The organism is Pseudomonas sp. GD03875, from assembly GCF_029840585.1.
Taxonomy (GTDB): Bacteria; Pseudomonadota; Gammaproteobacteria; order Pseudomonadales; family Pseudomonadaceae; genus Aquipseudomonas; species Aquipseudomonas paralcaligenes.
In genome coordinates this window covers 1-57,671 of sequence record NZ_JAOCCV010000016.1, presented here as the reverse complement: position 1 = coordinate 57,671, position 57,671 = coordinate 1, and the positions used below count along the sequence as shown (strand labels likewise).

The 57,671-nt window shown below is 62.8% G+C and carries 49 protein-coding genes and 3 pseudogenes; 8 read left to right on the top strand and 44 right to left on the bottom strand.

Annotated features, from left to right (window positions below):
* Positions 1-20 precede the first annotated feature (20 nt).
* The 10 genes and pseudogenes from N5D30_RS15360 to N5D30_RS15315 form a co-directional block, all read right to left on the bottom strand.
* Positions 21-1,172: a trypsin-like peptidase domain-containing protein gene (locus tag N5D30_RS15360; protein WP_181121558.1), complete on the bottom strand. Its 1,152-nt coding sequence runs from the start codon at positions 1,170-1,172 to the stop codon at positions 21-23.
* 24 nt (positions 1,173-1,196) lie between these two features.
* The gene (locus tag N5D30_RS15355) at positions 1,197-2,162 is read right to left on the bottom strand and encodes a zinc metalloprotease HtpX (protein WP_181121556.1); all 966 of its coding nucleotides are present in this window, start codon (positions 2,160-2,162) and stop codon (positions 1,197-1,199) included.
* Positions 2,140-2,640, bottom strand: coding sequence for a heat resistance protein PsiE-GI (psiE-GI, locus tag N5D30_RS15350; protein ID WP_181121555.1), 501 nt, complete (start codon positions 2,638-2,640; stop codon positions 2,140-2,142). Before psiE-GI ends, N5D30_RS15355 begins: the two co-directional genes overlap by 23 nt.
* A gap of 183 nt (positions 2,641-2,823) precedes the next feature.
* Positions 2,824-5,631: a GGDEF domain-containing phosphodiesterase gene (locus tag N5D30_RS15345; protein ID WP_227342567.1), complete on the bottom strand. Its 2,808-nt coding sequence runs from the start codon at positions 5,629-5,631 to the stop codon at positions 2,824-2,826.
* Positions 5,632-5,794: 163 nt separating this feature from the next.
* Positions 5,795-7,672: an ATP-dependent zinc metalloprotease FtsH gene (gene ftsH, locus N5D30_RS15340; RefSeq protein ID WP_181121551.1), complete on the bottom strand. Its 1,878-nt coding sequence runs from the start codon at positions 7,670-7,672 to the stop codon at positions 5,795-5,797.
* 27 nt (positions 7,673-7,699) lie between these two features.
* Complete coding sequence (cls, locus tag N5D30_RS15335) at positions 7,700-9,130, bottom strand: cardiolipin synthase (protein WP_279909639.1); 1,431 nt, start codon at positions 9,128-9,130, stop codon at positions 7,700-7,702.
* 17 nt (positions 9,131-9,147) lie between these two features.
* Positions 9,148-11,997 (bottom strand): heat shock survival AAA family ATPase ClpK, encoded by a 2,850-nt coding sequence (gene clpK / locus N5D30_RS15330; RefSeq protein WP_181121547.1) that lies wholly within the window; start codon positions 11,995-11,997, stop codon positions 9,148-9,150.
* Between the two features lie 96 nt (positions 11,998-12,093).
* Positions 12,094-12,663, bottom strand: coding sequence for a small heat shock protein sHSP20 (hsp20, locus tag N5D30_RS15325; RefSeq protein ID WP_181121539.1), 570 nt, complete (start codon positions 12,661-12,663; stop codon positions 12,094-12,096).
* Positions 12,664-12,697: 34 nt separating this feature from the next.
* Positions 12,698-12,978: pseudogene (locus tag N5D30_RS15320) on the bottom strand (helix-turn-helix domain-containing protein).
* A 223-nt stretch (positions 12,979-13,201) separates the two neighbouring features.
* A complete protein-coding gene (locus N5D30_RS15315) occupies positions 13,202-13,465 on the bottom strand; it encodes a hypothetical protein (RefSeq protein ID WP_181121570.1) in 264 nt (87 codons plus the stop codon).
* A 14-nt stretch (positions 13,466-13,479) separates the two neighbouring features.
* Between N5D30_RS15315 and N5D30_RS15310 the strand changes: the two genes are divergently transcribed.
* Together N5D30_RS15310 and N5D30_RS15305 are read left to right on the top strand one after the other, a co-directional pair.
* Entirely contained in the window at positions 13,480-13,743 is a 264-nt protein-coding gene (locus N5D30_RS15310; protein ID WP_001446199.1) for a transposase, read from the top strand.
* Positions 13,700-13,852: pseudogene (locus N5D30_RS15305) on the top strand (transposase domain-containing protein); the annotation flags it as partial. The gene N5D30_RS15310 and the pseudogene N5D30_RS15305, both read left to right, overlap by 44 nt.
* Before the next feature lie 293 nt (positions 13,853-14,145).
* Here N5D30_RS15305 and N5D30_RS15300 read toward each other — a convergent pair.
* From N5D30_RS15300 to rpmH, 27 genes and pseudogenes are all read right to left on the bottom strand, one after another.
* Positions 14,146-14,244 (bottom strand): annotated as a pseudogene (locus tag N5D30_RS15300) (ATP-binding protein); the annotation flags it as partial.
* 91 nt (positions 14,245-14,335) lie between these two features.
* Positions 14,336-15,958 carry a Tn7-like element transposition protein TnsE gene (locus N5D30_RS15295; RefSeq protein WP_013984535.1) on the bottom strand — a complete coding sequence of 541 codons (1,623 nt, stop codon included), beginning with the start codon at positions 15,956-15,958 and terminating at the stop codon, positions 14,336-14,338.
* Positions 15,951-17,453, bottom strand: a complete 1,503-nt coding sequence (locus tag N5D30_RS15290) for a TnsD family Tn7-like transposition protein (protein ID WP_034000753.1) — start codon at positions 17,451-17,453, stop codon at positions 15,951-15,953. The genes N5D30_RS15295 and N5D30_RS15290 overlap by 8 nt, the downstream gene beginning before the upstream one ends.
* Position 17,454: 1 nt before the next feature.
* Positions 17,455-19,065, bottom strand: coding sequence for an ATP-binding protein (locus tag N5D30_RS15285; RefSeq protein WP_013984537.1), 1,611 nt, complete (start codon positions 19,063-19,065; stop codon positions 17,455-17,457).
* Entirely contained in the window at positions 19,058-21,118 is a 2,061-nt protein-coding gene (locus N5D30_RS15280) for a Mu transposase C-terminal domain-containing protein (protein WP_013984538.1), read from the bottom strand. The genes N5D30_RS15285 and N5D30_RS15280 overlap by 8 nt, the downstream gene beginning before the upstream one ends.
* A 13-nt stretch (positions 21,119-21,131) precedes the next feature.
* Complete coding sequence (locus N5D30_RS15275; protein ID WP_181121537.1) at positions 21,132-21,959, bottom strand: TnsA endonuclease N-terminal domain-containing protein; 828 nt, start codon at positions 21,957-21,959, stop codon at positions 21,132-21,134.
* 144 nt (positions 21,960-22,103) lie between these two features.
* Positions 22,104-23,939 carry a glutamine--fructose-6-phosphate transaminase (isomerizing) gene (glmS, locus tag N5D30_RS15270; protein WP_279909637.1) on the bottom strand — a complete coding sequence of 612 codons (1,836 nt, stop codon included), beginning with the start codon at positions 23,937-23,939 and terminating at the stop codon, positions 22,104-22,106.
* 11 nt (positions 23,940-23,950) lie between these two features.
* Positions 23,951-24,718: a DeoR family transcriptional regulator gene (locus tag N5D30_RS15265; RefSeq protein WP_279909636.1), complete on the bottom strand. Its 768-nt coding sequence runs from the start codon at positions 24,716-24,718 to the stop codon at positions 23,951-23,953.
* 116 nt (positions 24,719-24,834) lie between these two features.
* Complete coding sequence (glmU, locus tag N5D30_RS15260) at positions 24,835-26,193, bottom strand: bifunctional UDP-N-acetylglucosamine diphosphorylase/glucosamine-1-phosphate N-acetyltransferase GlmU (RefSeq protein ID WP_279909635.1); 1,359 nt, start codon at positions 26,191-26,193, stop codon at positions 24,835-24,837.
* 110 nt (positions 26,194-26,303) lie between these two features.
* Positions 26,304-26,729 carry a F0F1 ATP synthase subunit epsilon gene (locus tag N5D30_RS15255; RefSeq protein ID WP_220815801.1) on the bottom strand — a complete coding sequence of 142 codons (426 nt, stop codon included), beginning with the start codon at positions 26,727-26,729 and terminating at the stop codon, positions 26,304-26,306.
* A 42-nt stretch (positions 26,730-26,771) separates the two neighbouring features.
* Entirely contained in the window at positions 26,772-28,148 is a 1,377-nt protein-coding gene (gene atpD / locus N5D30_RS15250; RefSeq protein WP_220815802.1) for a F0F1 ATP synthase subunit beta, read from the bottom strand.
* A gap of 49 nt (positions 28,149-28,197) precedes the next feature.
* On the bottom strand, positions 28,198-29,058 hold the full coding sequence (gene atpG, locus N5D30_RS15245) for a F0F1 ATP synthase subunit gamma (protein WP_220815803.1): 861 nt from the start codon (positions 29,056-29,058) through the stop codon (positions 28,198-28,200).
* Positions 29,059-29,108: 50 nt separating this feature from the next.
* Positions 29,109-30,653, bottom strand: coding sequence for a F0F1 ATP synthase subunit alpha (gene atpA, locus N5D30_RS15240; protein WP_220815804.1), 1,545 nt, complete (start codon positions 30,651-30,653; stop codon positions 29,109-29,111).
* A 21-nt stretch (positions 30,654-30,674) separates the two neighbouring features.
* Positions 30,675-31,211 carry a F0F1 ATP synthase subunit delta gene (locus N5D30_RS15235; RefSeq protein ID WP_279909634.1) on the bottom strand — a complete coding sequence of 179 codons (537 nt, stop codon included), beginning with the start codon at positions 31,209-31,211 and terminating at the stop codon, positions 30,675-30,677.
* 12 nt (positions 31,212-31,223) lie between these two features.
* Positions 31,224-31,694, bottom strand: coding sequence for a F0F1 ATP synthase subunit B (locus N5D30_RS15230; protein WP_137973935.1), 471 nt, complete (start codon positions 31,692-31,694; stop codon positions 31,224-31,226).
* Between the two features lie 53 nt (positions 31,695-31,747).
* Positions 31,748-32,005, bottom strand: a complete 258-nt coding sequence (atpE, locus tag N5D30_RS15225) for a F0F1 ATP synthase subunit C (protein WP_220815806.1) — start codon at positions 32,003-32,005, stop codon at positions 31,748-31,750.
* A gap of 92 nt (positions 32,006-32,097) precedes the next feature.
* Entirely contained in the window at positions 32,098-32,967 is an 870-nt protein-coding gene (gene atpB, locus N5D30_RS15220; protein ID WP_279904069.1) for a F0F1 ATP synthase subunit A, read from the bottom strand.
* Positions 32,968-32,983: 16 nt separating this feature from the next.
* Positions 32,984-33,391, bottom strand: a complete 408-nt coding sequence (locus N5D30_RS15215; RefSeq protein ID WP_279904070.1) for a F0F1 ATP synthase subunit I — start codon at positions 33,389-33,391, stop codon at positions 32,984-32,986.
* 145 nt (positions 33,392-33,536) lie between these two features.
* Positions 33,537-34,409, bottom strand: a complete 873-nt coding sequence (locus N5D30_RS15210; protein WP_220815809.1) for a ParB/RepB/Spo0J family partition protein — start codon at positions 34,407-34,409, stop codon at positions 33,537-33,539.
* Positions 34,410-34,418: 9 nt separating this feature from the next.
* Positions 34,419-35,207: a ParA family protein gene (locus N5D30_RS15205; protein ID WP_220815810.1), complete on the bottom strand. Its 789-nt coding sequence runs from the start codon at positions 35,205-35,207 to the stop codon at positions 34,419-34,421.
* An 11-nt stretch (positions 35,208-35,218) separates the two neighbouring features.
* Complete coding sequence (gene rsmG / locus N5D30_RS15200) at positions 35,219-35,866, bottom strand: 16S rRNA (guanine(527)-N(7))-methyltransferase RsmG (RefSeq protein WP_279909633.1); 648 nt, start codon at positions 35,864-35,866, stop codon at positions 35,219-35,221.
* Entirely contained in the window at positions 35,866-37,758 is a 1,893-nt protein-coding gene (mnmG, locus tag N5D30_RS15195; RefSeq protein WP_279909631.1) for a tRNA uridine-5-carboxymethylaminomethyl(34) synthesis enzyme MnmG, read from the bottom strand. Before mnmG ends, rsmG begins: the two co-directional genes overlap by 1 nt.
* Positions 37,759-38,144: 386 nt before the next feature.
* Positions 38,145-39,512 carry a tRNA uridine-5-carboxymethylaminomethyl(34) synthesis GTPase MnmE gene (mnmE, locus tag N5D30_RS15190; protein WP_279909630.1) on the bottom strand — a complete coding sequence of 456 codons (1,368 nt, stop codon included), beginning with the start codon at positions 39,510-39,512 and terminating at the stop codon, positions 38,145-38,147.
* Positions 39,513-39,585: 73 nt separating this feature from the next.
* A complete protein-coding gene (gene yidC, locus N5D30_RS15185) occupies positions 39,586-41,262 on the bottom strand; it encodes a membrane protein insertase YidC (protein ID WP_279909629.1) in 1,677 nt (558 codons plus the stop codon).
* Positions 41,263-41,265: 3 nt separating this feature from the next.
* Entirely contained in the window at positions 41,266-41,505 is a 240-nt protein-coding gene (yidD, locus tag N5D30_RS15180; RefSeq protein ID WP_220815815.1) for a membrane protein insertion efficiency factor YidD, read from the bottom strand.
* Positions 41,498-41,893, bottom strand: a complete 396-nt coding sequence (gene rnpA / locus N5D30_RS15175) for a ribonuclease P protein component (protein WP_220815816.1) — start codon at positions 41,891-41,893, stop codon at positions 41,498-41,500. Before rnpA ends, yidD begins: the two co-directional genes overlap by 8 nt.
* Before the next feature lie 12 nt (positions 41,894-41,905).
* Positions 41,906-42,040: a 50S ribosomal protein L34 gene (gene rpmH, locus N5D30_RS15170; protein WP_137973924.1), complete on the bottom strand. Its 135-nt coding sequence runs from the start codon at positions 42,038-42,040 to the stop codon at positions 41,906-41,908.
* A gap of 525 nt (positions 42,041-42,565) precedes the next feature.
* Here rpmH and dnaA point away from each other — a divergent pair.
* The 4 genes from dnaA to gyrB are packed head-to-tail and all read left to right on the top strand — an operon-like array spanning position 42,566 to position 48,677.
* Entirely contained in the window at positions 42,566-44,011 is a 1,446-nt protein-coding gene (dnaA, locus tag N5D30_RS15165; protein WP_279909628.1) for a chromosomal replication initiator protein DnaA, read from the top strand.
* A 31-nt stretch (positions 44,012-44,042) separates the two neighbouring features.
* Positions 44,043-45,146, top strand: a complete 1,104-nt coding sequence (gene dnaN, locus N5D30_RS15160) for a DNA polymerase III subunit beta (protein ID WP_220815818.1) — start codon at positions 44,043-44,045, stop codon at positions 45,144-45,146.
* 11 nt (positions 45,147-45,157) lie between these two features.
* Positions 45,158-46,249 carry a DNA replication/repair protein RecF gene (gene recF, locus N5D30_RS15155; protein ID WP_279909627.1) on the top strand — a complete coding sequence of 364 codons (1,092 nt, stop codon included), beginning with the start codon at positions 45,158-45,160 and terminating at the stop codon, positions 46,247-46,249.
* 4 nt (positions 46,250-46,253) lie between these two features.
* Positions 46,254-48,677, top strand: a complete 2,424-nt coding sequence (gyrB, locus tag N5D30_RS15150) for a DNA topoisomerase (ATP-hydrolyzing) subunit B (protein WP_279909626.1) — start codon at positions 46,254-46,256, stop codon at positions 48,675-48,677.
* A 340-nt stretch (positions 48,678-49,017) separates the two neighbouring features.
* On the opposite strand, the gene N5D30_RS15145 is transcribed toward gyrB, so the two are convergent.
* The 7 genes from N5D30_RS15145 to glyQ all read right to left on the bottom strand — a co-directional run bounded on the left by N5D30_RS15145 (position 49,018) and on the right by glyQ (position 55,864).
* A complete protein-coding gene (locus N5D30_RS15145) occupies positions 49,018-49,950 on the bottom strand; it encodes a phosphatidate cytidylyltransferase (RefSeq protein WP_220815821.1) in 933 nt (310 codons plus the stop codon).
* A 1-nt stretch (position 49,951) separates the two neighbouring features.
* Entirely contained in the window at positions 49,952-50,575 is a 624-nt protein-coding gene (locus N5D30_RS15140; RefSeq protein ID WP_279904079.1) for a lysophospholipid acyltransferase family protein, read from the bottom strand.
* Between the two features lie 85 nt (positions 50,576-50,660).
* Positions 50,661-51,272 carry a CDP-alcohol phosphatidyltransferase family protein gene (locus tag N5D30_RS15135; RefSeq protein WP_279909625.1) on the bottom strand — a complete coding sequence of 204 codons (612 nt, stop codon included), beginning with the start codon at positions 51,270-51,272 and terminating at the stop codon, positions 50,661-50,663.
* 205 nt (positions 51,273-51,477) lie between these two features.
* On the bottom strand, positions 51,478-52,251 hold the full coding sequence (locus N5D30_RS15130; protein ID WP_220815824.1) for a lysophospholipid acyltransferase family protein: 774 nt from the start codon (positions 52,249-52,251) through the stop codon (positions 51,478-51,480).
* 15 nt (positions 52,252-52,266) lie between these two features.
* Entirely contained in the window at positions 52,267-52,797 is a 531-nt protein-coding gene (gene gmhB, locus N5D30_RS15125; protein ID WP_279909624.1) for a D-glycero-beta-D-manno-heptose 1,7-bisphosphate 7-phosphatase, read from the bottom strand.
* A gap of 65 nt (positions 52,798-52,862) precedes the next feature.
* On the bottom strand, positions 52,863-54,917 hold the full coding sequence (gene glyS, locus N5D30_RS15120) for a glycine--tRNA ligase subunit beta (RefSeq protein ID WP_279909623.1): 2,055 nt from the start codon (positions 54,915-54,917) through the stop codon (positions 52,863-52,865).
* Positions 54,917-55,864, bottom strand: a complete 948-nt coding sequence (gene glyQ / locus N5D30_RS15115) for a glycine--tRNA ligase subunit alpha (RefSeq protein ID WP_220815827.1) — start codon at positions 55,862-55,864, stop codon at positions 54,917-54,919. Before glyQ ends, glyS begins: the two co-directional genes overlap by 1 nt.
* 304 nt (positions 55,865-56,168) lie before the next feature.
* On the opposite strand from glyQ, the gene N5D30_RS15110 reads away from it, so the two are divergent.
* Together N5D30_RS15110 and N5D30_RS15105 are read left to right on the top strand one after the other, a co-directional pair.
* Complete coding sequence (locus N5D30_RS15110) at positions 56,169-56,678, top strand: sigma-70 family RNA polymerase sigma factor (protein ID WP_279909622.1); 510 nt, start codon at positions 56,169-56,171, stop codon at positions 56,676-56,678.
* 5 nt (positions 56,679-56,683) lie between these two features.
* Positions 56,684-57,646: a FecR domain-containing protein gene (locus tag N5D30_RS15105; RefSeq protein WP_279909621.1), complete on the top strand. Its 963-nt coding sequence runs from the start codon at positions 56,684-56,686 to the stop codon at positions 57,644-57,646.
* Positions 57,647-57,671: the final 25 nt, after the last annotated feature.

Here is a 57,671-nt window from a genome sequence, read left to right as displayed (position 1 = left end):
GATCCATGACCCACTTTCCATCAAACTCCCGGTTGTAGTTCCACAAGCATCTCGCGAGTCTTGCCGGCCCGCTCCACTAACAAGACCACAACATCTCCAACGTTCTTGTCGTCTAGCCGGGCCTGTAATGTGGTGACGTCGTCGACGGCGATACCGTCGATGCTGATAACGCGATCGCCGGGCACGATGCCGCCTGCGGTGACCTCGACGCCGACGAGCCCGGCCCTGTGCGCCGCCGAGCCCGGCGTCACGCGCAATACGAATACGCCCTTACTGCCGGTCAGCGCCTGCAGACGCGCGTTGAGCTGCTCATCCACCTCGATGCCCAGCGCCGGACGGATGTACTTGCCGGTCTTTATGAGTTGCGGCACCACGCGCATGACGGTATCGACCGGCACCGCAAAGCCGATGCCGGCCGAGGCGCCAGACGGACTGTAGATGGCGGTATTGATGCCGATCAGCCGCCCAGCCGAATCGAGCAGCGGGCCACCGGAATTGCCGGGGTTGATAGCGGCGTCGGTCTGGATCAGGTGGTCAATGGCCGGGCCACTGGCGTCGCCGGAAAGGGTGCGGTCAAGCGCCGAGACGATGCCGGTGGTGAGCGTCCAGTCCAGGCCAAAGGGGTTGCCGATAGCAAACACCTTCTGTCCCACCTTGAGGTCGGCGCTGGTGCCGACCGGCACGGCAGGCGGGCGTTTGAAACCGACGCCGATCTTGAGTACGGCGATGTCGTGCGCTGGGCTCGCCCCCACCAGCGCGGCCTGGTAGTCGCGGCCATCGGCGAGTTTGACCGTGGCTTCAGAAGCACCCTGGATGACGTGGAAGTTGGTGACGACGTGGCCGGCGTCGTCCCAGATGAAGCCCGAGCCGGTGCCACGCGGCACGGAGAAGACATTGCGCGTCCAGACGTCGCGCACCAGCTGCGCGGTGGTGATGTAGACCACCGAGGCGCGTGATTTTTCGAACAGTTCGATGGTGGCCTGTTCGTCAGCGGCCAGATCGCCACGCGGCGTGACGGTGCGCTCAGCGGCTTGGCGCGGGCTGAACCAGGCTTCGATGGCGGGCAGGAACTGCCAGAACAGCATGAGTGCTGCAACGCACGCAGTGATGACGAGCCAGCGCCGGATGAAGGGATCCGGTGCGGGGCGTGGGTACGGGTCAGGGTAGGCCATGAGAAGTCTCCTGTTGATAGGCAATCAGCGCCATAGCCCGCTCGGGCGCCAGCGCGGCGGGCGCGGCGTCACAGCGGATTCCGGCAAGAAATGGGGCGTGTGAAATGGCAAGGCTGTTACGGGGCCAGGCGCCAACGTCAGCAGGCGTGAGATACGATCTTGCGTTGCCGGATGGGTGCGCAACCAGGAAGGCTCGGGATTGCCCCATCCCGGCCGCAGCCAGGCACGCCAGGAGCGGCTGACCCGCTCGATTTTCGCCAGCGCGGACGCCAGCCCGTGCGGGTCGCCAGTCAGCTCCGCCGCGAGGCGGTCAGCATCGAACTCACGCACGCGAGACAGGCCGAGCTGTGCGAGCAGGGCCAGCTGGGGCGAGGCGATCAGCAGAAGCAGTCCAGGCCAATTGACCGCCACCGCGCCGGCCAGCAGTGCGGGCAAGCTGAACACAATAGCGATCTGTCCGACCATCGCCAGCAGGCTCGTGAGGCGACTGACGGAATCCGCCAGCCCCATGACACGCAGATCCTCATTAGCGATGTGCGCGACCTCGTGCGCGAGCACACCCGCCAGTTCGCGCGAATTCAGGTTGCGCAGCAGGCCATCGGTGAGAGCGATCGATGCATGCTGCTTCGAGCCGGTGGCGAAGGCGTTGACGACGGCACTGGGCACGTAGTGCGGCACCGGCGTGGCGGGCAAACCGGCACGGGCGGACAGCTCGCGCAACAGGGCCCAAATCTCGGGGGCTTCGTGCGGGTACAAAGCCCGTGCGCGGTACAGGCGCAAGGTCAGCGCCGACGCGGCTGCCGGCTCCAGCAGCAGCGCGCCAGCAACGGCAATCAGCGCGAGCCACAGGCCGCTTTCCCCGAACAGCAGGCTTCCTGCGGCGGCTGCGATCCCGACCAGGGTCAGGACCAACAGCCCGGTCTGCAGGCGGTTGAGCCAGCGGTGTTGCAACAACGCCGCGCGCGGGTCATTGGGATGATGACGGGGCATGCTCAGATGTCTCGGCGGCACGGTCGTCGCGCTTGCGCAGCAGCCAGTAGGTCGCACCCAGAGCCAGCGTGGCGCCTGCCAGCGCGGCTATCTTTGCGGGGCTCGCCTCGGGGTCAAGGATCACGAACTTGCGCGCCAGCGCGATCAGACCAATGAGGATCACGGTCTTGACCTGGATGATGCTGTCCCGACGCAGCGCCACGCGCACGATGGAATGCTTGAACTCCATCGCGATCAAGAGCGTCATGATCATGCCGAACACACTCTGGAATACCTTGTGATCCAGGGGATTGAAGGCATCGAGGACCAGCAGCGTGAAGACGATGGAGATAAGCTGGAACAGCGACACCACGATGATGACGGCAATTACCGCCGACAGAACGAGGGCAACAACCTGCTCGAAGCGCTCGTAAACCGTCATCAACCGCCACTGGGAGCGCATCTCGTCAAGGGCCGTGTGGCCAGATTCTTTATGCATAAGCGTTGCTCTCTCTTTCAATGAAACATTAATGGAACGGGGAGTCCGAGAGGACGACTCGATTACACCTGGATTGCCGAGGCAATTGCGAAGCCACCCAGCGCATAATGTCCTGCGCGCCCGTGGCGCCGCCGATGGGTGGATCAGCCTCTTGCACGTCAACCCTTTGTCCCATGCATGGCATCAATCCGGCTTCTGGGCTGGCGGCAGCAATCCCAGCAGATCTGCCTGCAAATGTTGCAACTTGTCGATGCCAGCCCTCAATGCCTCGACACGGCCGGCATTTTTCATTTCACTCAGGGTGTGCGCTAACTGCTGGATGCTCTGATGCAGGACATCGACCTGATCATCAGGATCCTTGCCGAAGAACGTAGGACGGCCACTTTGATCCCGCCAGTATTGGAGTGCTTCGGGTTGAGGCAGCACGTGGGTCTTACCTGACAGATAGTCGATCATCTGGGAAATCCAGACCCGGTGGTCAGCGTATGTGAACGGCACGGGCAGCGCGGAGCGACTGTCAGGTTTGAATTCCTTCCAGGATAAGGGTACCTGCCAGGTGTGTAGCCATTGCTCGAATTCATGCGCCGGCATCGGATGCCCGATGGCATAACCCTGGCCCCACTCGCATCCCATACGCAGCAGCATTTCACCATGCTGAATGGATTCGACTCCCTCCGCGATGCAGTTCCTGCCAAACGACCTTGCCAGTGCCAGTAGCGCATCCAGGATGGCGATATCGTCCGGATCCTCGAGCATGTCGCGTATAAAACCTTGGTCGATCTTGAGCAGGTGCGCGGGCAGGCGCTTCAGATAGGTCAGCGAGGAATAGCCGCTGCCGAAATCTTCGAGGGCAAAACGCAATCCCATCCTCTCGCACAGCGCCATCAACTGAGACACTTGAACGAAGTCCTCCACGGCGCTGGTTTCGAGGATTTCCAGCTCAAGGTCTTGCGGCTGGGCGCCGGGATGACGTGACAACATACCCCGTAGATGCATGATGAAGTCCGGTTGCAGCAAGTGCCGCGCACCGATATTCACGCTGATCGGGACATGAAGGCCGGCCTTGCGCCAAACTTCGATCTGGGTCAGCGCAGCCTCGATGGTCCATTCCCCCACGTCAATCCCGAGCGGATGGTTCTCAATGATGGGTATGAAGGAGGCAGGAGATAACAAGCCACGCGTCGGATGTTGCCAGCGGATCAAGGCTTCGGCGCCCAGCACCTCACCGGTGCGCATGTTGACCTTAGGTTGGAAATAAAGCAGAAACTGCCCATTGGCAAGTGCATTCTTTATGCTGTCAAATCCTTCGTGACGGGTGCACAGAGTACAATCCTTCTCCGTATCGAAAACGTGATATCGATTCTTGCCGGCTTGCTTGGCACGATACATAGCCTGATCTGCCTGCCGCAGCAGTTGATCGGCGGCGATATCTTCGCCTTGCGGGTAGTAGCTCACACCGATACTCGCGCTCACCTCGCACAGTGCGTCACCAATCGGTACGGGCTGTACAGCCACCTCGATCAGGCGATCGAGAATCGGTACGCTGACGGAAATATCCGGCAGGTCGACCAGAATAGCGACAAACTCATCACCACCAAGACGGGCCAAGGTATCGTCTTCGCGCAACACCTGCGCCATACGCCTGGACAGGACGGAAAGCAATTTGTCGCCGACTCCGTGGCCGTGCTGGTCGTTGACCTTCTTGAATCCATCCAGATCGATGAAGACAACCGCCAGGTGCATGCCACGCCGACGTGTCTGACGAATGGCCTGCTTAAGGCGGTCTCCAAGCAATAGTCGATTGGGCAAGCCGGTGAGCAGGTCGTAATGAGCAACGCGTTCAAGCTGTTGCTGGTTCTCCTTCAGCGCTGTGATGTCGGAAAACATGGCTGCGTAATGCTCAATATTGCCCCGCATATCCGGGACTGCACTGATCGTCAGCAGCGCGGCAAACTGACTGCCGTTCTTGCGTCGGCACCAGAGCTCTCCGTGCCAATAGTCGTGCTCACGCAGAGCCTGCCAAACGGTCTGATAGAACTCATCGTCATAGCGATCGGACTCGAGCAGACGAGGTGTCTGCCCCATTACTTCCTCCCGCGCATAACCAGTGATCACGGAAAACGCCCGATTGACGTTGACAATGTGGCCTTGAGCGTCCGTAACGAGGATGCCCTCTCCTGCGTGCTCAAAAACTTTAGCCGCAAGGCGAAGCTCTTCCGCGGATCTTCTGCGTGAGGTGACATCATGGATATAGCCGTGCCAGAGGATGCTCCCATCAGGCATGGCTTCAGGCGACGCCTCGCCTTCGACCCAGATCACCCGACCGTCTGGAAACTGCACTCGGTACTCGTCATGCCAAAGCGCGAGTGACTGCCCCGACGCCTGTATGGTTTCATGTACACGGTCGCGGTCTTCAGGATGGAGCGCAGCGAACGCAGGAGTGGCATCTTCAACAACATCCTCCGGTGCAACCCCGTATATTTCCTGTATCCTCGCGCTGGCATAAGGGAAGTGCGAGCTGCCGTCCGGACGAAGACGGTATTGGTAAAGCATACCGGGAACGTGGCTGGCCAACTCTTCTCGCTGTCGGCGCATAGAGTTCAGCGACTGCTCGACCCTCTTGAGATCGGTGATGTCCTCTACCGTCCCGTCTGCCGCTCTGGGCCGACCAGAGGCGTCGCCCTTGAATGTTGCCCGCAGGTGTATCCAGCGAACCTGCCCTCCGCTGACGATGCGATACCGCAAATCAAGGGACTTTCCGCACATGGCAGCATCCCATGCCCTATCGAAGAGGGGGCGGTCTTCAGGGTGAATGCACTGCAGGAATCGCTCAAAGGCTATTGGCGCACCAACATCCAGGCCGAGCACGCGGCAGGCTTCATCGGAGCAAGTGAGGAGTTGCGAGCCAAGATCGAGATGCCAACTGCCAAAATGGGCATTCTGGTTAATCTGGCCACAGTGTCGGGCTGAGATTTGAGGAGTCTCGTTCAAAGGTGACGCTCCTTATGGGTGAAACAGAGGTTCCAAAGTTTCTGCAACTCGGAGCGCATTTCGTCAAAGATTGTGTGGTTAGGGTCGCTATGCATCGCGGCTACGCACTTTCTTCAAGGGGCGAACAGCTGATAAGCAGTGTGGGCAGACGATATGCATGCTGTCACTCATGAGGTGGCTCCTGGGACACAGAGGAAGTCATGGCTCCGGCAGTTGGGCCTGGGGATTCGAGCTGTAGCCCCTGCGTCAGTTGCCGGATGCTGTATTCATCCAGCGTTTCCCGTGCGAGCAGTTCGCGCGCGCACCGCTCCAGCACTTCTCGGTTGATTTCGAGAATTCGGTATGCACGATCAAACACACCCATCACGATGTCACGGATGGCTTGGTCGATGCGTGTCTGAGTCGATTCGGCTACCCGGCAGCCACCCTGTACCAGTTCAGGCGCATCAAGAAAACGCGGCCTCTGCGCCTCAAAAGCAACGTACCCCAAGCTCTCATCCATGCCGAAGCGCGTAATCATGTCACGGGCAATGTCGGTGGCCCGCGCGAGATCGTCTGAAGCCCCTGTGGACAGCTCGCCAAACACGAGCTTCTCAGCCGCGCGCCCTCCCAGGAGCACGGCGATCTTGTGCTCGAGGTCAGCACGTGTCATCAGAAATCGGTCTTCGGTGGGCCGCTGCAGGGTGTAGCCGAGTGCACCGATGCCACGCGGCACGATTGAAATCTTGTGTACCGGATCGGTGCCGGGCAGCGCCAGCGCCACCAGCGCATGCCCCATCTCGTGATAGGCCACGGTTTCCCGCTCCTTCGGATTGAGCACACGGTTCTTCCTTTCCAGGCCGGCCACGATGCGCTCGATGGCGGCGGTGAAGTCTTGCAGTTCCACAGCCTGCGCCCTGCGCCGCGTCGCGTTCAGCGCTGCTTCGTTCACGAGATTGGCCAGATCAGCGCCGGAAAAGCCGGTGGTCAACGCCGCCACCTGTTCCAGATCTACACCGTGGGCCAGGGTGATCTTCTTGACATGGACCTTCAGGATATCCAGGCGACCTTTCTTGTCGGGCCGGTCCACCAGCACCTGACGGTCGAAGCGACCGGCACGAAGCAAGGCCTGATCGAGGATCTCCGGCCGGTTGGTGGCGGCGAGGATGATCAGCCCGACCGAGCTGTCGAAGCCATCCATTTCGGTGAGCAACTGGTTCAGCGTCTGCTCACGCTCGTCGTGTCCGCCGGTCGGTCCTCCGACACCGCGTGCGCGGCCCAAAGCATCCAGTTCATCAATGAAGATGATCGCCGGCGCCTGGCCGCGTGCCTGCTCGAACAGGTCGCGCACGCGCGCCGCGCCCACCCCGACGAACATCTCGACAAATTCCGAACCCGAAATGGAGAAAAACGGTACGCCCGCTTCACCCGCCACAGCCTTGGCCAACAAGGTCTTGCCGGTGCCGGGCGGACCGACCAGCAGCACGCCCTTCGGAATGCGCGCCCCAAGACGACCATAGTCCTGCGGGTTCTTCAGGAAATCGACGATTTCGACCAGCTCCGCCTTGGCCTCATCGACGCCGGCCACATCGGCAAAGGTCACACCGGTGTTTTTCTCCATGAACACCTTGGCGCGGCTCTTGCCGATGCTGAGGAACCCGCCCATGCCCTGCTTCTCGGCGAAGCGGCGGAACAGGAAGAACCAGACGCCGAAGAAAGCCACCGCCGGCAGGATCCACGACAACACATCGCGCAGCCAGGTGCTCTCCACCACGCGGGCATAGGGCACGTCGTACTTCGACAGGCGATCGGCAAGATCGGGTTCGACCCGGGTCGCCACGATCGTCGTTTTGCCCCGGCTGTCCGGCGACTTCAGACGCCCGGTCACGCTGCGATCCGACACCAGCACTTCCGCCACTCGACCCTCGGCCAGCGCCTTCTCGAACTCGCTGTAGGGCACGGGCTCGACGGTCTTTGCCGTTTGCCAGTAGTTCTGCAGCGTCAGCAGCAGCAATACGGCGACGATCCAGTAGCCGGTGTTCCATTGATTCTTCTTTTCCATGACGCGTTGCTCCTCGACAAACTGTCGTTAGAGAATGGGTGTGAACAGGCGTGCCAAGCCATCGCGCAATCGCACCGCCAGCGGGCGCTCCCGCAGCATCCTGGGCAACACCGGTACCGATGCATTGCGGACCCCGTCGAACAGCGCCTCCAGCTGCGTGCACAGTGCAGTGTCATAGACTTCAACGTTGAACTCGAAGTTGAGCCGTAGGCTGCGCGCGTCCCAGTTGGCTGACCCCAGGCAGCACCAGAGACCATCGACCAGCATCAATTTGGTGTGATCGAAAGGCCCGGGGCGCTCAAAAATGCGGGCACCATGTTCCATCACCTGCCAGTAATGGGCGCGCGCGGCCCACTGCACGCCCGGGTGATCACCATTGGCAGGCGTCAGCACCTCGATGCGTACCCCCCGCAAAGCGGCTGTGTTCAAGGCGGCGATGATTGGCTGATCGGGCACGAAGTAAGGCGTCCAGATGCGCACCGAATGTCGCGCCGCGCTCAGCGCGCCCGTGAAGATCCACCGCATGCGGTCCAGGGTTTCATCGGGACCGGCCTCGATGCCTCGCGCCAGACTGCCTCCAGCCTCCTCGACTGACATGGGCTCATTGGCCCAGAAACGCTCATCGAGCTGCTCGCCCGTGGTGTCGCACCAATCCTTGGTGAAACAGTGCATGAGCTGCACCACTACCGGCCCTCGCAGCCGAAAATGCAGATCACGAAAAGCCTGCGCGGGTGCATCGGGCTGCCAATAGGGACAGGCGATGTTCATGCCGCCGGTGAAGCCCAACGCGCCGTCGATCACCAGCAGCTTGCGGTGGTTGCGCAGGTGCACTGCATGCAGACGGGCAGGGATCAGCGTCGGGTTGAAAGCGGCAACCGTCACGCCGCAACGCTGCAATCGCTTGTAGGCGCTGTGACGCGCCCATCGGGCGTAGACATCGTCGATCAACACCCGTACCTGTACGCCACGCGCACGCGCCCGGTTCAGGGCATCGACGAACTGCTCGCCGATACCCACGCCGTCAAAGATGTAGGAGGCCAGCAAGATGCTGTGTCGGGCCGACTCGATGGCGGCGAGCATGGTCGGGTAGGCCTGTTCGCCACCCACCAACGGATCGATACGGTTGCCACGCGTCAGCGGCTGGCCAGTGGTGCGGCCGACCAATGCAGCCAGACCGGCAAGCGCCGCCGGCTGCGCGTCGTCTCCCTGCGCCGGGCCGGTCGCCCGGGTTGGATGGCTGGCGCTCGGGTAAAGCCGTCGTGCCCGTCGCTGGTAGCGGTTGATGCCGAACAGCAGGTACAACAGCGATCCGAGCAGCGGCAGCATCCCGATCAGCAGCACCCAGAGCGTGGCCGACCGCGGATCACGCTTGTAGACGACCGCGTGACCCGCGGCCACGACCGCCACCGCGATCGAGGCCAGGGAGGCTGCCCATGCCAGGCCGATGGGATCGGACACGGCAGCCTCTCCCAACATTAAGACGCGTCGCTCGCCGACTTCTTCTTGCGCGAGCCCTTACCCGCGTCGCCATGCGGCGCCTCGGCCGCCTTCGCGGCATCCGGCTGCTCTGGCTCGGCCGGAGTCTGCGGTGACTCATGGCGTTCGAACACCACGCGTTCGGCCTTGCCGTCCCAGCGTGCGCTGGCGTGATCGCCCTTGCCGATTCCGCCGCCGAGCATCTCGCGTGCCAGCGCGGTTTCCAGCTCGCTGCGGATCAGGCGCTTGAGTTCACGCGCACCGAACTCGGGCTTGTAGCCTTCTTCCGCGAAATGATCGATCAGCGTCTGATCGAAGGTGAGCGTCACGCCCTGGCTGGCGGCGTTGCGGGCCACGCGATCGAGCTGCAGGCCGACGATGTGGCGAATCTCCTCCTTGCCCAGCGCATGGAAGACGATGATCTCGTCGATGCGGTTGATGAACTCGGGACGGAAGTGGCCGCGCAACACGTCCATCACCTCGGCCTTGGTCTTTTCGTACTCCTCGCCGGCCGCCCCGCGCGCCTTCAGCCGCCGCTGGATGATGTCCGAACCCAGGTTGGACGTGGCGATGATGATGGTGTTGGTGAAATCTACCACCCGGCCCTTGCCGTCGGTGAGGCGGCCGTCATCGAACACCTGCAGCAGGATGTTGTAGACGTCGGGGTGTGCCTTCTCGATCTCGTCGAGCAGCAGCACGCTGTAGGGCTTGCGCCGCACCTTCTCGGTGAGCTGACCGCCTTCGTCGTAACCGACATAGCCCGGAGGCGCGCCCACCAGCCGCGCCACGGTGTGGCGTTCACCATATTCCGACATGTCGATGCGCAACAGGGCGTGCTCATCGCCGTAGATCGATTCGGCCAATGCCTTGGCGAGCTCGGTCTTGCCCACCCCGGTCGGGCCCAGGAACAGGAAGGTAGCCACCGGTTTGCTGCCTTCGCGCAGACCGGCGCGAGACAGCCGCACGGCATCGGCCACGGCACAGACCGCCTCGTCTTGTCCCACCAGACGCTCGTGCAGCCGTTGCTCCAAGTGCAGCAGCTTTTCGCGCTCTTCCACCGTCAACTCGTTGACCGGGATACCGGTCAGGCGCGAAACGATCTGGGCCACATGTTCCGCCTTGACTTCGGCACTGCCGGAGGCCCGCTCCCGCTCCCAGTCCTCGATCAGCTTCTTGAGCTCGGCCTCCTTGGCTTCGATGCGCTTGCCGAGCTCTGCGGCCTTGTCGTACTGCTTGCGCGCGGCCACGTAATCCTGTTCACGCCGCAGCTGGTGCAGTTCGGACTCCAGCTCCTGCACGGCCACCGGCCGGGCCGTGGCCGACAGCTTCACGCGCGCGGCCGCCTGGTCGAGCAGGTCGATGGCCTTGTCGGGCAGGAAGCGGGCGGTGATGTAGCGGTCGGACAACTCAGCCGCCGCGATGATCGCGTCCTCGGAGATGCTGACCTTGTGGTGCGCCTCGAAGGTGTCGCGCAGGCCGCGCAGAATCATGATGGCCTGTGCCACTGTCGGCTCGGGCACCGTCACCGGCTGGAAGCGGCGCTCCAGCGCGGCATCCTTCTCGATGTATTTCTGGTACTCGTTGAGCGTGGTGGCGCCGATCAGGTTCAGTTCGCCGCGCGCCATCATCGGTTTGAACACGTTGGCCACGTCCAGCCCGCCTTCGCCACCGCCCTGGCCGGCGCCAACGATGGTGTGTACCTCGTCGATGAACAGGATCAGCTCGCCCTGATGCTCGGAGATTTCCTTCAGCACCTTCTGCACGCGCTCCTCGAACTCGCCCCGGTACTTGGCGCCAGCCACCATTGCGTTGATGTTGAGTTCCACCAGGCGCTTGTCGCGCAACGTCTCGGGCACTTCGCCCGCCACCATGCGCTGCGCCAGCCCCTCGACGATGGCGGTCTTGCCCACGCCCGGCTCGCCGATCAGCACCGGGTTGTTCTTCTTGCGCCGGGCCAGCACCTCGATGGTGGTCTCGATCTCCTGCGCGCGGCCGATCACCGGGTCGAGCTTACCGTCGCGCGCCATCTTGGTCAGGTCACGCGAGTACTTGTCGAGTTCCGGCGTGTTGGTCGGCGTCTCGGCGCGACCATCCTCGGCGCCCTTGCCGACCACCTTGCTGACCTGTTGGCGCAGCGCCTGCGGCGTCAGGCCGTAGCGGCGCAGCAGGTTGGCGGCCAGACCTTCGCCTTCCTCGGCCAGACCGACCAGGAAGTGCTCCGGACCGACATAGGAATGGCCGAGTTCATTGGAGGCCACGAAGGCGCGGCTGAGCGCATCCTTCACGCGGGGCGACACGCCGATCTCGCCCTCGAATGGCTTGTCTCCGCGCTTGGCCTCGGACTCGATCTGCCGCTTGAGGTCATCGACCTTGATCTTGAACTGACCCAGGATGGTCTTGACCACGTCGCTGTCGGCCAGCGCCAGCAGCAGATGTTCGGTATCCACCTCGGAGCGGCCAAATTCGGCAGCGTGTTTGGCGGCCTCCTGCAGCAGGGCTTCCGACTGTTCGCTGATGCGGCTGGCCAAACCACTGCCGCGACGGCGCGGCGCACCCGAACCTGCGGCGGCGGGCTCGCCGAACGAGGCATCGACCACGTCATCGGTATCGGCGGCAACGGGCGTCGCGTCGTCGCCGATGCGGAAGAAATCACTGCCGAGGAAGTCCTCGAACAGGCCGCTGCGCGAGCCGAACAAGGCTTCCAGCGGCGAGACGGTGCGCTTTTGCTGGCGCACCAGTTGGCGGTAATGGTCGTCACACAACAGCATGGTGCTGTGACGACCGTTGAGATTGGCTTCCACCCGCACGGTGGCGGGTTGGCCACAGACCTGGCATTGTTTTCTGGCCATGCTGATGCTCCTGAGAAAGTTGAGGCGACGAGGCATCGCGAGCCGCGACACCTCGTCTCGTACCGGGTTTTTCTTGTGACGAACGAGCCGGCGACGTCAGCTGTTGATCTGGATCGAACGTCCCTGCTTCGGCGCGCTGACCTCGCGCTTGTCGATCGTGACCGTGAGCACCCCGTTCTTGAACGATGCCTTGATCGAATCCTGGTTGGCGTCGTCAGGCAGGTTCAAGGCACGCTGAAAGCTGCCGTAGGAGCGCTCCACACGGTGGAAGCCACCTTCCTTCTTCTCCTGTTCCTGGCGCTTTTCGCCACGCACCACCAGCACGTCGTTGTCGAGGGTGATCTGGATGTCCTTCTCCTCGACACCGGGCACTTCTAGGGCAATCTTGTACTGCTTGTCGGTTTCCTGGATATCCAGGGCCGGCTTCAGCATGCCCGACCAATCGGATGGCAGCCGCGGCATGGCCAGCGCCGGAAAACCGAAGCCCCGGAACGCGTCATCGAACAGCCGGTCGATCTCGCGATGCAGTTGCAGGATCGGGCTGACTGGCCCGCTCGCCGCCGGCAGGTCATTGCGCTGCACCGGCAGGGAAGAGGCGGTCTGCTGCTCTTGCTGCTCGTTCTTGAACCAGTTCCAGGGGGCCAACTTCTTGAAATTGATGTCCATGTCATACCTCCAGAAAAATTGAAAAACGAGTTACTCAAGCCCTTTGCCTGCTGCGCCGGACAGTGCGCCCAAGCGACACGGGCTGCTCAGATGACTTCTGCTGTTCACGCTTGCGCATCACCTCCTTCTTTGCTCCGGCTTGGGTCTGATCATTGATCCACCGATCGATTTCACTTTGACGAAACCGCCACGTCCCGCCCACCTTGAAAGCCGGAATGTCCCCGTGCGCGCGAGCCGATAAAGCGTCCGCTTGCCGACTTTCAAGTACGCAGCCAATTCATCGAGCGTGAAAATCACCTGTAGGTGCGCTTTCATCTCACCCGCTCCAATCGCGTCGCTTTGCGGTTCCGGCCAAGGAAATCCTTACAAGACTTTGCAAGATATTGCGCTTACCAGGACAAACTTCAAGAGTCAATGTACAGCGATCTCCCGCCCCATTGATGCAGGTCAACTGCTCAGGCAAGGCGCAGCGGGGCGGCCTGATCAGGCCATGGACAGCGCCTGGCTCGTCAGCCTGCGTGTGCCACAGGCGCCTCGATCAAACACCGATCCTCACGTTGTAGCCGAGTGCCCGCAGCCCCTTGCTCGTCTGCATGTTCCTTGGCGGAAACTCGTCTGGGCGCGCCCAGCCGACGATTTCCCCGAGGCAGCTCAGGCCAACGTGCGGAATTGCCCAGTCGTCGCTGCGGATCGCGTTCCAGAGTCGGGCCGAAACACTTCCGTTGCCCCAGACAACGTAGTTCAACAGTATCCGTCCGGCCAACACACCTTCCCGACACCGCCGCCGAAGGCCATGGCCCATCAAGAGGATTTTCCATGCCCCCTCAGCGCCGTACCTACAGCAAATCTTTCAAGGCCCAGGTCATTCAGGAGTGTTCTGAACCCGGTGCCTCCATCGCAAACATCGCCTTGGGCTACAGCCTCAATGCCAACCTCGTCCACAAATGGATTCGGCTGCATACCCAGAAAACCACGGCTATCCAGCCAGCGTTCATCCCGTTGCCTTCTCAAATGCTCGGCGCGGGATCGCATGCTCAAGTGCGCTGCTGCGATCATGAGTTTGATCCAGTCGGCCCGTAATAATGGGCACGATCCGTATGCCTATCTCAAGGATGTGCTGACACGGTTGCCGACGCAGCGGGCGAGTGAGATTGCAGAGCTGCTGCCGCATAGGTGGCATCCGGCATAGTCGCGCAAGACGGTTTGCCCGCATGCTTACGTTCAACAGCTCAAGCACCGTCCGCCCTTCGCGGGATCGTTGCCGCCAGAGCCACACGCCGAACTTTTCCACCTTGTCGTCGCCGGCCTGCGGTCAGTCAGGCAAGCCCAGGTGCTCGTTTTCCTGCTTGATCGCGTGGTCTCGGATCGCGTGCACCCGGGAAACGGCATCCACGAACTGCCACCATCTCTTAGCTTGGCGGGGTCAAGCCAGCCGGGATGCCCGGACGGTTACGCTGGTCCGCGCCCAGTTGCGGCACCAAGGTCGGCCGCAGTGATGAAGCGGGTCTTGATGCCGCACTGCGCCGCCCGATAGCGCAGTGCGATGGCCAGATGCGTCTTGCCGACTCCCAAGGGGCCTATATCGCCTTGGCACGGCTCCGGGCAGTTTCGGGGAGGCTGCACGCAGTGCGCGACAAGATGTATCGCAGCCGAACTGCGGTGTATTCTGCAATCAGCCTAGGGCCGCGCGTATCCGCTGCTTCCAGTCGAACACCCGGGCATGGTTGGCCCCAGATGAGCTTTCTTTCGGGTGATGCACAGAGTGCAAAGGCTCACAGAAGCCCGTCATAGTGCGCGGCCAGCGCAACGAACCTTTCACTGTCTGCCTCAGGAACTTGTCGATGCATTTCTCGGCTTCAACACCTGCTTTGAAGCCCATGATCCGCGTTGACATGGTCTTCCGGTTGTCTGAGGTATCTATTTCTAGAAGATAGCGTTGTTCGCCGTTTCGCAGCTTGAACCTTGCCAGCAGATAACAGCGTGATTTTTCGTGATCGATCATGTGGTAGCTGCAACGTGGAACGGGCGGCAGAGGCTTCACCTCCAGTGCTACCAACGCAATTCCAGACTCTTGAGTGATTTGTTCAAGAATCTCTCGGAGCAGCGAGAAGCGATCTGCAAGCCGTTCATGCTCGTCCCCATCACCCTCTCCCTCACCCAGTTGTTGGAATTCTCCTGACGCTATGCTGCCCTCGCTCACAGGATCAGCCACGCCGAAGAGTTGACTTTCTCTGCTCGGGCATTGCTCGTCGTCGACCTTCTTGCCATGAGCGTTGGCACGCTCCCCGTTGTAGGCGATCTTGGTGCGCAGCTGAGCATCAAACGTGACTCCCTCAACGGGCAGGTGAATCAACCTCTGCTCCTTGGCAGCAGTCGGCTCTTCGTCAGTATCCACCTCCAACTCCTTGCCTCCCGATGGCACGGATACACAGCCTGTGCTATCTCCCCTGACGGGTAACTTGAGAGCAGGATGGTGGAAAAAAATATCACCGCGATGGCTAAACCGGAGCCCCTGAAGCTTTTCGATCTCCCAGACCAGCAATTCGTTGCTTTCCGGATCAAAGGGGCCTCGCACATCCATGGTGGTACCCACGAGGGAAGGGGGTGCCATGAAGTCGAACTGCCACCTGGCATACGCCGACTCTTGCGGTACCCGCTCTTGCCTTTGATTGAGGCTTTGCCAGATTGACTCGAAGGATCGCTTCACATCCTGATTCAGCAGCAGCCAACTGAAATGGTCTCTGTATCCCTTGATTTTGAGAAGCTGACTTGGCGCACCTGTCTTCGGGGGCGTATGGATATGAACAACATCGCCCTCTCTGTAGACCGTGAAGGCCATGTCCAAGCCATTCGGTGCGAAGGCTGCACGGACGATGAAGGCAGCGTGGAAGAACATTTTTCGCGCCAGCTCGAATTTCGGCAGCCAGACGGTCAGACCATTGACCTCGAACACAAAGCATCGCTGTCCAGATATCTCAGGATTTGCAGCAAGCCTTCTGGCCAGACGTGGGCACTCACCCAACTGCCGTTCCCGCCAGGTATCTATTGCAGGAAGCACCACCGTCTTCTTGAAACCACTGGGACGATAAGGAGCCCCTTCTTCGCCAAGAAACTCGCGACCAACAGCCAAGACACACGACATCTCCTGTGCGAACCGCTGCAACTGCAACTTACCGTTACGCTCAAAGAGAGCCGCCAAGCGCCACTCGGCCGCCGAAGTCGGGGCCCTGAAAAAATTTCCAACGGCCAGCAACCTGGATCCGTTCGGGATCTGACGAAATACTGTCCTATTCAATCCAACTTCCTACCAATCGAATGAATTCAGTGGTCAGAGGTGCCATCTTGCTCTTTTCTAACCCACAACGCTTTTCCAGCTCCCAGCGCCTGGACGTTATGCCAGTCTGTACATCCTCCAGCATTGCTGCAGTCAGGCGACGGATCTGATATTCCCCGACAGACTCGGCATAGCGATCCAGGAAAGTGCGGCACAGGGGCAGTTGAGCGAGATGATGCTCGACTGATGCCCGATGGGGTAGCTGCTGCAGGAACCAGTTGCGACTCCTGCGCGGAAGGCTCCGGTCTTCTTCGCTGTCTCTGCCAATTCGGATCAGCAGGCGTACCAGCTTTCTGTCCCGCGCTTGCCAGTCAACATGGCTGTTGTTGCCCTGTCGGCGCGGTCTGGCCTGATTCTCAGCCATCAGCCAGCTTCGGTCATGACGATAGAGCCAGGCGTAACATGCCTCTCCTCCGTTTTGCCTGGCTGCCTTGGCGCCACCGTGGTTATCCAGTGCTTGCAGCCAAACGGCTCGGTATTGCTGCTTTTGCTCAAATTCAGCGGGGAGCAGCTGCACTGACCGGTCGGAGGCAGGGTCGACCTGGCGAATCTTCGCCTCGCTGATCAGCTCGCCAGCATGCTGGCCAGGGCGCAGGCTGGTCCAGACGATCAGATGCTGCAGCGCACTGAATCCCTTGCGATGCTTCCTGAATATCGCCAACAGCCAGGGCGGAGGCTCTCCGGATGTCAGCAGACCGTTCGCAGCAAGCCAATCCCTGCGATGGGATGCCAGAATCTTCTCCCAGATGACTTCAGCCCTGACCTGACGGCCGCGTCTGGCGCCGCACTCTGTTGCCAGGTGCCGGTACAGGTTGGTCCAGCGTCCGTAGCCAGGCGATTGCACCTCTTCGAGCGCCAGCAGCTGCATAGCAGCCTTGGCGAGCCTGATAGCCTCCTCGCCCGCAGGACTCACGTGAAGATCAGGTGGAAGAAACAGTGGGGAGGCTGGATGAAACTCGTGCCGCTGCGCTCGACGGAACGGGATAGGTGAGTTCAGGAGCTGACAGCCATGCTCGGGACAGGCATCTATCCCTTGAATCTGCCAGCTACGCCGCCAGTAGGGTTCACCGTAGCGCGCAGCCATATCTTCAAAGCAGATCGGGCAGTAACGCAGCCAATCGGGCCACTTGACCAAGGCCGTCGAGGCCCCAGACAGACCAATCGTCGGCCGGTCGGGAGCAAGCATGGCCTGAAAAAGATCGGTACGGCGCTCCGGCGGAATGAAAGGGGCATAGAGCGGGAACAGCGTGTGATTCAGGATCATGCCTTCCGCATCCAAGCCCGTGTTGTTCGCCAACGCAGTCAGGTGTGTAGGCAGATCGGTAATCGCGGCAACCTTGCTGTCACCGAAAAGCATGTGCAGCAAGGTCTTGTGGTTGCCTATCCCCAGATGTACCCGGCACCGGGCAATACCGCTGTAAAGCAGTTCGTCCGGGTAGAGCCTGGGGAAGTACATTTCAGCTCGCTCTCAGCAGAGGCCGCAGATCGAGGATCAAGCCAGCCTGCTTGAATCTGTCATAGGCCTCGCTTTCAGGCCCATCGGCATAACGTCGGCGCAGATCCTCCTCGGATAGGCACCCCCACTCCGTCCGCTTAACTCTGGAAATGCCGGGCCTCTTGGGAGCGTCCTGCGCGAGGTAGGCCGTGGCCTTGTGAATCAGGGCCGCCAGCGGGATGTCCGGATTCTCCGCCAACAATTCATCGGCCATGGGAATGGCGATGTCCCTCGGGATTTCCATACCTTCGAGCAGGGCGGCCAGCCGCTTTGCCTTGTCATCTGCCGGAGGGGCCGGCGGTTTAGGTTGGGGGACGCTATCCAGAGAGCGAGTCAGGGCCAGCAACCGTCCCTCGATCTCTGGCATCAGCAGGTCGTCATATTTGGCGATCAGCTCGGGCCTACCGCTCCGCAAGGCCGCTAGCATCGGATGGACCGGTTTGAACTCGTCCTCGAAAACCCTGCGCAGCAACAGCGGCTTGATGCACTCGACACCTGTCACTATCGCCCGGATCTGCGCCAGCGCGAACAGCTTGATGATGATGTCCATGACCCCTTGGGTGAGGTCGTACATCGTAGCCTCCAGTTCATCATCCAGCGGCGCCGCATTTCGCAGCCACTGATACTTCCAGAGCCGCTTCAACAGACGCTTCCAATGCTCGTCCCGAGGCAACCTATCCCAGCGGATGCTGCCCAACCCGGAGACCCGCCGAGCAGCCCGGAACGTGCGCTGGAAGAACTTGCTGGCCCGGTGGGTGCCGACCTGAATGATCGGAACACCGATGGTGTTCACCAGCGACACGAAGAAATTGTGCATTTTTTCGGCACCACCGGAGCGTGCCTCGTTGAGGTTCTGAACCTCGTCGATGATCAGCACTCCGAGCGCGTGCAGATTGGCTACCTGGCACATGGATGCCAGCAGACGTTTGGTACCCAGCTTCTTGCGTCCGTGGCTACGGCTGTAGTAGGTACCCAGGATCTTGTCTACTTCGTTGAAGAAGCTCAGGCACAGCTCATCCAAGTCACCGTCAATTGGGCAGTCGACCTTCAGATAGACCAGTTGAGTGATGTTGTAATCAGGGTGATGGAGGGCTTGGGGGTACATGCCCAGAATCCGCTCCAGCGTGCGCGTCTTGCCGCAACCGGAGCAGCCGAACAGCGACAGGCTGTTGGCCGTAGAGGAGACACTCTGGTACACCGCCGCATCCAGATCCTCCTCCTCGACACGGCGATAGCCATTCTGCAGGTGCGCATACCAGGCACCACTGGCCGGATTCCGACCGATGTACCCTTGACGGATCATCAGGCTGATCTTGCTCTCCAGCTCCAAGTGATGGCTCAGCGGCTGGAAGAAGCCGTGCAACAGGCGGGCAATTGCATGTGCCCTGAGCCGACCATCCAGAAGCGCCTCCTGCGGCTCGAAACCGGGAAGCTGCTGCAATAGACCGACCACCTCCTGCAGATCAGGAATCGGAGGCAATGCGCTGATGAGCGGATTGTCCTGATACTCAGGAAGCTGCTGCTCCTGGTAACGCGCCAGGGGAATGACTCCGCGCTGGAATTCTTCAGTCATCCTCTTCCTCCTTGAATATCAGGTCACTGAGATCTGGGAAGGCATAATCTTCCTGCTTCTCGCCCCGCAGTGGGATCACCTCGGCTGGCTTTTTCTGCTGTGATTTCTCCAGTTTGAATGCTGTTTTCTGGCGTTCCTGGCGCTTTTCCTGCTGCTTGTTCTCGCGGATCTGGGTTCCCAGATCCTTCGTGGTCATACCCGTTTTGACCGGACTGGCATCCTCTGCCTGGGCAACGATGGACTCGATCTGCTTCAGAAGACTGCCTCTCTCTACCAAAGCTTCAGCCGCCGCGTTGGTATCGCTACGCCGTTCCTCTCTGGACAGCAGCCAGACATCCCAGAAGGTCATCCCCCTGAAGCGTCGACTACGGTCGGCCAGATCGCAAACCCAGTAGTCCTTGAGACTATTGGACGGCCGCAGGTAGATATGGTCGGCGCTACGCGGATCGTATGCGACCGTTACCCCTGTCGGCCGGCGCCCCTGGCCTCGGTGAAACCAACCTTCCCTGATTGCTTCCTGGCAGGTGTAGAAGCAGCCGAACAGCCTGATTCCCAGCTCCGAAACCGTGGCCGACTCATGGGGCAAAAGATTGATCCGCACCAGCTCCTCGGGCGCAGTACGTAACCGGCCGGTCAGGTTGGCCAAGCCCCAGTTCCACAGCATGACCGGGATGGCTGGCAGATCGCCAGGCATACCAGAGGTCCTGTCGTATTTGCTCAAGGTGTGGAAGTTGTTGTGGTAGAGGATGCCGGCGATGATGATCTTCGTGAATTCAGGCAAGGTCAGACTGGCATCAAGCCTGTAGTCGTGGCCACCCCGCTTCCGGCTGGTATTGTCCTCGACCACACCGCAGGCATAGGGCTTGAAACGCTCCTGCACCGTCCGGAAATAACGCTCGACGATACCCTTGGCATCTCCTCGCCTGGCCGGGGCATTCTCGATGCGAACGCCGAAGGCTTGGGAAAATGCTTCCACCTTGGTGCCATTCAGTTCGCCCTTATCGGCCAGCACCACATCCGGCAAGCCTTTGACCGGCCAGTCGCTGGCATCGATCTCCACGCCATACTGGAGGCAATACTCAACCTTGTCGGCGACCGTGTTGGCCAATGCCACCATGGCACTGACCCAGGAAGGCCCCTCGAATCCGACGTACATACCAACGACCATGCGGCTGAACACGTCGATCACCATGTAAACGACAGGCCTGCCGACGATAAGGCTGCGATCATGTTCTGAAACCAGATAGATATCGGCGATGGTGGCATCTATCTGGTAGCGGTATCCGGGCCCCAGTGCCTCGGTCGTCGATGTACTGCTGAGCGGTCGGAAGTCCTTGGCAAAATCCACTGCGGACACCCTGCGTGGCAAGGTGTCGGTGAAGTGATATTCGCGCCCATAGAAGTAACGGAACTGCCCCAATGTAGGCAGTTCGGAGGTCGGCAGCTCCGGCAGAACAGCACGGAGCAGGTTCAGCCCGGAGGCGTAGGCATCAGGAATGGACGGATGTTTTTCCTTGAGCAAGCGTTCCTCGATGACCCGGCGAAAAATGCGCTCGATGTCCGGCGTGACATTGCTCCCTTTCCCCTCCATCACCACTCTGGGCCTGCCCAGCTTGGCCTGGTTCGGCTTTCTGCGCTTGCCACGGGCGCCCGAGTTGACATAGTCCGGCAAGAGGGCATTCCTGCACATGCCTCGCTGCCAGTAGCGCCTCAGTAACCTGTACACCGTCTGATTGGTGACACCATGGCGCTCCATGATGCCTCTGACAATGAGCCCTCTGGGGCGCCGCACGAAAAGCTGGGGATCGTGCATAAAATCCGCCAGCATTGCCCAAGCTTCATCACGCTTCTGCTGATCAAGGGAACCCTCCTCAACCTCCCGTAGGACTGTCTCCTCGAAGGGATCGGCAATGCTCTCCAGCTCCCGCTCCATGAGCAGACGCTCCAGCTCTGCAATCGATATCGGTTCGGGCAACGCCGTGTCCGAATCGATATCGATCCAGATTGCCTGCTCGGTACCTGACCAGAGCAGGCGCTTTCGCAGTTCCCCCATCCGGAACACCTGATTAACGGGCAACACTGCTCAGCTCCTGATGCATTTTATGAGAGTTGGCAACCAGGTCTTTCGGCTTCAGCTCCCGGTAAGGAGTGTCAAGATCGAAAAGGAAACAGTGCCGGGCCAGCAACTGGCGTAGCCAATAGAGCGCCTGACCGGCCTCCAGTTGGCAGGAGGTATCCAGTCCTTGGGCAATAGCGGTCAGCTTCCGGTCTGGGTGACGCTGAAATTCGAGCAGAAACAGCTGCTGGTAATGGGCGATATCGTCCTGAGCGATGTCGTCTTCAGCATGGGCAGGATAGAGCCATTGGATATTGGCAAATGCCACCTTGGATACCTCGCGCTCCGTGACGATGACCCAGGGAATACCTTTTTCCTGCCAGTAGCGCCTTTCAAGCTCAAGCCTCTCGATAACTTCAGGCTTCTGCAGGTCGGTACTGTACTTGGCCTGAATCGCGATACTCGGGCGCTGAGGATCTTCGAAATCCACCAGAAAGTCGCTGGTCAGTACCTGCGGGGTACCCTTGTAACGACCGTGGGGCAGGCCAAGCTCCTCGGCGATGCGCACCGTATCTTCGACCCGCATCGGAAACTGTTCACGGATATCGGTGACATGGGGAGACCGATCCAAGGTCAGGAAGATGGCCAGTTCAAGATCGGATAGAAGATGGTGTAAACGCCGGGTCTTGCTGCCAGGCAGGCGGTGGGAGCGACCCAGCGAGGACACGTCCCTGGTGTAGATGAACGGCTTGTAGTCTGATCCCTGGCCTTGGCCACGCCCGTCCTTGAGCCTTCTATCGATCTGGGCCTGGGTCAGCCCCTTGAATGTTCCAGACATGAGAAAGCCTGCCCCCGCTGTGTCGATGACATCAACATAGCGGATGCAGGCTCAGGATGAAACTTTATTTATAAGGATGAAACTTTATTTGTACGGATGAACCTTTATTTGCATCCCACACCTCCCGGATTTCACCCGGGCGAATCACTCCACCGTCACCGACTTGGCCAGATTGCGCGGCTGGTCCACGTCGGTGCCCTTGAGCACGGCCACGTAGTAGGACAGCAGCTGCAGCGGCACGGTGTAGAGGATCGGCGCCAGTACATCGTGGATGTGCGGCATGTTGATCACCTGGGTGCCCTCGCCGTTGCCCAGGCCGGCGTCCTCGTCGGCGAAGACGATCAGCTGGCCGCCACGGGCGCGCACTTCCTGCAGGTTGGACTTGAGCTTCTCCAGCAGCTCGTTGTTCGGCGCCACGGTGACCACCGGCATGTCGCCGTCCACCAGGGCCAGCGGGCCATGCTTGAGTTCCCCGGCCGGGTAGGCCTCGGCATGGATGTAGGAGATTTCCTTGAGCTTGAGCGCACCTTCCATGGCCACCGGGTACTGGGCGCCGCGGCCGAGGAACAGGGTGTGGTGCTTCTCGGCAAACAGCTCGGCGACTTTCTCCACGGTCTTGTCCATGGCCAGCGCCTCGCCCAGGCGGGTCGGCAGGCGACGCAGTTCTTCCACCAGCTCGGCAGCGACACCGGCTTGCAGGGTATCGCGCACCTGGCCCAGGGCCAGGGTCAGCAGCAGCAGGGAGACCAGCTGGGTGGTGAAGGCCTTGGTCGAGGCCACGCCGATTTCCGGACCGGCCTGGGTCAGCAGGGTCAGGTCGGATTCACGGACCAGGGAACTGGTGCCGACGTTGCAGATGGTCAGGCTGGCCAGGTAGCCGGACCGCTTGGCGTTGCGCAGGGCGGCCAGGGTGTCGGCGGTCTCGCCGGACTGGGAAATGGTGACGAACAGGCTGTCCGGCTGTACCGCCACCTGGCGGTAGCGGAATTCGCTGGCCACTTCGATCTGGCAGGGAATGCCGGTCAGCGCCTCCAGCCAGTAACGGGCGACCATGCCGGCATGGTAACTGGTACCGCAGGCGACGATCTGCACGTTGCGCACCTTGGCGAACAGTTCCGCGGCCTGCGGGCCGAAGGCCTGGACCAGGACGTGGTCGCCACCCAGGCGGCCCTCAAGAGTGCGCTGCACGACCTTGGGCTGCTCGTGGATCTCCTTGAGCATGAAGTGGCGATACTCGCCCTTGTCGGCGGCTTCGGCACCCTCGTGATACTGCACCGATTCACGTTGCACGGAATGGCCGTCGACATCCCAGATCTGCACGCTGTCGCGGCGGATCTCGGCGATATCGCCCTCCTCCAGGTACATGAAACGGTCGGTCACCTGGCGCAGGGCCAGCTGGTCGGAGGCGAGGAAGTTCTCGCCCAGGCCCAGGCCGATCACCAGCGGGCTGCCACTGCGCGCGGCGAGGATGCGGTCCGGCTGCCTGGCGCTGATCACCGCCAGGCCGTAAGCGCCGTGCAGCTCGGGAATGGCGGCCTTGAGCGCGGCGGTGAGGTCGCCGCCCTGCTGCAGCTTGTGGTGCAGCAGGTGGACGATAGTCTCGGTGTCGGTGTCCGAGGCGAAGACGTAGCCGAGGCCCTTGAGGCGCTCACGCAGCTCCTCGTGGTTCTCGATGATGCCGTTGTGCACCACCGCCAGCTCGTCGGCGGAGAAATGCGGGTGGGCATTGCGTTCGCTCGGCGCACCGTGGGTCGCCCAGCGGGTATGGGCGATGCCCAGATGGCCGGTCAGCGGCTCGCCGGCCAGGGCCTGCTCCAGCTCGGCGACCTTGCCGACCCGGCGGCTACGCTGCAGTTCGCCGGCCTGGGTGAAGACCGCCACGCCGGCGCTGTCATAGCCGCGGTATTCCAGGCGCTTGAGGCCTTCGACCAGGATCGGGGTGATGTTGCGTTCGGCGACGGCGCCAACGATGCCACACATAGTGTTTCTCCTCAGGAAGCGGCGGCGAGGGTCAACTGGACTCCACGCGCGCGTATCTGTTCGGCCACCCGGAGGTCCAGGCGGTCGTCGGTGATCAGGGTATGGACGCTGCTCCAGGGCAGTTCCAAGTTGGGAATGCGCCGGCCGATCTTGTCGCTCTCGACCATGACGATGACCTCACGGGCCACCTCGGCCATGACCCGGGACAGACCCAGCAGCTCATTGAAAGTGGTGGTGCCGCGTTCCAGGTCGATCCCGTCAGCGCCGATGAACAGCTGGTCGAAGTCGTAGGAGCGCAGCACCTGCTCGGCCACCTGGCCCTGGAAGGATTCCGAGTGCGGGTCCCAGGTCCCGCCGGTCATCAGCAGCATCGGCTCGTGCTCGATATCGCGCAGGGCGTTGGCCACGTTCAGCGAGTTGGTCATCACCACCAGGCCGGGCTTGTGGCCGAGCTGCGGGATCATCGCCGCCGTGGTGCTGCCGCTGTCGATGATGATCCGGGCGTGCTCGCGGATCAGCCCCACCGCCGCGCGGGCGATGGCCTGCTTGTGCCGCGACACCGGCTGCGCCGGCTCACCGATCAGCTCCTGCGGCATCGATACGGCACCACCGTAGCGGCGCAGCAACAGGCCATTCTTCTCCAGTTCGGCCAGGTCCTTTCGAATCGTAACTTCCGAGGTGGAGAAATGCTGTGCCAGTGCGTCCACGACCACTTCGCCCCGCTCGTTGAGCAAGGCCAGGATGGCGTGGCGGCGTTGTGGCGTATTGCGCTTGGACATTAAGTTTCGATTCGAAAGATAAGTGAGCGAATCAAAACCCAACGAAAGCGTTTGGTCAAGTTCCCGATGGACAAAAGGCGGCCTTGGCCGCCTTTCCTGAGGGGAATCGCCTCACCCTATTTCTTGGTCGGGCGCTTCCAGCCTTCGATGTTGCGTTGCTTGGCGCGCCCCACGGCCAGGGCCTTGGCCGGTACATCCTGGGTCACGGTGGAGCCGGCGCCGGTGGTGGCGCCGTCACCGAGGCTGAGCGGCGCGACCAGGGCGCTGTTGGAGCCGATGAACACGTCCTCGCCCAGCACGGTACGGTGCTTGTTGGCGCCGTCGTAGTTGCAGGTGATGGTGCCGGCGCCGATGTTGGTGCGCGCACCGATCTCGGCGTCGCCCAGGTAGCTCAGGTGGCCGACCTTGGCGCCCTCACCCAGCACCGCGTTCTTCAGTTCGACGAAGTTGCCGACATGCGCCTTGGCGCCCAGTTTGGCGCCCGGACGCAGGCGGGCGAACGGGCCGCAGTCGGCGCCCTCGCCCAGCTCGGCGCCTTCCAGATGGCTGTTGGCTTTCACCACGGCACCGCGGCGCAGCACCGAGTCCTTGATCACGCAGTTCGGGCCGATCGAAACAAAATCCTCGATGACCACCTTGCCTTCGAGGATCACGTTGATGTCGATGGTGATGTCACGCCCCACGGTGACCTCGCCCCGCACATCGAAACGATGCGGGTCGAGCAGGGTCACGCCCTGGGCCATCAGTTGGCGGGCCATGCGCTGCTGATAATGGCATTCGAGCTGCGACAGCTGGATGCGGTCGTTGGCGCCGAGCACTTCCATCTCGTCCTGGGCAGTCTCGGTGGCGACTACCAGGCCATCGGCCACGGCCATGGCGATCACGTCGGTCAGGTAGTACTCGCCCTGGGCGTTGCTGTTGGACAGGCGGCCCAGCCAGTCGCCGAGGCGCCTGCCCGGCACGGCGAGGATGCCGGTATTACCTTCGCGGATGGCACGCTGTGCGTCGCTGGCATCCTTGTGCTCGATGATCGCCTGCACCACGCCAGCGGCGTCGCGGACGATACGGCCGTAGCCGGTGGGATCGGCCAGGTTGACCGTCAGCAGGCCCAGCTGGGAATCGTTGGCCTGCTCCAGCAGGCGGGTGAGGGTTTCGACCCTGGTCAGCGGCACGTCGCCGTAGAGGATCAGCACCTTGTCCGCGTCCAGCGCCGGCAGCGCCTGGGCCACGGCATGGCCGGTGCCGAGTTGCTCGCTCTGCAGCACGAAGTGGATATCGTCGGCCGCCAGGCGCTCGCGGACCAGCTCGGCGCCGTGGCCGATCACCACGTGGATCTTGCGCGGCGAGAGCTGGCGGGCGGTGTCGATGACGTGGCCGAGCATGGGCTTGCCGGCGACCGGATGCAGGACCTTGGGCAGGGCCGAGCGCATGCGGGTGCCCTGGCCGGCGGCGAGGATGACGATATCGAGGGACATGGCGGAATCCTGAACGGGCACAGGCGCAACACCACCTGTGGATAAAACGGCAGAAAAGAAAAAGGGTAGCCAAGGCTACCCTTTTACCTGCTCGCGCTGAAGCCGTCGGATCAACCGCCGAACTTCTTGCGCAGCTGCTGGACGGTGCGCAGCTGGGCTGCCACTTCGGCCAGGTGAGCGGCGGCGGAACCGTAGTCGAATTCCGAGCCTTTCTCGTTGAGCGCCTTCTCGGCGGCCTTGAGGGCCTCCTGAGCAGCCGCTTCGTCGATGTCGCCAGCACGGGTCACGGTGTCGGCCAGGACCTTCACCATGTTCGGCTGCACTTCGAGGAAGCCGCCAGAGATGTAGAACACCTCATGCTCGCCACCCTGCTTGACCAGGCGGATCGGGCCCGGCTTCAGGTCGGTGATCAGCGGGGCATGGCCCGGAGCGATACCGAGATCACCCAGGTTGCCGTGCGCGATCACCATCTCGACCAGACCGGAGAAGATCTCCGCCTCGGCGCTGACGATATCGCAATGGACTGTTATGGCCATACGCTTGCCTCACGAGCGCCCGTTGCCGGGCGCACAGGGGGATTACAGTTTCTTGGCTTTCTCGATGGCTTCGTCGATGCTGCCAACCATGTAGAACGCCTGCTCCGGCAGGTGATCGTAGTCACCTTTCAGAATGCCGCTGAAACCGGCGATGGTGTCCTTCAGGGAAACGTACTTGCCTGGCGAACCGGTGAAGACTTCGGCCACGAAGAACGGCTGGGACAGGAAGCGCTGGATCTTACGAGCACGGGATACCAGCTGCTTGTCGGCTTCCGACAGTTCGTCCATGCCGAGGATCGCGATGATGTCCTTCAGCTCCTTGTAGCGCTGCAGTACGTACTGCACGCCACGGGCGGTCTCGTAGTGCTCCTGGCCAACCACCAGCGGATCGAGCTGACGGGAGGTGGAGTCCAGCGGGTCCACGGCCGGGTAGATACCCAGGGAGGCGATGTCACGCGACAGTACGACGGTGGCGTCCAAGTGGGCGAAGGTGGTCGCCGGGCTCGGGTCGGTCAGGTCGTCCGCGGGTACGTATACGGCTTGTACAGAGGTGATCGAGCCGTTCTTGGTGGAGGTGATGCGCTCTTGCAGAACGCCCATTTCCTCGGCCAGGGTCGGCTGGTAACCCACTGCGGAAGGCATACGACCCAGCAGCGCGGATACTTCGGTACCGGCGAGGGTGTAGCGGTAGATGTTGTCGACGAACAACAGAACGTCACGGCCTTCGTCACGGAACTTCTCGGCCATGGTCAGGCCGGTCAGTGCCACGCGCAGACGGTTGCCTGGCGGCTCGTTCATCTGGCCATAGACCAGGGCCACTTTGTCGAGAACGTTGGAGTCCTTCATCTCGTGGTAGAAGTCGTTACCCTCACGAGTACGCTCACCCACACCAGCGAACACGGAATAACCGCTGTGTTCCATGGCGATGTTACGGATCAGTTCCATCATGTTCACGGTCTTGCCGACACCGGCGCCACCGAACAGACCGACCTTGCCGCCCTTGGCGAACGGGCAGACCAGGTCGATTACCTTGATGCCGGTTTCCAGCAGCTCGTTGCCGCCGGCTTGCTCGGCATACGACGGCGCAGCGCGGTGGATTTCCCACTGCTCTTCTTCGCCGATCGGGCCGGCTTCGTCGATCGGGTTGCCCAGCACGTCCATGATCCGGCCCAGGGTCGCTTTACCGACCGGTACGGAGATGGCCTTGTTGGTACGGGAAACGTCCAGGCCACGCTTGAGGCCTTCGGTCGAACCCATGGCGATGGAACGAACCACGCCGTCGCCCAGCTGCTGCTGGACTTCCAGGGTGGTTTCGGCGCCGACTACTTTCAGCGCTTCATAAACACTCGGCACTTGATCACGCGGGAATTCCACGTCGATAACGGCGCCGATGATTTGAACGATACGTCCGCTACTCATCTTTGGTTCCTCTGACTTTTTTCAACCGTTCTAAACAGTTGAACCGTTCTTAAACCGCGGCAGCGCCGCCGACGATTTCCGAAATTTCCTGGGTGATCGCTGCCTGACGAGCCTTGTTGTAGATCAGCTGCAGGTCCTTGATCAGATCACCAGCGTTATCGGTGGCGTTCTTCATCGCGATCATCCGCGCCGCCTGTTCGGCAGCAGCGTTCTCGACCACCGCCTGGTACACCTGCGACTCCACGTAACGCACCATCAGGCCGTCAAGCAGCTGTTTGGCGTCGGGTTCGTACAGGTAGTCCCAGTGGTGCTTGAGTTCGGCATCCGGAGTCGCCACCAGGGGAACGAGCTGCTCCACTGTCGGCTTTTGCGTCATGGTATTGACGAACTTGTTCGAGACCACGGACAGACGATCGATGCGACCTTCGAGGTAGGCATCGAGCATCACCTTGACGGAACCGATCAGATCGTTGATCGAGGGTTCTTCGCCCAGGTGGCTGATCGCAGCAACGACATTGCCACCGAAGCTGCGGAAGAACGCCGCACCCTTGGTACCAATCACGCAGAGATCGACCTCTACGCCTTGCTCGCGATTGCTCGCCATGTCCTTGACCAGAGCCTTGAACAGGTTGGTATTCAGACCACCGCACAGACCACGGTCCGAACTCACCACCACGTAACCGACGCGCTTGACCTCACGCTCGATCATGAACGGGTGACGATATTCCGGGTTGGCGTTGGCCAGATGACCAATCACCTGACGGATACGCTCCGCGTAGGGACGACTGGCAGCCATGCGCTGTTGAGCCCTGCGCATCTTGCTGGTCGCCACCTTTTCCATGGCGCTGGTGATCTTCTGCGTGCTTTTGATGCTCGCAATCTTGCTGCGAATCTCTTTTGCGCCTGCCATGTAACACCTATCAGGTTAGCAAGCGGGGACCTCGCGGCCCCCACTGCGGCTTACCAGGTTTGGGTGGCCTTGAACTTCTCGATACCGGCTTTCAGCTGGCCATCGATGTCGTCATTGAAGTCGCCCTTCTCGTTGATCTTCGCCATCAGAGCGGCGTTCTCACGGTTGAAGTAGGCGATCAGGGCCTGCTCGAAGCTGATGATCTTGGCGACTTCGACGTCGGCCAGGAAACCACGCTCGGCGGCATACAGGCTCACCGACATGTCGGCGATGGACATCGGCGCGTACTGCTTCTGCTTCATCAGCTCGGTAACGCGTTGACCGTGATCCAGCTGCTTGCGGGTAGCTTCGTCCAGGTCGGAAGCGAACTGGGCGAAGGCCGCCAGTTCACGGTACTGAGCCAGAGCGGTACGGATGCCACCGGAGAGCTTCTTGATGATCTTGGTCTGAGCGGCACCACCCACGCGGGAAACCGAGATACCGGCGTTGACGGCCGGACGGATACCCGAGTTGAACATGGCCGATTCCAGGAAGATCTGACCGTCGGTGATGGAAATCACGTTGGTCGGAACGAACGCGGAAACGTCGCCAGCCTGGGTTTCGATGATCGGCAGAGCGGTCAGGGAACCGGTCTTGCCAGTCACGGCGCCATTGGTGAACTTCTCTACGTACTCTTCGGAAACGCGGGAAGCGCGCTCCAGCAGACGGCTGTGGAGATAGAACACGTCGCCCGGGTAGGCTTCGCGGCCCGGCGGACGGCGCAGCAGCAGGGAGATCTGGCGGTAGGCAACGGCCTGCTTGGACAGGTCGTCGTACACGATCAGGGCGTCTTCACCGCGGTCGCGGAAGTATTCGCCCATGGTGCAACCGGCGTACGGCGCGAGGAACTGCAGGGCAGCCGACTCGGATGCGGACGCGGCGACAACGATGGTGTTGGCCAGGGCACCGGCTTCTTCCAGCTTGCGCACCACGTTGGCGATGGTCGATTGCTTCTGACCGATGGCCACGTAGACGCAGCGGATGCCGCTGTTCTTCTGGTTGATGATGGCATCGACGGCCAGGGCGGTCTTGCCGATCTGACGGTCACCGATGATCAGCTCGCGCTGGCCACGGCCTACCGGGATCATGGCATCGACCGACTTGTAACCGGTCTGTACCGGCTGGTCGACCGACTTACGCCAGATCACGCCCGGAGCGACTTTCTCGACGGCGTCGGTGGCTTGAGCATTGATCGGGCCTTTGCCATCGATCGGGTTGCCCAGGGCATCGACCACGCGGCCCAGCAGTTCCGGACCGACCGGGACTTCCAGGATGCGGCCGGTGCACTTGGCGCTCATGCCTTCGGCGAGGCTGGTGTATGCACCCAGCACTACGGCGCCGACGGAGTCTTGCTCCAGGTTCAGCGCCATACCGTAGACGCCGCCCGGGAACTCGATCATTTCGCCGTACATGACGTCGGCCAGACCGTAGATACGCACGATACCGTCGGAAACGGATACCACGGTACCTTCGTTGCGGGCTTGGGAAGAGACGTCGAGTTTCTCGATACGCCCCTTGATGATTTCACTAATTTCGGAAGGATTGAGTTGCTGCATTGCTCTGCTGCCCCTTCAAACTCAAGATTTCAACGCTTCGGCCAGTTTCGCGATCTTGCCGCGAACCGAGCCATCGATAACCAGGTCGCCCGCGCGGATGACCACACCACCGATGAGGGCGGGGTCTTCCGTCACGTGCAGACGCACTTCTCGGCTGAGCCGTGCGTTGAGAACCTTGGCGAGTTTGTCTTGCTGTTCTGTGCTCAATGCGAAGGCACTGCTCACTTCCACGTCCACCGACTTCTCCTGCTCGGCCTTGTACAGCTCGAACTGGGCGGCGATTTCCGGCAACAGGTCGAGACGACCGTTTTCGGAGACGACGGAAATGAAGTTGCGTGCCTGGGCGTCGAACTTGTCACCACACACTTCGTTGAAAGTGGTGGCCTTCTCTGCGCTCGTCAGACGCGGGGCCTTGAGCACGCGCTGCATGGTGTCGTCCTGCGACACCGCCGCAGCCAGGCCGAGCATGGCTGACCAGGAGGCCAGTTGCTGGTGGGCCTGAGCGTGCTCGAAAGCTGCCTTAGCGTAAGGTCGGGCCAGCGTGGTCAGTTCTGCCATGATCGCCCTCGCTTAGATTTCGGCGGCCAGTTTGTTAACCAGCTCCGCATGCGCGTTTTGATCGATGGACGCACCCAGGATCTTCTCGGCACCGCCGACGGCCAGGGCACCCACTTGGGCACGCAGGGCGTCTTTGACGCTGTTCAGTTCCTGTTCGATCTCGGCCTGAGCCTGGGCCTTCACGCGGTCAGCCTCGACACGAGCCTGATCACGGGCTTCGTCGACGATCTGAGTGCCGCGCTTCTTGGCTTGCTCGATGATTTCAGCAGCCTGGGTTTTGGCTTCGCGCAGTTGCTGGGCCACTTTCTCATGGGCCAGTTCCAGATCGCGAGCCGCACGGTTGGCGGCGTCCAGACCATCAGCGATCTTCTTCTGGCGTTCGCGCAGAGCCGTGATGACCGGAGGCCATACGAACTTCATGCAGAACAGCACGAAAATGAAGAACGCAACGGCCTGGCCAATCAGGGTTGCATTAATGTTCACGCCAACACCTCGCTCGTTCGTTGTCTATCCAGCTAATCAACTCGAAGAGTTGATTAGGCCGGGATCTGACCGATGAACGGGTTAGCGAAGGTGAAGAACAGAGCGATACCAACACCGATCATGGTCACGGCATCCAGCAGACCGGCGACGATGAACATTTTCACCTGCAGCATCGGAACCATTTCCGGCTGGCGAGCAGCGCCTTCCAGGAATTTGCCGCCCAGCAGGCCGAAGCCGATGGCAGTACCCAGAGCGCCCAGACCGATCAGCAGAGCAACGGCAATCGCGGTGAGACCAACTACAGTTTCCATTTTTCCTCCCGACTTTTTATGTCGTATTGGTTTAGGGGTTTAAGTGAAGCGGTAAAGCGGTTTTCAGCTACCAGAGACGCGCAAGGCACCCCTTAGTGGTTGTCTTCGTGCGCCATCGACAGGTAGACGATGGTCAGCATCATGAAGATGAAGGCCTGCAGGGTGATGATCAGGATGTGGAACACCGCCCACGCCCAGTTCAGTACGACGCCCAGGGCGCTCAGCAGGAACAAGCCGCTGCCGAACATCACGGCGATCAGGATGAAGATCAGCTCGCCGGCATACATGTTGCCGAACAGACGCAGGGCCAGAGAGATCGGCTTGGCGATCAGGGTGACGAACTCGAGCAGGAAGTTGACCGGGATCAGCAGGATCTGCACGACGATGTTCTTGCTGCCGAACGGATGCAGGGTCAGCTCGCCGAGGAAACCGCCGATGCCTTTCACCTTGATGCTGTAGAAGACGATCAGGGCGAACACTGACAGGGCCATGCCTAGGGTGGCGTTCGGGTCGGTGGTCGGCACGACGCGGAAGAACAGGTGCTCGTTGCCGGTGATCTTGGCGGCCAGGACCGGCAGGAAGTCCACCGGCACCAGGTCCATCAGGTTCATCAGGAAGATCCAGACGAAGATGGTCAGGGCCAGCGGCGCGATCAGGGCGTTACGGCCGTGGAAGGTATCCTTGACGCTACCGTCGACGAACTCGATCAGCACTTCGACGAAGTTCTGCAGGCCGCCCGGTTGGCCGCTGGTGGCGCGCTTGGCGGCCATGCGGAACAGCAGGATAAACACCAGGCCGAGAACTACCGACCAGCCCAGGGTGTCTACGTGGAAGGCCCAGAAGCCCATTTCCTTTGCTTCTTGCGCGGTGTGGGCGAAGCCCCAGCTACCGTTCGGCAGTTGCCCGAAGGTCAGGTTCTGCAGGTGGTGCTGGATATAGCCCGAAGCGGTTTGTTCTGCCATGTTTGCCTCAAACGCTCTAAGGTCTCGAAAGTCTTGTTCTCATCAGCAGCGGTGCGAACCATCCGACGCTGAGCGCCAGCAGGAAGACACCGAACAAGGCCGGCGCCTCCAGTGGTTTCACCACCACGAACGTCAGCGCGAAGAGCACCGCCGTCAGAATCAGCTTGCCCGCCTCGCCGGCATAAAAGGACCGGACGATGTTCTGGGCGGCCCGCGCTCCGCTGAAACGGAACGCCTTGTGGGCGAAGTACAGGTTGGGGAGCCAGGCAATAAGCCCCCCGCAGAGTCCCGAGTAGCCGCTCACCGCGCCGCGCCAGCCATACAGGGTAGCGGCAGCCAGCAGAATCACGACCAGTTGGGCGAACAGCACCGGAAAGACCGGCAGGCGATGGAAGGGCAGGCGCTTCTGCGTGCGGGCATCCATCTCGCTGTTCCTCTGGCTCGGCACATCAAATCAATAACTTGGCATACTTTGTGCCGACAAAATGCGCGCAGAGTATAGGGGGGGTTCCCACCCCGTTCAACTGGCCGGTAGTGAATTCCGACCGCCCGCTACATGAGTAATTGTGTCAGCGGATGTGGGCCAGAACGCCCTGCAATTCATCCAGCGAGCTGTAGCGGATCACCAGTTGCCCCTTGCCCTTCTGTCCGTGCCTGATCTGCACCGGAGCCCCTAGCTTCTCGGCCAGGCGCTGTTCCAGGCGGTTGATGTCCGGGTCGACCTTGACCTTCTCGACAGGCTTTTCCTTGCTGTTCAGCCACTGGCGCACCAGCGCCTCGGTCTGGCGTACGGTGAAGCCTCGTGCGACAACATGTCGCGCGGCTTCGACCTGCTGTTCCAGGGGCAGACCGAGCAGGGCACGGGCATGGCCCATCTCCAGGTCACCGTGGGCGAGCAGGGTCTTGATCTCTTCCGGCAGGGCGATCAGGCGCAGCAGGTTGGTGATGGTGACGCGCGACTTGCCCACCGCATCGGCGACCTGCTGCTGGGTCAGCTCGAACTCCTGCTGCAGGCGCTGCAGGGCCACGGCTTCCTCGATCGGATTGAGGTCCTCGCGCTGGATGTTCTCGATCAGCGCCATGGCGATGGCGGCTTCGTCGGGCACCTCGCGAACCATGGCCGGAATCTTGTCCAGGCCGGCCTGCTGGCTGGCACGCCAGCGGCGCTCGCCGGCGATGATCTCGAAGCGGCCACCGCCGATGGGGCGCACGACGATCGGCTGCATCACGCCCTGGGCCTTGATCGAGTTGGCCAGTTCTTCGAGGGCGGCGGGGTCCATGTCGCGGCGCGGCTGGTACTTGCCACGCTGGATCAGGTCGAGGGGCAGATGCTGCAATTCACGGCTATCGGCCTTGACCGCTTCTTCTTCCAGGGTGGCGGCGGTGCTGCCGCTGAGCAGGGCGTCCAGTCCGCGGCCGAGCCCGCGCTTCTTGATGGCCATGGGATTCCTTTATGCGGTTGCGGTTTTCGCGGCGGCACGCTGGCGGCGCACCAGTTCGCCGGCCAGGGCCAGGTAGGCGATGGCGCCGCGGGATTGCTTGTCGTAGGCCAGCGCCGGCATGCCGAAGCTGGGCGCTTCGGCCAGGCGCACGTTGCGCGGAATGACCACGTCGTAGAGCTTGTCGCCGAAGTGCGCCTTGAGCTGGGCGGAAACGTCGTTGGTCAAGCTGATGCGCGGATCGTACATGGTGCGCAGCAGGCCTTCGATCCTGAGGTCAGGGTTGAGCAGCTGGCCGATGCGCTGGATGCTGTTCATCAGGTCGGTCAGCCCCTCCAGCGCGTAGTACTCGCACTGCATGGGAATGATCACGCCATCGGCCGCGACCAGGGCGTTGATGGTCAGCATGGACAGCGCCGGCGGGCAGTCGATGAGGATGTAGTCGTAGTTCTCGCGGATCGGCGCCAGGGAGTAGCGCAGGCGGCTCTCCTTCATCTTCATCTCGAGCAGGGCGACTTCGGCGGCGGTCAGATCGCGGTTGGCCGGCAGCAGCTGGTAGCCGCCGTGCTCGGAGAACTGCATGGCCTCGCCGACCGTGCTCTCGCCGATCAGCACGTCGTAGATGGAGTGCTCCAGGGTCTGCTTATCGACACCGCTACCCATGGTGGCGTTGCCCTGCGGGTCGAGGTCGATCAGCAGTACGCGGCGCTTGGTGGCGACCAGCGAGGCGGCCAGGTTGATGCAGGTGGTGGTCTTGCCAACCCCGCCCTTCTGATTGGCGATCGCGAATACCTTGGCCATCTTACTTCCCCCTAGACCGAGCGACGCAGTATCAACAGATGGCGCTGGCCTTGGCAACCGGGAACCCGGAGTACATCGCAGCTTTGCAGGCGGAAGTCCGCCGGCAGGGCCTGCAGCTCGTCGTCCGGCTGCACGCCCTTCATGGCCAGCCAATGGGTATCGCCATTCCCCAGGTGCCGGGTCCAGTTGCTGAAGTCTTCCAGCGAACTGAAGGCCCGCGAGCAGATGCCGGCAAAAGGCGCTTCCGGCTGAAATTCCTCGACCCGGCTGTGGACAACTTCCAGATTGGCCAACCCGAGCTCCAGCTTCACCTGGGTGAGGAAGCGTGTCTTCTTGCCATTGGAGTCGAGCAGGGTGAAGCGCTTGTCCGGGAACAGGATGGCCAGCGGCACGCCGGGCATGCCGCCGCCACTGCCGACATCCAGCCAGCTGTCGCCGAGCTTGGCGACGAAGGGCACCACGGACAGGCTGTCGAGCAGATGGCGCGAGACCATTTCGTCCGGGTTGCGCACGGCGGTGAGGTTGTAGGCCTTGTTCCACTTGATCAGCAGGGCAAGGTAGCCAAGCAGGCGTTGCTGCTGCTCGGCCGAGAGTGCAACGCCCAGTGCCTGCGCGCCCTGCGCGAGTTCCTCGGCATGGCGTTCGGTGACCATGGACATCAGGCGCTCTGCTCCAGCTGGCGACCGGCGCCACGCTTCTTCAGGTGGATCAGCAGCAGGGAAATGGCCGCCGGGGTCACGCCCGGGATACGGCCGGCCTGGCCGAGCGTCTCCGGCCGGGCGTTGCCGAGCTTGTGCTGGATCTCCTTGGACAGGCCGGAGATGGTGGCGTAGTCCAGGTCTTCCGGCAGGCGGGTGTCTTCGCTGGCGCGCAGGCGTTCGATCTCGTTCTGCTGACGGTCGATGTAGCCGGCGTACTTGGTCTTGATCTCCACCTGCTCGGCGACCTGGACATCGACCTGCGGCGCCTCGGTCACTTCGGCCAGGGCCGCATAGTCGATTTCCGGACGGGCCAGCAGGTTGAGCAGGTTGTACTCATGGGCCAGCGGCGTACCGAAGCGCGTGGCAATGGCGTCGCCCTGCGGCGTGCCCGGGCGCACCCAGGTGCTCTTCAGGCGCTGTTCCTCCTGGGCGATACCCTCGCGCTTGGCCTCGAACGCGGCCCAGCGGGTGTCGTCGACCAGGCCCAGCTCGCGGCCCTTCTCGGTCAGGCGCAGGTCGGCGTTGTCCTCGCGCAGGATCAGCCGGTATTCGGCGCGCGAGGTGAACATGCGATATGGCTCCTGGGTACCCAGGGTGATCAGATCGTCGACCAGCACGCCGATGTAGGCCTCGTCGCGGCGCGGGCACCAGGCGTCCTTGCCCTGGGCACGCAGCGCGGCGTTGGCGCCGGCCAGCAGGCCTTGGGCGCCAGCTTCTTCATAACCGGTGGTGCCATTGATCTGGCCGGCGAAGAACAGGCCGCCGATGACCTTGGTTTCCAGGCTGTACTTGAGGTCACGCGGGTCGAAGTAGTCGTACTCGATGGCGTAGCCGGGACGCACGATGTGGGCGTTCTCCATGCCGCGGATCGAACGCACGATGTCCAGCTGCACGTCGAACGGCAACGAGGTGGAGATACCGTTGGGGTACAGCTCGTGGGTGGTCAGGCCTTCCGGCTCGAGGAAGACCTGATGGCTGTCCTTGTCGGCGAAGCGGTGGATCTTGTCCTCGATCGACGGGCAGTAGCGCGGGCCGATACCCTCGATCACCCCGGAATACATCGGCGAGCGGTCGAGGTTGCTAGCGATGATCTCGTGGGTGCGCGCGTTGGTGTGGGTGATCCAGCAGCTGACCTGGGCCGGGTGCTGTTCCTTGTTGCCGAGGAAGGACATCACCGGGATCGGCGTGTCGCCGGGCTGCTCAGTCATCACCGAGAAATCCACAGAGCGGCCGTCGATACGCGGCGGGGTGCCGGTCTTCAGGCGACCGACGCGTAGCGGCAGCTCGCGCAGGCGCTTGGCCAGGGCGATGGAGGGCGGGTCGCCGGCGCGGCCGCCGGAATAGTTCTGCAGGCCGATGTGGATAAGTCCGCCGAGGAAGGTACCGGTGGTCAGCACCACGTTGTCCGCATGGAAACGCAGGCCCATCTGGGTGACCACGCCCTTGACCTGATCCTGCTCGACGATCAGGTCGTCCGCCGCCTGCTGGAATATCCACAGGTTCGGCTGGTTCTCCAGGATTTCGCGGATGGCGGCCTTGTACAACACGCGGTCGGCCTGGGCGCGGGTAGCGCGCACGGCCGGGCCCTTGCGGCTGTTGAGCACGCGGAACTGGATGCCGCCCTTGTCAGTGGCGATGGCCATGGCGCCGCCGAGGGCATCGATTTCCTTGACCAGATGGCTTTTACCTATCCCGCCAATGGCCGGGTTGCAGCTCATCTGGCCGAGGGTTTCCACGTTGTGGGTCAGCAGCAGGGTCTTCACGCCCATGCGCGCGGCCGCCAAAGCGGCTTCGGTACCGGCATGGCCGCCGCCGATCACGATCACGTCAAAACGGGAAGGGAAGTCCACCACGCACCTCGTGCCTGTTGAGAAGGGGGATTGGAAAAAGGGGTGGCAAGTATAGGGAGTTGGCCTGCCTGAATGAAGCCTTCTGGACAAAAAATAGCCAGTCGGAGCGCTTTCAGAAAATAGAGAATAAAAGAGAGAAATTTTATAAAGCTTAGTTTTTATGTTTATTCATGGTGAAGCGCTTTTCTGTGGATAGATCGCTGCAGCCTAGACGAGCAAAGGGCTCTGGCTATGTATAAGGCTGTGCCGTTCCTGGCCCTATCCGCTGGGCAAGCTGCACAACTCCTGTGGATTAAAACGCATCTTATGCACAGGCGGATTTTCCAACCCCTTGTCACCAGGCTTATCGACTGGGCTCAGGCCGGGTTTTCCACAGGGCTCAGGGCCTACTTGCCGATGCAGAAGCTGGAGAAGATACGGCCCAGCAGATCATCCGAACTGAAGGCGCCGGTGATCTCGCCCAATGCCTGCTGGGCCTGGCGCAGGTCCTCGGCCAGCAGTTCGCCAGCGCCCATCAGGGTCAGCTGGCTACGGCCATGCTCGAGGCTGGCCTGGGCCTGGCGCAGTGCCTCCAGATGGCGGCGGCGCGCGCTGAAACCGCTCTCCGCCGTCTGCTCGAAGCCCATGCAGGCCTTCAGGTGCTCGCGCAGCAGCTCAAGGCCTTCAGCCGATCTGGCGGAGAGCGAGATGGTCACATGGCCGTCGTCGCTGGTGTCCAGCAGCACCGGTTCGCCAGAGAGATCGGACTTATTGCGGATCAGGGTGACCCGCGCCGGATCGGGCGTATCAAGGAGGAATTCCGGCCACAGGGCGAACGGATCGGCCGCTTCCGGAGCGGTGGAGTCGATCACCAGTAGTACCCGGTCGGCCTCACCGATGGCCTTGAGCGCGCGCTCCACGCCGATGCGCTCGACCTGATCTTCCGTATCCCGCAGGCCAGCGGTGTCGACCACGTGCAGCGGCATGCCGTCGATGTGGATATGTTCGCGCAGCACGTCGCGGGTGGTGCCGGCGATATCGGTGACGATGGCCGCCTCGCGCCCGGCCAGGGCGTTTAGCAGGCTGGACTTGCCGGCATTGGGCCGGCCGGCGATCACCACGGTCATGCCGTCGCGCAGCAGGGCTCCCTGGCCGGCTTCGCGAATCACTGTGGATAAGTAGTCGCGGACGCCATCGAGTTGGCTCAGCACGTGACCATCGGCGAGGAAGTCGATCTCTTCCTCGGGGAAGTCGATGGCCGCCTCAACGTAGATGCGTAGCTGGATCAGCCGCTCGGTCAGTTCATGCACTCGCTGCGAGAATTCACCCTGCAGGGAGCGCAGGGCATTGCGCGCGGCCTGGGCCGAGCTGGCCTCGATCAAATCGGCGATGGCCTCGGCCTGGGCCAGGTCGAGCTTGTCGTTGAGGAAGGCGCGTTCGCTGAACTCGCCCGGGCGCGCCTGGCGCGCGCCGAGCTGGAGGCAGCGCTGCAGCAGCATGTCCAGCACCACCGGGCCGCCGTGGCCCTGCAGTTCCAGCACGTCCTCGCCGGTGAAGGAGTTCGGCCCGGGGAAGAACAGCAGCAGGCCTTGGTCGATCACCTCGCCGTCTTCGTCGCACCAGGCGCCGTAGTGCGCGTGGCGCGGCTTGGGCTCCAGACCGGCGAGGGTGATGCCGATGGCGCGGGCGCGCGGCCCGGAGACGCGCACGATGCCGACGCCTCCGCGGCCCTGGGCGGTGGCGACTGCGGCGATGGTTTCGCGAACGGCGTGCATGGCGTTTTCCCGGTAAAAAGTGACGGATAGCAAAACGCCCCACGAGGGGGCGTCTTGTGCAGCTTCGGCGGAATCAGGCTTTCGCCGTTGCGGCCTCGATCTTGCGGGTAATGTACCACTGCTGGGCGATGGACAGGACGTTGTTGACCACCCAGTACAGCACCAGACCGGCAGGGAACCAGAGGAAGAAGAAGGTGAAGATGATCGGCATCATCTTCATCACCTTGGCCTGCATGGGGTCCGGCGGGGTCGGGTTCAGACGCTGCTGGATGAACATGGTGGCGCCCATGATGATCGGCAGGATGAAGAACGGGTCCTTGATCGAAAGGTCGGTGATCCAGCCCAGCCAGGGAGCCTGGCGCATCTCGACGCTTTCCAGCAGTACCCAGTAGAGCGCCAGGAACACCGGCATCTGCACCAGGATCGGCAGGCAGCCACCGAGCGGGTTGATCTTCTCCTTCTTGTACAGCTCCATCATCGCCTGGGACATCTTCTGGCGATCGTCGCCATGCTGTTCCTTCAGTGCCTGTAGCTTGGGCGACACGGCGCGCATGCGGGCCATGGACTTGTAGCTGGTGGCGGAGAGCGGGAAGAAGGCCAGCTTGATGATGACGGTCAGGACGATGATCGACCAACCCCAGTTGCCGAGCAGGTCGTGGATGTGTTCCAGCAGCCAGAAGATCGGCTGGGCGATGAACCAGAGGATGCCGTAGTCGACGGTCAGCTCCAGGCCTGGCGACAGCTGCTTCAGGTGCTCCTGGATCTTCGGACCGGCGTACAGGACGGCACCGGTTTCGGCGCTGGCGCCTGCGGCGACGCTCAGCTGCGGGCCGGTGAAGCCGACGATGTAGTTGCCCTGGCTGTCCTTGCGGGTCTGGACGCTGTTGCTGTCGTCCTTGTTGGCGACCCAGGCGGTGACGAAGTAGTGCTGCAACCAGGCGACCCAGCCGCCTTGCACGGTCTCGCGCAGGCTCTTGTCGTCCATGTCGCCCATCTTCACCTTTTTGTAGGGCTCTTCGGCGGTCCACAGGGCGGCGCCCAGGTAGGTCGCGGTGCCGGTGGCGGTGGTGGAGGACGGGTCGCCGCTGTTATCGCGCTTGAGCTGGGCGTAGAAGTTGCCGCTCCAGGCCTGGCCGCTCTGGTTGTCGATCTTGTAGGTGACGCCCAGGTCGTACTGGCCGCGCTCGAAGGTGAAGCGCTTGATGTAGTTGACGCCGTCTTCAGCGTAGGTGAGGTCGACCACCAGCTGGTCCTGGCCTTCGGCCAGTTCGTAGCTGCGCTTCTCGCTGCTCCACAGGGCGCGGCCGCTGGACTTGTCCGGCGCGTTGCCGCCGATCAGGCCGCTCTGCGCCAGGTAGGTGCGCTCGCCGCCGTTGTCGAACAGCTGGAACGGCACGTCCGGGCGATCCTGGCGGCGCGGGTACAGCGGCAGGGTCAGCTGGACGATGTCGCCGCCTTTCGGGTCGATGGCCAGGTCGAGGACATCGGTCTTCACCCGGATCAGCTGGTCGCTGACGGCAGCCGGAGCAACCAGTTGCGGGTTGGCCTCGCCATTGGCGGTCGGTACGTCGTCCGCGGCACCGGTAGTGGCGGTGGGCACATCCGGCAGGCTCGCGGAAGGGTTGCCTCCGAGAGTGGCGCTGGCGGTAGCCGGGATCGCGGCCTGGCCGTAGTCCTCGTTCCACTGCAGCACCATCAGGTAAGCGACGATGGCCAGGGCGACGAGCAGGATCGAGCGTTGGATATCCATGGTTTACTCGGTCATCGAATGGGATGAAGAAAGAGGCGGAACCGGGTCGTAACCACCGGGATTCCAGGGATGGCAGCGGCTCAGCCGGCGCAGGCCGAGCCAACCGCCACGCAGCACGCCATGGGTCTCGATGGCTTGCTGGGCATAGCAGGAACAGCTGGGATGGAAGCGACAGTGATTGGCCATCAAGGGGCTGATGGCGTAGCGGTAGAACTGGATCGGGAGAATGACCAGTTTACGCATGGGCGCTGTCGCTTAGCCCGGGAGGGGCGGCTTCGTTGCGTTGCCTGGCGAGGCGCTTCCAGAGCTTGCCGAACTGCTGATGCAGTTCCGGGTTTTCCAGATCGCCAAGGCCCTTGCGTGCCACGACGACGATATCCAGACCGGCCAGCAACTCCTGGTTGAGCCGGAAGGAGTCTCTGATCACGCGTTTGATCCGATTGCGCTCGACGGAGAGCTTGACGCTCTTCTTGCCGATCACCAGCCCCAGGCGGGGATGTTCGAGATCATTGAGACGCGCGAGAAGCAGGACGTTCTTGCCAGGAGCCTTGCCGCTCGGTGAGTCGAAGACTGCCTTGAAGTGCCGGGGTGTCAGCAGGCGCTTTTCCCGGCCGAAGCCTCGACTCACCACCCGTTCCGGTTATCAGACGGTCAGACGCTTGCGGCCCTTGGCGCGACGACGCGACAGGACGGCACGGCCGTTCTTGGTGGCCATGCGAGCGCGGAAACCATGGGTGCGGGCGCGCTTGAGAGTGCTGGGTTGGAAAGTGCGTTTCATGGTGATCTACCTGGGTGGTTCATACGGGCCGAGATGGCCCCCGTTTAAAGAGACCGGCGATTCTAGTGAAACCGGCGCCCCAGGTCAATTTCCAGCCAGCGGGGAATTGCCTGGATAGATAGAAGGAAAGAAATTCTTTAAAGCTTGAAGTGATTACTCATGTTGGAGGACGGAGTCTCTGTGGAAAACTTCCTGCAGCAGCCGGCCCACATGGCTTGCAGGGGAAGGATAAGACTGTCTGCAAGCGGTGGGCGTCATGTTCGATTCGGGTGCATCGCCTGTGGAGGAAATGCACATTTACCCACAAGGCGGTTTTCCTCCCGGTTTGGCACAGGGTTTTCCACCCCCTTCTGGTTACCTTTATCCACAGTTTTCATCATTCCATTTCGTGAGGGTGGTAGACATAAATAAATCATTGATTTTACTGGCTTGAAATCACCAATTCGTGTGGATAACTAGGTCCCTCTGGGCTACAATGCGGGCTGTTTTTTGCGATCGCCAGCCGTAGCGACCCAGGGGATTTCAGTGTCCGTAGAACTTTGGCAGCAATGTGTCGAGCTGCTTCGCGACGAGTTGCCAGCGCAACAATTCAACACCTGGATCCGCCCCCTTCAGGTGGAGTCGGCCGGAGACGAGTTGCGTGTCTATGCGCCCAACCGCTTCGTGCTCGACTGGGTGAACGAGAAATACATGGTCCGCCTGCTCGAACTGCTGGCGGAGCGGGCCAACGGTCTGGCGCCCGCGTTGTCGCTGCTGATCGGCAGCAAGCGCAGCACCGCTCCGCGCATGGCCGCTCCGGTGCCTTCTCCCGCCAGTCCTGCTGCCCCGGTGAGCATGGCGAACGAGCCACCCGCCGCCGATCCCCTGGCGAATGCCGCGCCGGCCTCTTCGGCTCCGGCTGCGAGCCGGCCGACGGAACGCACCGTGCAGGTAGAAGGTGCGCTCAAGCACACCAGCTACCTCAATCGCACCTTCACCTTCGAGAACTTCGTCGAGGGCAAGTCCAACCAGATGGCCCGCGCTGCGGCCTGGCAGGTGGCGGACAACCTCAAGCACGGCTACAACCCGCTCTTCCTTTATGGTGGCGTGGGCCTGGGTAAGACCCACCTGATGCACGCGGTGGGCAACCACCTGCTGAAGAAGAATCCCAACGCCAAGGTGGTGTACCTGCATTCCGAGCGCTTCGTCGCCGACATGGTCAAGGCGCTGCAGCTCAACGCGATCAACGAGTTCAAGCGCTTCTACCGCTCGGTGGACGCGCTGCTGATCGATGACATCCAGTTCTTCGCCAAGAAGGAGCGCTCCCAGGAGGAGTTCTTCCACACCTTCAACGCGCTGCTCGAAGGCGGTCAGCAGGTGATCCTCACCAGCGACCGTTACCCGAAGGAGATCGAGGGTCTGGAGGAGCGCCTGAAGTCGCGCTTCGGCTGGGGCCTGACCGTGGCGGTGGAGCCGCCGGAGCTGGAGACCCGCGTCGCCATCCTGATGAAGAAGGCCGAGCAGACCAAGGTCGACCTGCCTCACGACGCCGCCTTCTTCATCGCCCAGCGCATCCGTTCCAACGTGCGCGAACTGGAAGGCGCATTGAAGCGGGTGATCGCCCACTCCCACTTCACCAACCAGGCGATCAGCATCGAACTGATCCGCGAGTCGCTGAAGGACCTGCTGGCCCTGCAGGACAAACTGGTCAGCGTGGACAACATCCAGCGCACCGTGGCCGAGTACTACAAGATCAAGATCGCCGATCTGCTTTCCAAGCGTCGCTCCCGTTCGGTGGCGCGCCCAAGGCAGGTGGCCATGGCTCTCTCCAAGGAACTGACCAACCACAGTCTGCCGGAAATCGGCGATGCTTTTGGCGGAAGAGACCACACCACAGTACTGCACGCCTGTCGTAAGATTGCGGAACTGCGCGAAGCCGACGCGGACATCCGCGAGGACTACAAGAATCTGCTGCGCACCCTGACCACCTGAATCGCAGCCCACGAGGCAAAGGGACGAGACCATGCATTTCACCATTCAACGCGAAGCCCTGTTGAAACCCCTGCAACTGGTCGCCGGCGTCGTCGAACGCCGCCAGACCCTGCCGGTCCTGTCGAATGTGCTGCTGGTGGTCGAAGGCCAGCAACTGTCGCTGACCGGTACCGACCTGGAAGTCGAGCTGGTCGGTCGCGTGACGCTGGAAGACAGCGCCGAGCCGGGCGAGATCACCGTTCCGGCGCGCAAGCTGATGGACATCTGCAAGAGCCTGCCGAGCGACGTGATGATCGACATCCGCCTCGATGAGCAGAAACTGGTGGTCAAGGCCGGTCGTAGCCGTTTCACCTTGTCCACCCTGCCGGCCAACGATTTCCCCACCGTGGAAGAAGGTCCGGGCTCGCTGACCTTCAATCTGGTGCAGAGCAAGCTGCGCCGCCTGATCGACCGCACCAGCTTCGCCATGGCTCAGCAGGACGTGCGCTACTACCTCAACGGCATGCTGATCGAAGTACAGACCGGCGCGTTGCGCGCCGTTGCCACCGACGGTCACCGCCTGGCCATGTGTGCCATGGAAGCGGCCATCGAGAATACCGAAAGGCACCAGGTCATCGTGCCGCGCAAGGGTATTCTGGAACTGGCCCGGCTGCTCACCGAGCAGGACGGCGAAGTGGCCATCGTGCTGGGCGCGAACCACATCCGCGCTACCACCGGCGAGTTCACCTTCACTTCCAAGCTGGTCGACGGCAAGTTCCCGGATTACGAGCGCGTGCTGCCGCGCGGCGGTGACAAGCTGGTGATCGGCGACCGCCAGGCCCTGCGTGAAGCGTTCAGCCGTACCGCGATCCTGTCCAACGAGAAGTACCGTGGCATCCGCCTGCAACTCGCCAGCGGCCAGCTGAAGATCCAGGCCAACAACCCGGAGCAGGAAGAAGCCGAAGAAGAAGTGGCGGTCGACTACAACGGCGGTTCCCTGGAGATCGGCTTCAACGTCAGCTACCTGCTGGACGTACTGGGCGTGATGACCACCGAACAGGTGCGCCTGATCCTCTCCGATGCCAACAGTAGCGCCCTGGTGCAAGAAGCCGGCAACGACGATTCGTCCTACGTCGTCATGCCGATGCGTCTGTAACCAGCCACTGAATGTCCCTCTCCCGCGTCACCGTCACCGCGGTGCGGAACCTGCACCCGGTGACGCTCTCTCCCTCCCCTCGCATCAACATCCTTCACGGCGCCAACGGCAGCGGCAAGACCAGCGTGCTGGAGGCCATCCATCTGCTCGGCCTCGCCCGCTCCTTCCGCAGCAACAAGCTGCAGCCGATGATCCAGTACGAGCAGCCGGCCTGTACCGTATTCGGGCAGGTGCAACGGGAAGATGGCCTGCACAGCAACCTGGGGATTTCCCGCGATCGTCAGGGTGAGTTGCAGATTCGCATCGACGGACAGAACGCCCGAAGTACCTCCCAGCTCGCCGAGATATTGCCGCTTCAGGTCATCAATCCGGACAGCTTTCGCCTGCTGGAAGGCGCGCCCAAGGTTCGCCGGCAGTTCCTCGATTGGGGAGTGTTCCACGTGGAACATCGCTTCCTACCGGCCTGGCAGCGGCTGCAGAAGGCCCTGCGGCAAAGAAACTCGTGGCTGCGGCATGGTACACTGGACGCCGCGTCGCAAGCGGCCTGGGACCGTGAGCTGTGCCTGGCCAGCGACGAACTGGATGGCTATCGACGGGCCTATATCCAGGCCCTCAAGCCGGTGTTCGAACAGGTGCTGAACGAGTTGGTGGAACTGGAGGGACTGACCCTCAGTTACTACCGTGGTTGGGACAAGGACAAGCCGCTGGCCGAAGTGCTGGCCTCTACCCTGCCCCGTGACCAGCAGCTCGGTCATACCCAGGCAGGTCCGCAGCGTGCGGACCTGCGCCTGCGGTTGGGGGCTCACAATGCCGCGGAGATTCTGTCCCGCGGACAACAGAAGCTGGTGGTCTGTGCGCTTCGTATCGCCCAGGGCCATCTGCTAAACCAGGCCAAGCATGGCCAATGCATCTATCTGGTGGACGACCTGCCGTCGGAGCTGGATGAGCGACACCGACAGGCCTTGTGCCGACTGCTGGACGATTTGCAGTGCCAGGTGTTCATCACCTGTGTCGACCAAGACTATTTAAAGGATGGCTGGCGCATGGACACGCCGGTCGCCATGTTCCACGTGGAACATGGAGTGATCACCGCATCGGAGTGAACGCATGAGCGACGAGATCAACACGTACGACTCCTCGAGTATCAAGGTACTCAAAGGCCTGGATGCCGTACGCAAGCGCCCGGGCATGTACATCGGCGACACCGATGACGGCACCGGCCTTCACCACATGGTGTTCGAGGTGGTGGACAACTCCATCGACGAGGCGCTGGCCGGCTACTGCTCCGAGATCAGCATCACCATCCACCCCGACGAATCCATCACCGTGCGCGACAACGGGCGCGGCATTCCGGTGGACATGCACAAGGAAGAAGGCGTGTCCGCGGCAGAGGTCATCATGACCGTGCTGCACGCCGGCGGTAAGTTCGACGACAACAGCTACAAGGTCTCCGGCGGCCTGCACGGCGTGGGTGTGTCCGTGGTCAACGCTCTGTCCAAGGAGCTGATCCTGACCATCCGCCGCAGCGGCAAGATCTGGGAACAGACCTATGTGCACGGCGTACCCCAGGCCCCGCTGGCCCCGGTTGGCGACAGCGAAGGCACCGGTACCCAGATTCACTTCAAGCCGTCCGACGATACCTTCAAGAATATCCACTTCAGTTGGGACATCCTGGCCAAGCGTCTGCGCGAGCTGTCCTTCCTCAACTCGGGCGTCGGCATCCTGCTCAAGGACGAGCGCAGCGGGAAAGAGGAGCTGTTCAAGTACGAGGGCGGCCTGAAGGCCTTCGTCGAGTACCTGAACACCAATAAGACCATCGTCAACCAGGTGTTCCACTTCAACATCCAGCGTGAGGAAGACGGCGTCGGTGTGGAAGTGGCCCTGCAGTGGAACGACAGCTTCAACGAGAACATCCTCTGCTTCACCAACAACATCCCGCAGCGTGACGGTGGTACCCACCTGGCCGGTTTCCGCTCTGCGCTCACCCGCCACCTGAACAACTACATCGAGCAGGAAGGGCTGGCGAAGAAGTTTAAGATCGCCACCACCGGCGACGATGCCCGCGAAGGCCTGACCGCGATCATCTCGGTCAAGGTGCCGGACCCGAAGTTCAGCTCGCAAACCAAGGACAAACTGGTCTCCTCCGAGGTGAAGACCGCGGTTGAACAGGAAATGGGCAAGTACTTCGCCGACTTCCTGCTGGAGAATCCCAACGAGGCCAAGGCCGTGGTCGGCAAGATGATCGACGCCGCCCGCGCCCGTGAAGCCGCGCGCAAAGCCCGCGAGATGACCCGCCGCAAGGGCGCGCTGGATATCGCCGGCCTGCCGGGCAAACTCGCGGATTGCCAGGAAAAAGACCCGGCGCTGTCCGAACTCTACATCGTGGAGGGTGACTCCGCGGGCGGCTCCGCCAAGCAGGGCCGCAACCGCAGGACCCAGGCGATCCTGCCGCTCAAGGGCAAGATCCTCAACGTCGAGAAGGCGCGCTTCGACAAGATGCTCTCCTCCCAGGAGGTGGGCACCCTGATCACCGCGCTGGGCTGTGGCATCGGCCGCGAGGAGTACAACATCGACAAGCTGCGCTACCACAACATCATCATCATGACCGATGCCGACGTTGACGGTTCGCACATCCGCACCCTGCTGCTGACCTTCTTCTTCCGCCAGCTGCCGGAGCTGATCGAGCGCGGCTACATCTACATCGCCCAGCCGCCGCTGTACAAGGTGAAGAAGGGCAAGCAGGAGCAGTACATCAAGGACGACGAGGCCATGGACGAGTACATGACCCAGTCGGCCCTCGAGGATGCCAGCCTGCACGTCAACGAGAACGCCCCGGGCCTGTCCGGTGCGGCGCTGGAGCAGCTGGTCAACGAGTACCGTGCGGTGATCAAGACCCTCGGTCGCCTGTCCCGCGTCTACCCGCAGGACATCACCGAACACATGGTCTACCTGCCGCGTGTCTCGGTGGAGCAACTGGCCGACCAGGGCGCCATGCAAGACTGGCTGCAGGCCTTCCAGGCTCGTCTGAAGGGCGCCGAGAAGTCCGGCCAGACCTATTCCGCCAGCCTGCGCGAGGATCGTGAGCGTCACCTATGGCTGCCGGAAGTCGAAGTGCTGGCCCACGGCCTGTCCAGCTACATCACCTTCAACCGCGACTTCTTCGCCAGCAACGACTACAAGTCGGTCACCGCCCTCGGCGACCAGCTCAACAGCCTGCTGGAAGACGGTGCCTACGTGCAGCGTGGCGAGCGCAAGAAGTCGGTCTCGACCTTCAAGGAAGCGTTCGAGTGGCTGAAGGTCGAGAGCACCAAGCGACACAGCATCCAGCGCTACAAGGGTCTCGGCGAGATGAACCCGGAGCAGCTGTGGGAAACCACCATGGACCCGACTGTGCGCCGCATGCTCAAGGTGACCATCGAGGACGCCATCGCTGCCGATCAGATCTTCAACACCCTGATGGGCGATGCCGTGGAGCCGCGCCGCGACTTCATCGAGTCCAACGCCTTGGCGGTGTCGAACCTGGACTTCTGATCGGTTCGCTGTAAAAGAAAAACCCCGGCCTGGCGCCGGGGTTTTTTATTGCAGGGGGAGTAGCCAAAGGCTTACACGCGAAGGCGGAAAGGGACTCTGCCCTCCCGCTCGGGCTTTGGCTAATCTAGCCACACCTACCGGGAACAAGGATGTCCCGGGTCAAGGAAGACAGACCGCGCCAGGATGGCAAACGACAGGATGTCGGAAGGTCGCGAAAAACCCGCTTCGGCGGGTTTTTTGTTGCCCGCCATCCATGTGAGCGGTTATAGGGCGCGCGGGGCCGCCCAGGCTGTGCGCACCGGACCGTATATAACTTTGCGGTGCACCCTACAACTTGGCCTCAAGCCCACCAGTAGCGCACGAAGTGGAAGAAGATCGGCGCCGCGAAGCAGACCGAGTCCATGCGGTCGAGCATGCCGCCGTGGCCTTCGATCATGTGGCCCCAATCCTTCACGCCCCGGTCGCGCTTGATCGCCGACATCACCAGACCACCGGCGAAGCCGAGCAGGTTGACCACCAGGGCCATCAGCGCCGCCTGCCAGAAGCTGAACGGGGTGATCCAGAATAGGGAGGCGCCCACCAGGCTGGCCAGCGCCACGCCTCCGACGAAGCCCTCGACGGTCTTGGAGGGCGACAGTTTGGGCGCGATCTTGTGCTTGCCGGCCAGCTTGCCGCAGACGTACTGCAGCACGTCGGAGAGCTGCACCACCAGGATCAGCCAGGCGATCAGCAGCAGGTTGCGTCCTTCGTAACCGGGGATGTCCAGCGTCAGCAGCGCCGGCACCGCGGACACGCAGTACACCGCGATCATCAGCCCCCACTGCACCTTCGAGGCCCGCTCCAGGAAGCGTGTGGTATCGCCGCCCAGCGACGCCAGGATCGGCAGCAGCAGGAACAGGTAGACGGGAATGAAGATGGCGAACAGGCCGTACCAGTCCAGGGCGATCAGCAGGTACTGCATCGGCAGCGCGAAATAGAAGGCCGCAGCCAGCGCCGGATAGTCGCTGCGCCGGGTCGGCGTCAGGGTGAGGAACTCGCGCAGGGCGTAGAAGGAGACGAAGTAGAACAGCAGGATCACGCCGTTGTTGCCGAACAGGAAGGCGAGGCCGATCACCAGCACCATGGCCCACCAGGCGTCGATCCGCGCGTTGAGGTTCTCGATCACCGCGTTGGGCGTCTGGCCCGCCCGGTGGCGCAGCACCCGGGCGATGAGAGTGGCCAGCAGGAGTACGGCGCCGATGCCGGCGAACAGCAGGATTGTATTGCGATCCATCTCAGACCTCCTCCGGAGCCAGGGCCAGCAGGGCGTTGCGTGCGCGTTCGAGGAAGGCGGTCTTGTCCTCCCCGGCGATGCGTTCCAGCGGTGCGCCGAAGCTCAGGGTGCAGAGCAGCGGCAGCGGAAGCGCCCTGCCCTTGGGCATCACCCGGTTGAGGTTGGCGATCCACACGGGTATCACCTCCACCTCGGGCATTGCCTGGGCGAGGCGGAAAAGGCCGCTCTTGAAGGGCAGCAGCTGTTCTTCGGTGAGGTTGCGCGTGCCCTCCGGGAAGATGATCAGCGAGTCGCCCTGTTCCAGCGCATCCAGCATCGCCTGCAGGGGATTGGCCTGGGGCGAGCGCTGCTCCCGGTCGACCAGCACGGCGTTGAACACGTCGCGGATGAGGAAGCGGCGCAGATTGCCGTTCAGCCAGTAGTCGGAGCCCGCCACGGGACGGGTGCGCCGCCGCAGCTCCGGCGGCAGCGAGGCCCAGAGCAGCACGAAGTCGCCGTGGCTGCTGTGGTTGGCGTAGTAGAGGCGCTGGGTGGGCTGTGCGGTGCAGCCCAGCCAGAGCGCGCGGGCGCCGGTCAGCAGCCGGGCCGCCGAGGTGATCGCGAAGGACGTGAGGGAAGCGAGCATGGATGACTCCTTTATCCGGCCATGCGTAGCATGGCTTGGCGGGATGGCCGGCCCGCTGGGCATGCCGTCCCGGTTGTACAGCGAACTAGACGGTCCCGACCTCGGCCAGGCCCTGGCGCACGCGATTGATCAGGGTCGCCACCAGCAACAGCAGGACGATCACGAGCAGCCCGTTGATCCAGGACGAAGGCAGCCACCCGGTGGCGACGCCGGCGCCGAGCACGCCGAAACAGAAGGCGCGATCGCTCTTGCCCATGGGGCCGTCGTAGCGGCGGGAGGCGCCGACCATGGGGCCGAGCACGCCGGCGTACTCGCTGATCAGCGCCAGGACCACTACCAGGATGACCAGTGTTGGCGAGACGCCGGCGAGCAGGGCGAAGGGCAGGTACAGGGCGCTGTCCGCGACCACGTCGCTCAGCTCGTTGAGGTAGGCACCGAGCTTCGATTGCTGGCCGAACTCCCGGGCCAGCATGCCGTCCACGGCGTTCAGCGCCATGCGCAGCAGCATCCACAAGGGGATCAGGGCGAAGAGCCAGGTGTGCTGGGGCAACCAGGCCAGCAGCGCGCCCAGCAATACCGAGACGGCGGCGGCGGTCAGCGTCACCTGATTGGCGGTGACCCCGCGTGCGTGCAGGCGTGTGACGCCGGGGCGCAGCAGGTTCTGGAAGCGGGGCTTGAGCTGATAGATCGAGGGCATGCGCGGAAATGCCTTTGACGAGGTGGGACAGTTAGCTTAACCGCTCTGCCCAGCGGACATGCGGCGTGGAACGTGCGGCGGTACGCGAAAATACTTATACCCCGATGCGCGTCAACCGGCCTGAAGAGGAATTAGCCGGAATATCAGCCAGTTGAGACGCCTAATGGCACACTGATGGTATTTCCTGCACAGCTTATCCACAGGCTCAGGCCACGCTGGAGGCGCTTTCCGTGCTGACTACCGGCGCTACGCCGCTGATCTGTTCCTGGGTCTGGGCCACCCATTTGAAGGCGCGCTCGTTGAGCTCGGCGATGGCGCGCGGGCCGGTGCCCTCGGCGTGCATCACCGGGCCGATCACCACCTGGATGGTGCCTGGGTACTTGGCCCAGCCCTGCTTCGGCCAGAACTCGCCGGCGTTGTGCGCGATAGGCAGCACCGGCAGACCCGCGTTCACTGCCAGTGCGGTGCCGCCACGAGAGAACTTGCCTATCTGCCCTGGCGGGATGCGCGTGCCTTCGGGGAACACCAGTACCCAGGCGCCCTGCCGGATGCGCTCGTCGCCCTGCTTGGCCAGTTGCTTGAGCGCCGCCTTGGGATTGCTGCGGTCGATGGCGATCGGTCGCAGCATGGCCATGGCCCAGCCGAAGAACGGCACGTAGAGCAGTTCGCGCTTGACCACCTGTGACAGCGGTTCGAAGAAGGCTGACAGGAAGAAGGTCTCCCAGGTGCTCTGGTGCTTGGCGAGAATCACGCAGGGCTGCGCGGGGACGTTTTCCAGGCCGTGCACTTCGTAGCGGATGCCGACCACCACCTTGGCCAGCCAGGTGGCGCTGCGGCACCAGGCCTGGATGACGAAACGGTAGCGGGCGCGGAACGGCAGCAGCGGCGCGATGAACACGCAGAGGATGCACCAGAAGAAGGAGCTGGACGACAGCAGCAGGTAGAAGAAGAAGGTTCTGATGGCCTGCACTGTCGTCATGGGACTCGGGCTCTCCTAGAGCAGAAGCTGGTCGGCTATGGCCGCCAGATCATCGAATATCAGGGTTCCCGCTGGCAACGGCTTGGCCAGCGTGCGCTCGCCCTTGCCGGTTTTCACGAGAACGGGTTGGCAATTGACGGCCAGGGCGGCCTCGAGGTCACCGGCGCTGTCTCCGACGAACCAGACGCCCGCCAGTTGCGTGCCGTAATGCGCCGCGATCTGCCGCAGCATGCCGGGCTTGGGCTTGCGACAGTCGCAGCCGTCGTCCGGGCCGTGCGGGCAATGCACGATCAGGCCGACCTCGCCGCCCTGCTCCGCCACCAGCTGGCGCAGGCGCGCATGCATGGCGTTCAGGGTGGCCGCGTCGTAGTAGCCGCGCGCCAGGCCGGACTGGTTGGTGGCCACGGCCACGGTCCAGCCGCCCTTGCTCAGGCGCGCGATGGCGTCGATGGAGCCCGGGATCGGAATCCACTCGTCGAGGGACTTGATGTAGGCGTCGGAGTCTTCGTTGATGACGCCGTCGCGGTCGAGGATCAGTAGCTTCATCGCTGTTTAAGCCTCGAGCCGTGAGCTTCAGCGCGTGAAGCCCACGGCTCTTCGCCTGCCGGGCGTCAGCCCAGCACCGAGATGTCGGCGACGCCGAGGAACAGGCCGCGCAGCTGGTTCAGCAGCGCGTAGCGATTGGCCCGCACCGAGGCGTCCTCGGCGTTGACCAGCACGGCCTCGAAGAAGGCGTCCACCGGCTCGCGCAGAGCGGCCAGGCGCTCCAGCGCCACCCGGTAGCGACGCTCGGCGGCCAGCGGTTGCACGGCCTGGCTGGCCTGCTGGATGGCGGAGTACAGGCTGAACTCGGCCGGATTGTCGAAGTAGTGGGCTTCGGCGCTGGCGGCGACCTGGCCCTCGTACTTGCCGAGCAGGTTGGACACGCGCTTGTTGGCGGCGGCCAGGGCTCCGGCCTCCGGCAGCTGGCGGAACGCCTGCACGGCCTGCACCCGCTGGTCGAAGTCCAGCGGCGAGGCGGGCTTGAGGGCGCGCACGGCCTGGTACACGGTCACCTCGACGCCCTCGTCCTCGTAGCGGGCGCGCAGGCGGTCGAAGACGAAGTCCAGCACCTGGGTGGCCAGGCCGTCGGCTTTGACCTTGTCGCCGTACAGGCCGATGGCGAAGGTCACGGTCTCGACCAGGTCGAGGTCCAGCTGCTTCTCGATGAGGATACGCAGCACGCCGAGGGCGGCGCGGCGCAGGGCATAGGGGTCCTTGGAGCCGGTCGGCAGCATGCCGATGCCGAAGATGCCGACCAGGGTGTCCAGCTTGTCGGCCACCGCCACGGCGGCGCCCGTCAGGGTGCCCGGCAGCTCGGCGCCGGCGCCGCGCGGCATGTACTGCTCGTTCAGCGCCAGGGCCACGTCGTCGGTTTCGCCATCGTGCCTGGCGTAGTAGTAGCCGGCGATACCCTGCATTTCCGGGAACTCGCCGACCATCTCGCTGGCCAGGTCGCACTTCGACAGGATGCCGGCGCGGGCCGCGCGGCTGGCGTCGCCACCGATGCGCTCGGCGATGAAGGCGGCCAGCTTCGACACCCGCTCGGCCTTGTCGAACACACTGCCCAGCTGGGCCTGGAACACCACGTTGGCCAGGCGCTGGTTGCGGGTTTCCAGGGGCTGGCGCTTGTCCTGCTTGAAGAAGAATTCGGCGTCGGTGAGGCGCGGGCGCACCACCTTCTCGTTGCCGGCGACGATCTGCGCCGGGTCCTTCGATTCGATGTTGGCCACGGTGATGAAGCGCGGCAGCAGCTTGCCGTTGCCGTCGAGCAGACAGAAGTACTTCTGGTTGTCCTGCATGGTGGCGATCAGCGCTTCCTGCGGCACTTCGAGGAAGCGTTCCTCGAAGGAGCAGACCAGCGGCACCGGCCATTCGACCAGGGCGGTCACTTCATCGAGCAGCGCTGGAGGGACGATGGCTGTGCCGTTCTCGGCGCTGGCCAGCGTCTCGACGCGGCCGGCGATCTGCTGGCGGCGCTCGGCGAAGTCGGCGACCACATAGGCGCCGCGCAGGTCCTCGGCATAGCTCGCCGGGTTGCTGATAGGCACGTCGCGGTTGGCGTGGAAGCGATGGCCGCGGGAGGTGCGGCCGGCCTGCTGGGCGAGGATCTCGCAGTCGACGACCTGGTCGCCGAACAGCATCACCAGCCACTGGGTCGGACGGACGAACTCGTCCTTGCGCGCGGCCCAGCGCATGCGCTTCGGAATCGGCAGCTCGCCCAGCGAGGCCTCGACGATGCCCGGCAGCAGGCCAACGGCTGGCTGGCCGGCGATGGACTGGCTGAACTTGAGTTTCGGGCCGCTGCGGTCGATCTGGCCCAGGTCGACGCCACACTTCTTGGCGAAGCCCAGGGCCGCTTGGGTCGGCTTGCCCTCGGCGTCGAAGGCGGCCTGCACGGGCGGGCCGTCGAGGTTGACGGTGCGGTCCGGCTGCTGCGCGGCGAGCTGCTCGACGAGCACCGCAAGGCGACGCGGGGCCGCGTAGAAACGGGCGCTGGCATAGGCCAGGCCGGCATTCTTGAGGCCTTTCTCGATACCGGCGAGGAAGGCTTCGCCGAGGCTTTTCAGCGCTTTCGGGGGCAGCTCTTCGGTGCCCAGTTCAACCAGAAAATCCTGAGCGCTCATTATTCGGCCTCCTTCAGCTTCGCCAGCACTTCGTCACGCAGTTCGGGGGTGGCCATCGGGAAGCCGAGCTTGGCGCGGGCCAGCAGGTAGCTCTGGGCGATGCTGCGCGCCAGGGTGCGCACGCGCAGGATATACTGCTGGCGCGCGGTCACCGAGATGGCGCGGCGGGCGTCGAGCAGGTTGAAGCTGTGCGAGGCCTTGATCACCATCTCGTAGGCCGGCAGCGGCAGCTGCAGTTCCATCAGCCGGTTGGCCTCGGACTCGTAGAAGTCGAACAGGTCGAACAGCTTGTCGACGTTGGCGTGCTCGAAGTTGAAGGTGGACTGCTCCACTTCGTTCTGGTGGAACACGTCGCCGTAGGTGACCTTGCCGAACGGGCCGTCGGAGTAGACCAGGTCATACACCGAATCCACGCCCTGCAGGTACATGGCCAGGCGCTCCAGGCCGTAGGTGATCTCGCCGGTGACCGGGTAGCACTCGACGCCGCCGACCTGCTGGAAGTAGGTGAACTGGGTGACTTCCATGCCGTTCAGCCAGACTTCCCAGCCCAGGCCCCAGGCGCCGAGGGTCGGCGATTCCCAGTTGTCCTCGACGAAGCGGATATCGTGCACCAGGGTGTCGACGCCGATGCGGCGCAGCGACTCCAGGTACAGGTCCTGGATGTTCTCCGGGTTCGGCTTGAGCACCACCTGGAACTGGTAGTAGTGCTGCAGGCGGTTGGGGTTCTCGCCGTAGCGGCCGTCGGCCGGGCGGCGCGAGGGCTGCACGTAGGCGGCGTTCCAGGTTTCCGGGCCGATGGCGCGCAGGAACGTGGCGGTGTGGAAGGTGCCGGCACCCATTTCCATGTCGTAGGGCTGCAGGATCACGCAGCCCTGCTCGGCCCAGTAGCTCTGCAGGGCGAGGATCAGGCCTTGGAAGGTGCTCACGTCGGGCTTGGTCTGGCTCACGAATTTCACCGGTATCGAGGCTTAGGCGGAAAGCCGCGCAGTATACCCGAACGCATCCCGCCTGACCCAGCCGCGCCGGGCCTTGCCAGGGGCAAGCGGGCGAAGACCTCAAACGGAAGGCAGGTAGAAAAATCCGTCATTCCCGCGAAGGCGGGAATCCAGACGCAGGCCACCGCGCCCCTGGGTCCCCGCCTGCGCGGGGACGACGGGTGTTGGGCGCGCGTGGGCAGCCTGCCGTTGCGCGCAGCGTGGCGAATCCGTTAATTTGAGAATAATTATCATCTTTAACGGTCCGCAGAGCCCCATGAGCAGCGAGCGCACTTTTGAACGGGATGTAGAGCGTCTCTACCTCGACCATCATGGCTGGCTGAAAAACTGGCTGCGTCGGCGCCTGGGCGAGGCGGCGGATGCGGACGATCTGGTGCAGGACACCTTCGTCCGGGTCCTCCGCAGCCGCGCCGCGGTCCACGAACTGCGCCAACCGCTGGCCTACCTCGCCACCATCGCCAACAGCCTGCTGGTCAACCGCTGGCGCCGGCTGGCCGTCGAGCGGGCCTATGCCGAGGCGCTGGCGGCGCAGCCGGAAGCCGTGGAGCCGTCGCCGGAGGACCGGCTGTTGCTGATCGAGGCACTGGTGGAGATCGACGAGCTGCTGCACGGCCTGTCGCCGCGGGTGCGGCAGATCTTCTTCCTGTCCCAGCTCGACGGCTTGACCTACCCGCAGATCGCCACCCGGCTCGGGCTCAGCGTCAACCAGGTGCAGAAGGCCATGGGCAAGGCCTTCGCCGCCTGCTACGCCAACCGCTACGAGTGACCGCCATGAGCGAAGCGCCCATCGCCCCCGCCATCCGCGACCAGGCCATCGCCTGGTTCACCCTCGCCCAGTCCGGCTGCTTCGGCGAGGCCGAGCGCCTGCAGCTGGAAAGCTGGCGCCGCGCCGACGGCGAGCACGAGCGGGCCTGGCAGCGCCTGGCGGGCATTCCCCAGGGCCTGCGGGCCAGGGCGGAGATGCTGCGCGACCCGGCGGCGCGGCGCGCGGCGGAGCAGACCCGCCCCATGGACCGGCGCCAGGCGCTGAAGGTGCTGGTCGGCGCCGGGCTGCTCGGCGCTATGGCCTGGCAAGGGCACGACAGCCGCCTGCTGCAGGGCGCGCTGGCCGACCTCTCCACCGCCACCGGCGAGCGCCTTCACCAGCGCCTGGCCGACGGCAGCGAGCTGTGGCTGAACACCGCCAGCGCGGTGGACGTGCGTTTCGATGCGGCCCAGCGCCTGCTGCGCCTGCGCCACGGCGAGCTGGAGCTGCTGACTGGCCAAGACCCGCGTCCCCTGGTGGTGCTGACCGCTGAGGCACGGCTGCGCCCGCTCGGCACACGCTTCAGCGTGCGCCGCGACGACGGCGGGCGAGGCACCCTGCTGGGCGTCAGCCAGGGCCGGGTGGCGGTGGAGCCGCTGGACGGCTCGCCTGGCCGGATCGTCGAGGCCGGCTGGCAGACCCGCATCGACGCCAGCGGAGTCGCCCCCGCCTGGCAGGCAGACGGGAGCGGCACGGCCTGGGTCGACGGCTTCATCGTCGCCGAGCGCATGCGCCTGGGCGATTTCGTCGCCGAACTCTCGCGCCATCGCCCCGGTGTGCTGCGCTGCGACCCGGCCTGCGCCGACCTGCGCCTGACCGGCTCGTTCCCGCTGGACGATGGCGAACGCATCCTCGCCCTGCTGGAAAGCAGCCTGCCGGTGCGGGTGTCGCGGCTGACGCCGTACTGGGTGACCCTCCTGCCGCGGTAGTGAGCGGGTGCTCAGGAGCCGCTTT

Excerpts from the sequence above, each read along its gene's own strand:
- N5D30_RS15360 (WP_181121558.1), bottom strand. The coding sequence starts at position 1,172 with ATGGCCTACCCTGACCCGTACCCACGCCCCGCACCGGATCCCTTCATC.
- N5D30_RS15355 (WP_181121556.1), bottom strand. The coding sequence starts at position 2,162 with ATGCCCCGTCATCATCCCAATGACCCGCGCGCGGCGTTGTTGCAACAC.
- psiE-GI (WP_181121555.1), bottom strand. The coding sequence starts at position 2,640 with ATGCATAAAGAATCTGGCCACACGGCCCTTGACGAGATGCGCTCCCAG.
- ftsH (WP_181121551.1), bottom strand. The coding sequence starts at position 7,672 with ATGGAAAAGAAGAATCAATGGAACACCGGCTACTGGATCGTCGCCGTA.
- clpK (WP_181121547.1), bottom strand. The coding sequence starts at position 11,997 with ATGGCCAGAAAACAATGCCAGGTCTGTGGCCAACCCGCCACCGTGCGG.
- hsp20 (WP_181121539.1), bottom strand. The coding sequence starts at position 12,663 with ATGGACATCAATTTCAAGAAGTTGGCCCCCTGGAACTGGTTCAAGAAC.
- N5D30_RS15315 (WP_181121570.1), bottom strand. The coding sequence starts at position 13,465 with ATGGGCCATGGCCTTCGGCGGCGGTGTCGGGAAGGTGTGTTGGCCGGA.
- N5D30_RS15310 (WP_001446199.1), top strand. The coding sequence starts at position 13,480 with ATGCCCCCTCAGCGCCGTACCTACAGCAAATCTTTCAAGGCCCAGGTC.
- N5D30_RS15290 (WP_034000753.1), bottom strand. The coding sequence starts at position 17,453 with ATGTACTTCCCCAGGCTCTACCCGGACGAACTGCTTTACAGCGGTATT.
- N5D30_RS15285 (WP_013984537.1), bottom strand. The coding sequence starts at position 19,065 with ATGACTGAAGAATTCCAGCGCGGAGTCATTCCCCTGGCGCGTTACCAG.
- N5D30_RS15280 (WP_013984538.1), bottom strand. The coding sequence starts at position 21,118 with ATGGGGGAACTGCGAAAGCGCCTGCTCTGGTCAGGTACCGAGCAGGCA.
- N5D30_RS15275 (WP_181121537.1), bottom strand. The coding sequence starts at position 21,959 with ATGTCTGGAACATTCAAGGGGCTGACCCAGGCCCAGATCGATAGAAGG.
- glmS (WP_279909637.1), bottom strand. The coding sequence starts at position 23,939 with ATGTGTGGCATCGTTGGCGCCGTCGCCGAACGCAACATCACCCCGATC.
- N5D30_RS15265 (WP_279909636.1), bottom strand. The coding sequence starts at position 24,718 with ATGTCCAAGCGCAATACGCCACAACGCCGCCACGCCATCCTGGCCTTG.
- glmU (WP_279909635.1), bottom strand. The coding sequence starts at position 26,193 with ATGTCCCTCGATATCGTCATCCTCGCCGCCGGCCAGGGCACCCGCATG.
- N5D30_RS15255 (WP_220815801.1), bottom strand. The coding sequence starts at position 26,729 with ATGGCCATAACAGTCCATTGCGATATCGTCAGCGCCGAGGCGGAGATC.
- atpD (WP_220815802.1), bottom strand. The coding sequence starts at position 28,148 with ATGAGTAGCGGACGTATCGTTCAAATCATCGGCGCCGTTATCGACGTG.
- atpG (WP_220815803.1), bottom strand. The coding sequence starts at position 29,058 with ATGGCAGGCGCAAAAGAGATTCGCAGCAAGATTGCGAGCATCAAAAGC.
- atpA (WP_220815804.1), bottom strand. The coding sequence starts at position 30,653 with ATGCAGCAACTCAATCCTTCCGAAATTAGTGAAATCATCAAGGGGCGT.
- N5D30_RS15235 (WP_279909634.1), bottom strand. The coding sequence starts at position 31,211 with ATGGCAGAACTGACCACGCTGGCCCGACCTTACGCTAAGGCAGCTTTC.
- atpE (WP_220815806.1), bottom strand. The coding sequence starts at position 32,005 with ATGGAAACTGTAGTTGGTCTCACCGCGATTGCCGTTGCTCTGCTGATC.
- atpB (WP_279904069.1), bottom strand. The coding sequence starts at position 32,967 with ATGGCAGAACAAACCGCTTCGGGCTATATCCAGCACCACCTGCAGAAC.
- N5D30_RS15215 (WP_279904070.1), bottom strand. The coding sequence starts at position 33,391 with ATGGATGCCCGCACGCAGAAGCGCCTGCCCTTCCATCGCCTGCCGGTC.
- N5D30_RS15210 (WP_220815809.1), bottom strand. The coding sequence starts at position 34,409 with ATGGCCATCAAGAAGCGCGGGCTCGGCCGCGGACTGGACGCCCTGCTC.
- N5D30_RS15205 (WP_220815810.1), bottom strand. The coding sequence starts at position 35,207 with ATGGCCAAGGTATTCGCGATCGCCAATCAGAAGGGCGGGGTTGGCAAG.
- rsmG (WP_279909633.1), bottom strand. The coding sequence starts at position 35,866 with ATGTCCATGGTCACCGAACGCCATGCCGAGGAACTCGCGCAGGGCGCG.
- mnmE (WP_279909630.1), bottom strand. The coding sequence starts at position 39,512 with ATGCACGCCGTTCGCGAAACCATCGCCGCAGTCGCCACCGCCCAGGGC.
- yidC (WP_279909629.1), bottom strand. The coding sequence starts at position 41,262 with ATGGATATCCAACGCTCGATCCTGCTCGTCGCCCTGGCCATCGTCGCT.
- yidD (WP_220815815.1), bottom strand. The coding sequence starts at position 41,505 with ATGCGTAAACTGGTCATTCTCCCGATCCAGTTCTACCGCTACGCCATC.
- rpmH (WP_137973924.1), bottom strand. The coding sequence starts at position 42,040 with ATGAAACGCACTTTCCAACCCAGCACTCTCAAGCGCGCCCGCACCCAT.
- dnaN (WP_220815818.1), top strand. The coding sequence starts at position 44,043 with ATGCATTTCACCATTCAACGCGAAGCCCTGTTGAAACCCCTGCAACTG.
- recF (WP_279909627.1), top strand. The coding sequence starts at position 45,158 with ATGTCCCTCTCCCGCGTCACCGTCACCGCGGTGCGGAACCTGCACCCG.
- gyrB (WP_279909626.1), top strand. The coding sequence starts at position 46,254 with ATGAGCGACGAGATCAACACGTACGACTCCTCGAGTATCAAGGTACTC.
- N5D30_RS15145 (WP_220815821.1), bottom strand. The coding sequence starts at position 49,950 with ATGGATCGCAATACAATCCTGCTGTTCGCCGGCATCGGCGCCGTACTC.
- N5D30_RS15140 (WP_279904079.1), bottom strand. The coding sequence starts at position 50,575 with ATGCTCGCTTCCCTCACGTCCTTCGCGATCACCTCGGCGGCCCGGCTG.
- N5D30_RS15135 (WP_279909625.1), bottom strand. The coding sequence starts at position 51,272 with ATGCCCTCGATCTATCAGCTCAAGCCCCGCTTCCAGAACCTGCTGCGC.
- N5D30_RS15130 (WP_220815824.1), bottom strand. The coding sequence starts at position 52,251 with ATGACGACAGTGCAGGCCATCAGAACCTTCTTCTTCTACCTGCTGCTG.
- gmhB (WP_279909624.1), bottom strand. The coding sequence starts at position 52,797 with ATGAAGCTACTGATCCTCGACCGCGACGGCGTCATCAACGAAGACTCC.
- glyS (WP_279909623.1), bottom strand. The coding sequence starts at position 54,917 with ATGAGCGCTCAGGATTTTCTGGTTGAACTGGGCACCGAAGAGCTGCCC.
- N5D30_RS15110 (WP_279909622.1), top strand. The coding sequence starts at position 56,169 with ATGAGCAGCGAGCGCACTTTTGAACGGGATGTAGAGCGTCTCTACCTC.
- N5D30_RS15105 (WP_279909621.1), top strand. The coding sequence starts at position 56,684 with ATGAGCGAAGCGCCCATCGCCCCCGCCATCCGCGACCAGGCCATCGCC.